The sequence below is a fragment of the Variovorax sp. FG153 genome (assembly GCF_057809595.1).
Genome location: NZ_JBMDKG010000037.1, coordinates 1 through 55,250, shown reverse-complemented (window position 1 = coordinate 55,250; position 55,250 = coordinate 1). Strand labels below are relative to the sequence as shown.

The window sequence follows — 55,250 nt, the reverse complement described above, 5'->3', positions numbered from 1 at the left end:
GGCGGCAGTTCTCGATCCTCAGCAGCCTGGACGGCGACGACGACGATCCGGTGCTCTCGACCATCAACCTGATCGACGTCTTCATGGTCGTGATCGGCATGCTGATGATCGCGGTCATCAACAACCCGATGAATCCCTTCGCGCAGGACAAGGTCACGGTGATCCGCAACGAGGGCCAGCCGAACATGGAGATCGTGACGCGCGAGGGCCGCAAGATCACGCGCTTCAAGGCCAGCGGCGCGACCGGCGAAGGCGACGGCGAGCGCGCGGGCACGGCCTGGCGCCTCAAGGACGGGACCATGGTCTACGTGCCGGCCGACGCGGTGCCGGTGCAGGGCGGCAAGTGAGCCTGACGCGGCGCTGGGTCGCGCTGTGGCTGCTGGCGTGGCTGGCGGCGCTGCCGGCCTGGGCGCAGCAGTCGTCCACCGGGCCGGTGGTCGTGCTCGCGACCTCGCTGGTATCGCCCGCGCGCGTGGCGCGGCTGCAGGCCGCGGCGCAGCAGGCCGGACTGCCGCTGCAGGTGCTGTCGGCCACGCGGGATTCGCCCGAGGCCCTGTCGACCGCGCTCGAGGGCGCGCGGCTGCTGGTGATCGATGCGCCGCATCTGAGCGTGGCGCAGGCCGCGGCGGCGCGCTTCGGCGACGCGATCGCGCGCAGCGCGGCGCCCTATGTGCTGGTCGGCGAGTTCGCGCTGGTCGCCCGGGGCCAGCTCACGGCCGCGCCGCCGCTCGCGGCCGAGCGTGGCGTCGACGCGGCCTGGGCGCAGCGGCTGCGTGCCTACTGGCGCTTCGCGGGTAGCGCGAACCTCTCGGCGTCGATGCAGGCGCTCGCCAGGGTCGGCGTGTCCGATGGTCTGCCCGAACCCGTGGCGACACCGCTCGCGGGCTTCTATCACCCGGGGTGGCCGCGCATCGAAACAAGCATCGAGGCGGTCGAACAGTTGCCCGGCACGAACGGCACCGTGGCGATCGCGGTCAATGCCGCCACCGTGACCGGCGAGGACACGGCCTGGCTCGACACGCTGATCGCCGCGCTCGCGCAGCGCGGCCTGCGCGCCTATGCCTTCTACGGCCCGCGCCAGCAGAAGGACCTCTACACGCGCATGACCCAGGCCGAGGGCGGCCGCCGCGTGGCCGACCTGATCGTGAATGCCGCGCTGGTCTTCACGCCCAACGAACGCAAGGCCGAGCTCGAGCGCATCGGCGTGCCGGTGCTGCAGACCCTGCCGTCGCTTGCGATGGATGCGGCGCAATGGGCGCAAAGCAAGGACGGCCTCGCGCAGTCCGACATCGCGGCCTACTACAGCCCGAGCGAACTGGCCGGCATGACCGACCCGATGCTCGTGAGCGCGCGCGATGCCGCGAGCGGCAGCCTGCAGTCGCTGCCCGCGCAGATCGATGCAGTCGCCGACAAGGCCGCGGCGCTGCTGCGGCTGCAGCGCACGAGCGCGGACCAGCGCCGGGTCGCGATGCTGGTCTACAACTACCCGCCGGGCGAGGCCAACTTCGGCGCCTCTTTCCTCAACGTGCCGCGCAGCGTGAGCCGCATGATCGCGGCCATGCAGTCGGCCGGCTACCGCACCGAGGCGCCCGCGCCCGAGACGCTGATCGCGCAGGTGCAGGCCACGCTCAAGGCGTCCTACCCGGCGCCGGGAACCGACGAACTGCGGCCGCTGTTCGCGCAGGACCTGGCCGACACGCTGCCGCTCGCGCGCTACCTCGCATGGTTCCGCGCGCTGCCCTTAGAGACGCAGCAGCGCATCGAGGCCTACTGGGGCGCGCCCGAAAGCTCGACCCAGCTGCGCACGGTGGACGGCGCGCCGGCCTTCGTGATTCCGCGCGTGCGCTTCGGCAACGTGGTGGTGCTGCGCCAGCCGCCGCGCTTCGAACCCGGCACGAGGGCGATGGACAAGGCGCAGCAGGTCTACCACCGCTCGGCGGTGCCGCTGGGCCATGCCTACCTCGCCACCTACCTCTGGCTGCGCACGCAGTTCGGCGCCTCGGCCGTGGTGCACGTGGGCACGCACGGCACGGTCGAATGGTCGGCCGGCAAGGAGCGCGGGCTGTCGGTGCAGGACGATCCGCTGCTGGTGCTCGGCGACCTGCCCAACGTCTATCCCTATGTGATGGACAACCTCGGCGAGGCCACCACCGCCAAGCGCCGCGGCCGAGCGACCATGGTCAGCCATTCGACGCCGATGTTCTCGCCCGCCGGCCTGCGCCCGGGCCTCGCGCGGATGCACGAGCGCATGCACGACTGGGAGACGCTCGCGCCCGGCCCGGTCAAGGCCGCGCTCGAACGGCAACTGCTGGCCGACTTCGTGGCCCGGCACTACGACCGCGACCTGGCCTGGACGCAAGCGCGCATCCGCGCCGACTTCGCGGGCTTCGTGGCGGTGCTGCATCCCTACCTCGACGAACTCGCGCAGACCGCGCAGCCGCTGGGCCTCGCGACCTTCGGCGAGGCGCCCAGTGCGCAGCGCCGGCGCGCCACGCTGCTGCAGATCGTCGGCAAGCCGCTGGCGACCGCGCTCGGCGAGGACCTCGACGAAACCTTCCTGCGCGAGCCGGCCGACATGGCCGATTCGCCGCTGGGGCGCTGGGTGGCGCGGGTGCTCGACGATGCGGCCTTCGACGGCGCGACCACCGTGCCCGCGCAAGCCGAGACCTTGCGCGCGCTGGCCATGCGCGTGCGCCAGCTCGACGCGACGCTCGCGCACAACGAGGAGATCGAGGGCCTGCTGACGGCCCTCGACGGCCGCTACCTGCGCGCGAGCTATGGCGGCGATCCGGTACGCAATCCCGACAGCCTGCCCACTGGCCGCAACCTCTACGGCTTCGATCCCAGCCGCGTGCCCACGCGCGTGGCCTGGGACACCGGCGTGGCCGCCATGGACGCCTGGATCGCGGCCTATGCGCAGTCCCACGGCGGCAAGGCGCCCGAGAAGATCGCGTTCACGCTCTGGGCCGGCGAGGCCTCGCGCCACCAGGGCGTGCTCGAGAGCCAGGCCTTCCACGCGATGGGCGTGCGGCCGCGCTGGGACGATGCGGGGCGCATGAACGGCATCGAGGTGCTGCCCGCCGCGGCCTTGAAGCGGCCGCGCATCGATGTGCTGGTCAGCGTGACGGGCTCGTACCGCGACCAGTTCCCGCACGTGATGCGCTGGCTCGACGAGGCGGTGCGGCAGGTGGCGGCGCTGCGCGAGCCCGCGGGCACCAATGCGGTCGCGCGCCACAGCGAGGCGCTGGCGCGGCGGCTGCGGGCCGGGGGTGCGTCGGAGGCGGAGGCCGCGCGCTGGTCGACCGCGCGCGTGTTCTCGAACGAGCAGGGCAGCTACGGCGCCGGTCTCGAGGAGGCCGCGCTCGCGAGCGAGCTCTGGCGCTCGCAGCGCCGCGGCGGCGGCGACGCGCAGATGGCGGGCCTGTTCATCGACCGCATGGGCCATGCCTATGGCCAGGGCCTCGAAGGCGCCGCGGGGCCCGGCGCCTTCGCGGGCAATCTCGCACAGGTCGACGCGGCGCTGATGGCGCGCAGCTCCAACCTCTATGGCGTGCTCACCAACGACGATCCGTTCCAGTACCTCGGCGGCATCGCGCAGGCGGTGCGCCATCTCACGGGCAAGGACCCGGCGCTCTACGTGCAGAACCTGCGCGACACCGGCGAGGTGCGCACCGACACCGCCGCCGGCGCGATCGCGCGCGAGATGCAGACGCGCTACCTGCATCCGCAGTGGATCGCGGCGCAGCAGGCCGAGGGCTACAGCGGCGCGCTGCAGGTGCTGAAGACCGCGCAGTTCCTCTGGGGCTGGCAGGTGACCGCGCCGGCCACGGTGCGGCCCGACCAGTGGCAGTCGCTGCACGACACCTATGTGCGCGACCGCGAGCGACTCGGCACCCGCGCCTGGCTCGAAGGCGCGAATCGCGCGGCCTTCGCGCAGACGCTGGAGCGCATGCTCGATGCGGTGCGCCTGAACTACTGGTCGCCCGATGCCGCGACGCGGCGCGAGCTCGCGCAGGCCTATGCGCAGGCGGCGCAGGCCAGCGGGTTGCGCGAGCGCAACGTGGCGGTGGAGCGCTTCGCGCGCGCGGCGATGGCCGCGCCGCCGAAGCCGGTGGTGGTGCCGGTGGAAGTGCGGGGCGCCACGGCCCCGGCCACGCAGGCCGAGTCGCCGGCACCCACTGAAAGCAAACAAGGCGACGAGGCCGCGACCCAACTCGTGCGCGGCCTGCGGCTCGAACCGCAGCCCGAGCCCGTGCCCGCGCCGCGCAGCGCCTCGGTGGTGCGCACGCTCTGGGCGCTTTTCGGCATGGCGGTGCTGCTGGCGCTCGGCGCGCTGACCCAATGGCACCGGCACCGCCGGCCGCGGCCGGCCCTCTGATTCGGGACAATCGCGCCATGCCGGCCATCGATTTCACCGCTCCCGTGCTGGCCATGCTGGCCGCGCTGTGGATCGCGCTCGCGGTCGACCTCTGGCTCGGCGAACCGCCCGCACGCTGGCATCCGGTGGTGTGGATCGGGCGCTACCTGGGCTGGGCCGGCGCGCGCATCGCGCCGCCGTTCGGCGCGGCCTCGGGCAAGGCAGGGCGCGCCTTCGCGCTCGGCGCCATCGCCTGGTGCGCGGGCGCGCTGGCCGTGCTCGCGATCGCCGTGGCGCTGCAGGCCGCGCTGCAGCAGGCGCTGCCGGCCTGGGCCTTCGCGCTGCTGCTGGGGCTGGTGCTCAAGCCGCTGTTCGCCTGGCGCATGCTGCGCGACGAGGTGCTCGCGGTCGAGGCCGCGCTCGGCGAATCGCTGGACGCGGGCCGGGCGCGGCTCGCGCGCCTCGTGAGCCGCGATGTCTCGCAGCTCGGCGAGCGCGAGGTGCGCGAGAGCGCGATCGAATCGCTGGCCGAGAACCTCAACGACTCGCTGGTGGCGCCGCTGTTCTGGTTCCTGCTGTTGGGCCTGCCGGGCGCGGCGCTCTACCGCTTCGCCAACACGGCCGATGCGATGTGGGGTTACCGCGGCGAGCGCGGCGGCCGCGACTGGACCTGGGCCGGCAAGTGGGCCGCGCGCGCCGACGACCTGCTGTCGTGGCTGCCCGCGCGGCTCACGGTGCTGCTGCTCGCGCTGGCGGCCGGGCGCTGGCCGCGCGGCCTCGCGCGCGAGGCGCGGCGCACGCCATCGCCCAACAGCGGCTGGCCGATGGCCGCGATGGCGCTGCTGCTCGGCGTGCGGCTGGCCAAGCCCGCGGTCTATGCGCTCAACGTCGAGGGCCGGGCCGCGATGCCCGCCGACACCGCGCGTGCGGCCCGCTTCGGCCAGCGCGCCGTGTTGCTGCTGGCGCTGGCCGCCTGGCTGCCGGTCGTCCTGCTGTTCACGGGGGTGCGATGAGCGAGCCCGACTTCACCCCGAACCATGGCGGCCCCGACGCGCTCGGCGCACCCGCCCACGATTTCTCGACCAATGCCAATGCCTGTGGCCCGTGCCCCGAGGCGCTCGCGCAAGTGCGCGCGGCCGACGCGACGCGCTATCCCGATCCGGCCTACACGGCCCTGCGCGCGCGGCTCGCGGCGCTGCATGGCGTGGAGCCCTGGCGCATCGTGATCGCGGCCGGCGCGAGCGAGTTCATCCGGCGCATCACCGCCTGGGTGGCGCAAGAGGACCGCGGCGCGCACGGCGAGGTCGTGCTGCCGGCCACTTCCTATGGCGACTACGCGGCCGCCGCGCGCGCCTGGGGCCTGCAGGTGGTGCGCGCGCCGCATGCGGCGCGCCGGCCGCGGCTCGCGTGGTGCTGCGATCCGTCGGCGCCGCAGGGGCAGGCGCAGCCCGGCCTGGCCGCGTCGATCGACGCGCTGCCCGAGGGCGTGCCCTGCGTGCTCGACCGTGCCTACGAACCGTTGCGGCTCGATGGCGAACTCGCGCTGGCGCCCGCGCGGCTCGACCGGCTCTGGCAGATGTGGTCGCCCAACAAGGCGCTGGGCATGACGGGTGTGCGCGCGGCCTATGCGATCGCGCCGGCCGACGCGCAGGAGGCGGTGGGCGCGCTGCTGCGCCTGGGTTCATCGTGGCCCGTGGGCGCGCATGGCGTGGCGATGCTGTCGGCCTGGGCCGAACCCGCGGTGCAGGCCTGGGTGCGCGACAGCCTGGCCACGCTGCGCGAATGGAAGGCCGCGCAGCTCGCGTTGTGCGCGCGCATGGGCTGGCAGACCACGCCCAGCGTGGCGAACTACCATCTCGCGCAACCGATGACGGCGGATTTCGCGGGCCTGCTGGCCGGCTTGCGCGCCGAGGGCATCAAGCTGCGCGACTGCGCTTCATTCGGCCTGCCGGGCCAGGTGCGCATGGGCGTGCTGCCGCCCGCGAGCCAGGCCGCGCTGCACGCCGCATGGCAGCGCCTGGCGGGTGCAAACTAGCCGACAGGAACGACCACGAGGACCTTGCCATGCTCTACGCCATCACCACGCTCTTTCTCTGCCAGCTCGCCGGCGAACTGCTGGTGCAGTGGCTCAGCCTGCCGGTGCCCGGTCCGCTGCTCGGCATGCTGTTCCTGTTCGCCGGCCTGCTGTGGCGCGGCGGCGTGCCCGAGAGCCTGGGCGAGACCTCGGGCCATCTGCTGCGCAACCTGATGCTGTTGTTCATCCCGGCCGTGACCGGCGTGATGCTGCACTTCGAGCGCGTGGGCCGCGAGTGGCTGCCGTTCCTGGCCGCGGGCATCCTGGGCGCGGCCTTCACCATGACCGTCACCGCGCTCACCCTGCGCTGGATGATCCGCATCACCGGCAAGGACGCCCAATGAGCGCGCCCGCGAAGCTGTCCGAGATCTGGGTCTTCCTGGCCCAGTCGCCGCTCTTGTGGCTCGCGCTCACGCTGCTGGCCTACCTGGGCGCGCTGTGGCTGCACCGGCGCAGCGGCGCCAACCCGGTGGTCAATCCGGTGCTGGTGTCGGTGATCGTGATCGTCGCCGTGCTGCTGGCGACGCGCACGCCCTACGACACCTACTTCGAGGGCGCGAAGTTCGTGCACTTCCTGATCGGGCCGGCCACGGTGGCGCTGGCGGTGCCGCTCTACAGCCAGGTGGCGCGGCTGCGCCGGCTGTGGCTGCCGATCGGCGTGGCGCTGCTCGCGGGCTCGGTGGCGGCCATCGTGTCGGCCGTGGGCATCGCCTGGGCGCTCGGCGGTTCGCACGAGCTGCTGATGTCGCTGGCGCCGAAGTCGGCCACCATGCCGATCGCGATGGGCGTGTCGGAAAAGATCGGCGGCCTGCCGTCGCTGTCGGCGGTCGCGGCCGCCATCACCGGCATCGCGGGCGCGATCATGGCCACGGGCCTGTTGAACCTGCTGCGCATCAAGGAGCCCGCGGTGCGCGGCTTCGCGGTCGGCATCACGGCGCATGGCATCGGGACCGCGCGCGCGATCCAGGTCAACGAGACCGCGGGCGCGTTCTCGGCGCTCGCGATGGGGCTCAACGGCATCGCGACGGCCCTGCTGGTGCCGCTGGTGGTGCGCTGGCTCGGGGCCTGAGGCGCGGCCTTCAGTCCGCCGGCCGCTCCTGCAGCACCAGCGAGATCTCGACCGCGCCGCCGCCCGGCAGCGAGGCCACGCCGACCGTGGTGCGCGCGGGCAGCGGCTGGTCGGGAAACACCTGGCGCAGCAGCTCGCTCGCGGCATTCATCACCCGCACATGCTGCGTGAAGCCGGGCCCGGCCTGCAGGTAGCCGGTGAGGGCGACGATCTTCTGCACCCGGTCGAGGCCGCCGAGCTCGGCGCGCGCGGCGCGCAGCAGCGCGATGGCGGCGGCGACCGCGGCCCGCTCGCCAAGCGCGATGCCCGCGTCGCTGTCGTCGATAGGGCCCGCGATCACCACGCCGTTCTCGCGCCCGACCACGCCGCTCGAGTGCAGCAGATCGCCGGCGCGCGCAAAGCTCGCATAGCGGCCCGCGGGGCGCGCGGCGGGCGAGGCATCGTGGCCCGCCTGGGCGGCGAGCGCCTCCAGGCGCCGGTCGGCATCAGTCATGCGGCACCTCGTCCATCGCCTGCGCGTCGCCGCGCAGCCAGCAGCCTTCGGCGGCATCGGCCTGCGCGGGCAGCCGCACCTGGATCGCCGACGGCGAGCCCATGGCCTCGCCCTGGCGCACCGTGACCAGCGTGCCATCCGCGCCGACCAGCGCCATCTCGCGCAGGCCCCAGGCCAGCGCGGCGGCGGCGATGCCGGTGGCCGCGTCCTCGGGATAGCCGGAGGAGCGCGGGAACTGGCGCGCGCTGACCTCGGTGCCCTGCACGTCGGCGTTCGATGCGAAGGGATAGAGCCCTGTCGAGCCGAGCCGGTCGCACAGTGCCTCGACGCGCGCGAAGTCGGGCCGCAGGCCGTGCAGCAGTTCGGGGCTTTCGAGCCGCACCAGCGTCTTCACGCGACTGGTGGCGGCGTTGAGCACCGGCGACACGATCTGCGCGAGCCCGATGCCCAGGCACTGCGCGATCTCGCGCACCAGGGCCGCGTCGACCGCGGCGATGCTGGCGCTGGGCTGGCTGATTTCGACCGCGCCGTCGACGTAGCGGCCGTGCACCGTGCCGCTGAGCGTCTGCACCCCGATCGGTTCGCCGCTCCAGCGGCCGCGCTCGTGCAGCAGCCACAGCGCGCCGAGCGTGGCATGGCCGCACATCTCCATCTCGTGGCGCGGCACGAAGTAGCGCATGCGCAGGCGGTGCCGGGCGGCATCGTCGGGCGCGAGCACGAACACCGACTCGTGCCCGCTCTCGCGGGTGCGGGCCTGCATGTCCTCGGTGGACATGGCATCGGCATCGAGCCAGACCGGGGCCGGGTTGCCGCCGGCGCGGGTGCCGGGGCGGGCGAAGACGCGTACGAGCTGCATCGCCATGATTCAGTCCGCCTTCGCGTTGACGGAGCGCGCGATGCCGCCCCACAGCGCGATGTCGGCGCGCACGCGCTGGCCGAACTGCTCGGGCGACCAGCTCGCGGGCGAGACGCCCTTGGCCATCATGTCGGCGCGCAGGTTGCGGTCCTGCAGCGCCTTGTCGAGCGCCGAGCGCAGCCGCTCCACCACCGGTTTGGGCGTGGCCGCGGGCGCCATCAGGCCGTACCAGAGCTCGGGCTTGAAGTCCTTGATGCCCGCGGCCTCGAAGCTCGGCAGCTCGGGGAACACCGCCGAGGGCTGGCTGATCGCGAGCGCGCGCATGCGGCCGGCGCGCACCTGGGGCGCGAGCGCGGTGGGGTTGTCGAACAGCGCCTGGATCTGGCCGGCCATCAGGTCGGTCTGCGCGGGCGCCGCGCCGCGGTAGGGAATGTGGGTCATCTCGATGCGGGTGCGCTGCTTGAACAGCTCGCCCGCGAGGTGGCTCGCGGTGCCGTTGCCGATGCTGCCGTAGTTGAGCGTGCCGGGCCTGGCCTTGGCATCGCGGATGAAGTCGGCGAGGTTCTTCGCGGGCAGGGTGGGTGCCACCACCAGCACGAAGGGCGTGGTGCCCAGCGTGCCCACGGGCGCGAGGTCGGCCAGCGGGTCGTAGGGCAGCTTGGGGTAGACGGCCTGGGCCGAGGCGATGGTCGTGGTGGTGGCGGCCACCAGCGTGTAGCCGTCGGGTGCGGCCTTGGAGGCATAGCCGGTGCCCACGGTGCCGCCGGCGCCCGCGCGGTTGTCGATGATCACCGGCACGCCGAGCTCGGCCTGCAGCCTGACCTGCACCGCGCGGAAGATCACGTCGGTGCCGCCGCCGGCCGGGAAGGGCACGACGATGGTGATCGGCTTGGCCGGATAGGTGTCGGCGGCGGCCGCGGCACCGCAAGCGGCGGCGAGCAGGGCGGCGGCGGCCATCAGGGCGAGGCGCCGTGGCGGGCGGAGGCTGGCGGTCATGGAAGTCCTTGGCGGAACGGGTGGAGGGGAGGTCCTAGTCTTCCTGCCGATCGATCCGCGCGTGCCTCCGCTCGCGACGCCCGCGCGCACGAATGCGACATCGGCCGCGCGATTGACCACACAATCGGCCCCATGCCGTCCCCAGCCGCCCCAGCCGGACCGCGGATCTCCGCGTTCTCCGACCGCCTCGCCCACAAGGCGACGCCGGTGGCGAGCACGCTCGACGGCTACGCCACGACGCCGCATGCGCACGATTGCGACATGCTGTTCGTGCCGCTGGCGGGGCGCTTCGACGTGATCGATCCGCGCGGCGACGCGCTGCAGTCCTCGCCCGGCCACTTCCTCTGGTTCGCGGCCGGCGCCGCCCATGCCACCAGCGCGATGACCCTGCGCCAGACGCACCTCGCGGTCTATGTCGATTCGGAGTTCTGGGACACGGCGCTGCGCGCGCACGGCATCGCGAAGCCGGCCCAGGGCCTGCGCGCGGGCAGCGGCGCGCTGAACCTGCTGTCGCACCGGCTGCTCGAGATGGCCGGCACGCCGGCATCGCCCGAGCCCTCGATGGCGCACGTGGCCCATTGCGGCGCGCTGGTGATGGAGGCGGCGCGGCTCATGGCCAATCCGCTGGTGCATCCCGATGGCCGCGGCACGCCCGGCGCGGTGATCGCCGCGCTGCTGGCCAGCGACATCGAGGCCGAGCTCGCGGCGACGCTGCCGCTCGAGGCCTTCGCGGCGCGGCACCGGCTCTCGCGCCGGCAGGTCGAGCGGCTGTTCCGCGCGGCCTACGGGCTGTCGCCGCTCGAATTCCAGCAGCAGCGGCGCCTCGAGCGCGCGCGCCACCTGCTGCAGAGCACCGACGAATCGGTGCTGTCGGTGGCGCAGCAGGTCGGCTGGGCCTCGGGGGCCTATCTCACGCGCATGCTGGGCAAGGCCTGGGCGACGACGGCCGGCGAGCTGCGCGCGCGGCGGCCGCCGGCCTAGAAGAAACAGTCGAGGGTCGGGAAGCGGTCCGTGCCCTCGATGCAATCCCACAGGTAGATCGCGAAGCCGGGGTCGCCGGTCCACAGCGAATAGCGCAGGTGGCCGTGTTCCGCCAGCTCGGCCTCGGTCTGCGCGATGCCGTGCATGGCGAAGGCGCGCGCCCGGTCCAGCCAGGCGGCGTCGCCGAAGCGGCGGTGCAGCTTGAGGAAGGCATAGCCGTTGCCGCCGGTGCCGTGGCAGAGGTTCGAGCCCTTGTGGAGCGGGCCGGCCTGCCAGGTGGTTTCGCCGGCGGCGAGCAGCAGCTCGTCGAGCGTGCCGTCCGGAAAATCCGCGAGGCAGATCACGAAGCCCGGTGCGCCATGGCACATCTGCACGAGTTTCGGCCGCGAGGCATCGGGCAGCGGGAACAGGCGCGGGCGCCAGTTCGCCTGCGCGCCTTCGCGGTCGGCGGTGCGCTGCACGGTGTTGGCGATGCAGTCGCGCCAGGCGTTCCATTCGGCGTCGCCGAGCAGGTGGCGGCCATGGACCAGCGGCACGGCGGTGGCGACGAAGCCGTGCACCGCATCGATGTAGGTCGAACGCTGGCCGTAGAGCTGCTGGGTCCAGAAATGGCAGCCGAAGTCCTCCGACCATTCGAGCTGCGACCACAACCGCCGCGCGGTGTCGCGGTAGATGCCGGCCCAGCGTTGCTCGCCCGTGCGCTCGTGCATGAACAGCGCCGCGAGCATGGTGCCGGGCGTGCCCCACATCAGTTCGAGCGTGGGGTCGTCGAGGTGGCCGCCGCACAGCCGCGCGAGTTCGTCGGCGACGGTGTCGGAGGGCCGCAGCCGGTGCTCGAGCAGCCGGATGCCGGTGTCGCCCATCAGGTAGGCCGCGAAGCCGGCATCGGCAGGGCGGCCCATGGCCGCGCGGTTGGCGGCGATCAGGCCCGGCACGACCGGCGCGTAGTCGCGCGCCAGCCGCGCGGCGCCGCGCTCCTGCAGATGGTGCAGCGCCCAGATCACGCCGCTCGCGCCCCAGTACAGCAGGTACTGCGGGTCGGGATTCGATGCATCGTCCGGATGCATGGGCCACAGGCCCTCGGGCGTGAAGCGCGCCTCGGTGTCGCGCACGATGCGCTCGATGGCCTCGCGCGCGCGGCCCTCGTCCCAGGCGTCGGTCCGCAGGGGCTCGTGGCGCTCGGGCGAGAACAGCATCGCGCTCAGCGCCGCTGCAGCCGCGGATTCTTCGCGAACAGCTCGGCGGCCCAGTCCACGAAGGCGCGCACCTTGGCGCTCAGGTGGCGGTTCGGCGGGTAGACCACGTGGATCGGCAGCGGGTCGCGCTGCCAGTCGGACAGCACCTCGATCAGCTCGCCGCTCTCCAGATGCGGTTCGGCCATGAAGGTGATGCACTGCGAGATGCCGAAGCCGCCGAGCACGGCCGCCATGTGGGCGTTGCTCTCGTTGACCGACACGCGGTAGGGTCCGTTGAGCTCGATGTGCTCGTCGCCCTTCTTGAACTCGTGCGGATAGACGCGCCGCGTGGTGCCCGAGAAGTAGCTCACCACGTGGTGGCGCTTCTCGATGTCGTTCGGATGCTGCGGCGCACCATAGCGCTTGATGTAGGCCGGCGAGGCCACGGTCACGAAATGCAGGGTGCCGATGCGCCGCGCCACCAGCGACTGGTCGGCGAGGTCGCCGGCGCGGATCACGCAGTCGACGTTGTCGCTGATCAGGTCCACCGTGCGGTCGCTGACGCCGAGGTCGACCTGGATCTCGGGGTAGCGGTCGCAGAAGGTGGCCAGGGCCGGCAGGATCACCAGCCGCGCGACCGAGGTCCCGACGTCGATGCGCAACCGGCCCGTGGGGCTGGACTGCGCATTCGTCATGCTGGCCTCCATGTCGTCGAAGTCGTTGAGCAGGCGCGCCGCGCGTTCGAAATACGCGGCGCCGTCCGGCGTGACCGTCACCCGGCGGGTGGTACGGTTCAGGAGCTTCACGCGCAGCCGCGATTCCAGGGCCTGGATCTGCTTGGTGACGGTGCCCTTGGGCAGGGCGAGCGAGTCCGCCGCGCGGGTGAAGGTGCCGGCTTCCACGACGCGGACGAAGATCCGCATGGCCTGGATCTGATCCATCGAATGCCTGTTCTCTAGACCCGGCCCTCGCCGGGGGGTGCGGATTCTCACACAAGGCCATAACCCTTTGGTGACCCGGTCCGATTGTTCGTAGTTTGGAAACAGAGTAGGGCTTGCATCCCTGTTTAACGCGACAGTCGGCGCCTTATATTTCAACCATCGCCCATTTCCCGAGGTCGTCCCATGTCACCCCGTCCATCGTCCCGCTCCGCCGAAGCAGCCGCGCTCGCCGCGGGGCAAGGCGCGGAAGCCGATCTGTCGATCGAGCTGCCCGGCCGCGATCCGGTGGGCGCCCGTGTCTACGGCCAGCGCCCCAAGGGCGAAACGGTGCCGCTGGTGCTGCACTTCCATGGCGGCACCTTCATCTGCGGCGGCCTCGACAACGGCCGCAACGTGGCGCGCCTCCTGGCCGGCTCCGGTGCGGTGGTGGTCTCGCTCGACTACCCGCTGGCTCCCGAGTCGCCGTTTCCAGAGCCGATCGAGGTCGGCTACGCGGCGCTCGAATGGCTCTACAAGCAGCGCGTCAAGCTCGGCGGCCGCGGCGCCCAGGTCTACCTGGCCGGCGAGGAAGCCGGCGGCAACCTGGCGGCGGCGGTGGCGCTGATCTCGCGCGACCGCGCCCATCCGCCGCTGGCGGGCCAGATCCTGCTGTCGCCGATGCTCGATCCCTGCGCCGGCACGGCCTCGCTGCGCAAGGCGACCAACGACTCGCCCGAATGCCGCTGGGCCACGGGCTGGGAGAAGTACCTGAGCTGCCCGTCGAACGCCACGCACCCCTATGCGGTGCCCAGCGGTTCGCTGCGCCTCTCGGCCCTGGCCCCGGCCCTGGTGCTGGTGGGCGAGGACGACGCGATGCGCGACGAAGCGCTGACCTTCGCGGGCCGGCTGCGTTCGGCCGGCATCGAGGTCACGAGCGCGGTGCTGAGCAACGCGGCCGAATGGCCCAAGGCGCTCTACGACGCCGAGTGCATGGGGTGCAAGGTCTGCGAGGCGACCGTGCAGCAGCACTTCCGCGAATTCTTCGCGGCCACCACACCGCCCCCCGGGGCGACCCCGAAGCCCAGTTAGCCAGCGCCGCCAGCCGCAGAGCCAGCCGCTAGCGACGAGCCACCGGGGGCACCCGGTGCGGCCGGCCTTTTTCCGAAATTTCCGTTTTTCTTGGTGCGAGGGCGCCAGGACGGACTGTTGCATCCCGAAAAGTCATCCGAGTCATTTGAGTCATCTGAGAGAAGGACGAATCACCATGTCGAACAACAAGCCAACGTTTTCCTCCGCGGCCCGCAAGGGCCTGTGGCCCGCCGTGACCGGCGTCACCGCCTTGCTGGCGGTGGCCGCCGCGGTGCTGGGCATGCACAGCTTCAAGGCCGAGGCCAACGCGCCGGCCGCGGGCGCGCCGCAAGCCATTCCGGTCTCGGTCGCGGCGGTGGCGCCGAGCGAGATCAATGCCTGGGACGAGTTCTCGGGCCGCCTCGAAGCGGTCGAACGCGTCGACGTGCGCTCCCGCGTCGCGGGTGCCGTGCAGTCGGTGCATTTCCGCGAAGGCGCGCTGGTCAGGCAGGGCGACCTGCTGGTGACCATCGACCCCGCGCCGTACGCGGCCGAGGTCGAGCGCGCCGAGGCGCAGGTGGCATCGGCGCAGGCCCGCCAGTCCTTCAGCCGCAGCGAGCAGGAGCGCGCCAAGCGCCTGTGGGACGAGCAGGCGATCGCCCAGCGCGAATACGACGAGCGCGTGAACGCCGGCCGCGAAGCCGAGGCCAACCTGCGCGCGGCCCAGGCCTCGCTGCAGTCGGCGCGCCTGAACCTGGGCTACACCCAGGTGCGGGCCCCGGTCTCGGGCCGCATCGGCAAGATCGAGGTCACGGTGGGCAACCTGGTGGCGGCCGGTCCTGGCGCCCCGGTGCTGACCACGCTGGTCTCGGTGAGCCCGATCTACGCGAGCTTCGATGCCGACGAGCAGGTGATCACGCGGGCCCTGAAGGACCTGCCGAGCGGCTCCAGCGCGCGCGGCCAGATCGAATCGATCCCGGTGCAGATGGGCACGGCCGGCCTGGAGGGCACGCCCTTCGTCGGCAAGCTGCAGCTGATCGACAACCAGGTCGACGCCCGCAGCGGCACGGTGCGCGTGCGCGCCTCCTTCGACAACAAGGACGGTGCCCTGATCCCCGGCCAGTTCGCCCGCATCCGCATGGGCCAGGCCCGCAACGACACCGCGCTGCTGGTCAGCGAACGCGCCATCGGCACCGACCAGAACAAGAAGTTCGTGATGGTCGTGGGCGAGGACAACAAGGCGGTCTACCGCGAAGTCGCGCTCGGCGCCTCGATCAACGGCCTGCGCGTCGTGAGCAAGGGCCTGAAGGCGGGCGACCGCGTGGTGGTCAACGGCCTGCAGCACATCCGCCCGGGTGCGCTGGTGGCGCCGCAGACCGTGACCATGGACGCCAAGGCCGACGGCAAGGCGCAACAACCGACGGAACAAGTGGCGCAGGCCGCGAAGTCCTGAACGACACCGGGCCCCGCGCGCCAGCCTGAGCACAGGCCGGCGCGCCGGGAAACCCGGGACACCGACAACGGCGACAGCGGCACCGGCCGGCTCGCCAGCGTTACTCGAAGTTCCTTGATGGGAGCCACCTGGATGCCGCTCGTCTTTTTCGAAGCGGCGTGGATCGCGCTGTCCGCGCGATGGAGCCAACGAAATGAATCTCTCTAAATTCTTCATCGACCGGCCGATCTTTGCCGGCGTGCTGTCGCTCTTGATGCTGATAGCCGGCCTGATCGCGTTGCGCGGTCTGCCGATCTCCGAGTACCCGGAAGTCGCGCCTCCCTCGGTGGTGGTGCGCGCCCAGTACCCGGGTGCCAACCCGAAGGTGATCGCCGAGACCGTGGCGACCCCGCTGGAGGAGCAGATCAACGGCGTCGAGGGCATGCTCTACATGGGCAGCCAGGCCACCACCGACGGCGTGATGACGCTGACGGTGACCTTCCGCCTCGGCACGGACCCCGACAAGGCCCAGCAGCTGGTGCAGAACCGCGTCTCGCAAGCCGAGCCGCGGCTGCCCGAGGAAGTGCGCCGGCTCGGCATCACCACGGTGAAGAGCGCGCCCGACCTCACGATGGTGGTCCACCTCGTGTCGCCCAACGGCCGCTACGACATCAACTACCTGCGCAACTACGCGGTGCTGAACGTGAAGGACCCGCTGGCGCGCATCGAAGGCGTGGGCCAGGTTCAGATCTTCGGCGGCGGCGACTACTCGATGCGCGTCTGGCTCGACCCGCAGAAGGTGGCGCAGCGCGGCCTCTCGGCCTCCGACGTGGTGGCCGCCATCCGCGGCCAGAACGTGCAGGCCGCGGCCGGCGTGGTCGGGGCTTCGCCGGGCCTGTCGGGCGTGGACATGCAGCTCTCGATCAATGCGCAGGGGCGCCTGCAGAGCGAGGAAGAGTTCGGCGACATCATCGTCAAGAGCGGCACCGACGGCGCCGTCACGCGCCTTCGCGACATCGGCCGCCTCGAGATGGGCGCCGCCGACTACTCGCTGCGCTCGCTGCTGAACAACGACCCGGCCGTCGGCATGGGCGTGTTCCAGGCCCCGGGCTCGAACGCGCTCGACATCTCGGCGAACGTGCGCAAGACCATGGCCGAGCTCAACAAGAACATGCCGGAAGGCCTGGAATACCGCATCGCCTACGACCCGACGCAGTTCGTGCGCGCGTCCATCGAATCGGTGATCCACACGCTGCTCGAAGCCATCATGCTGGTGGTGCTGGTCGTGATCCTGTTCCTGCAGACCTGGCGCGCGTCGATCATTCCGCTGCTGGCCGTGCCGGTGTCGGTGATCGGTACCTTCGCCGTGCTGCACGTGCTCGGCTTCTCGATCAACGCGCTGAGCCTGTTCGGGCTGGTGCTGGCGATCGGCATCGTGGTGGACGACGCCATCGTGGTGGTGGAGAACGTCGAGCGCAACATCGAGGCGGGATTGACGCCACGTGAAGCGACCTACCGTGCGATGCGCGAGGTGTCCGGGCCCATCATCGCGATCGCGCTGGTGCTGGTGGCCGTGTTCGTGCCGCTGGCCTTCATCAGTGGCCTCACGGGCCAGTTCTACCGCCAGTTCGCGGTGACCATCGCGATCTCGACCGTGATCTCGGCGATCAACTCGCTGACCCTGTCGCCCGCGCTCGCCGCCTTGCTGCTGCGCGGCCATGACCAGCCGAAGGACGCGCTGACGCGCGGCATGGACCGGGCCTTCGGCTGGCTGTTCCGCGGCTTCAACAAGTTCTTCCATCGCGGCTCCGAGGCCTACAGCGGCGGCGTCAAGCGCGTGATCTCGCGCAAGACGCTGATGCTGGTGATCTACCTCGCGCTGGTCGGCGTGACCTTCGGCCTGTTCAAGGCCGTGCCCAGCGGCTTCGTGCCGGCGCAGGACAAGCAGTACCTGATCGGCTTCGCGCAGCTGCCCGACGGCGCCACGCTCGACCGCACCGACGAAGTGATCCAGCGCATGGGCGAGATCATGAAGAAGAACCCGAACGTGGAGGACGCGATCGCCTTCCCGGGCCTGTCGATCAACGGCTTCACCAACAGCTCGAACTCGGGCATCGTGTTCGCCACGCTCAAGCCCTTCGACCAGCGCAAGCGCGCCGACCAGAGCGGCGGTGCGGTGGCGGGCCAGCTCAACCAGGCCTTCGGCAGCATCCAGGACGCGTTCATCGTGATGTTCCCGCCGCCGCCGGTGGCGGGCCTGGGCACCACGGGCGGCTTCAAGCTGCAGATCGAGGACCGGGCCTCGGTCGGCTACGACCAGATGGACGCGGCGGTCAAGGCCTTCATGGCCAAGGCCTATGCGGCGCCCGAGCTCACGGGCATGTTCACGAGCTGGCAGGTCAACGTGCCGCAGCTGTATGCCGACATCGACCGCACCAAGGCGCGACAGCTCGGCGTGCCGGTGACCGACATCTTCGACACGATGCAGATCTACCTGGGCAGCCTGTACGCCAACGACTTCAACAAGTTCGGCCGCACGTACAGCGTGCGCGTCCAGGCCGATGCGCCTTACCGCGCGCGGGCCGAGGACGTGGGCCTGCTGAAGGTGCGCTCGACCTCAGGCGAGATGGTGCCGCTGGCCGCGCTGATGAAGGTCAACTCGACCTTCGGTCCGGAACGCGCCATGCGCTACAACGGCTACCTGGCCGCCGACATCAACGGCGGCCCGGCACCCGGCTATTCGTCGGGCCAGGCGCAGGACGCGATCACCAAGATCGCGGCCGAGACGCTGCCCAAGGGCGTGAGCTTCGAGTGGACCGAGCTGACCTACCAGGAGATCCTGGCCGGCAACTCCGCCTTCCTCGTGTTCCCGCTGGCGATCCTGCTGGTGTTCCTGGTGCTGGCCGCGCAGTACGAAAGCCTGACGCTGCCGATCGCGATCATCCTGATCGTGCCGATGGGCATCATGGCCGCGATGGCGGGCGTGTGGATCTCGGGAGGCGACAACAACGTCTTCACGCAGATCGGGCTGATCGTGCTGGTGGGGCTCAGCGCGAAGAACGCGATCCTGATCGTGGAGTTCGCGCGCGAACTCGAGTTCGCCGGGCGCACGCCGATCCAGGCCGCGATCGAGGCCAGCCGGCTGCGCCTGCGCCCGATCCTGATGACCTCGCTGGCCTTCGTCATGGGCGTGCTGCCCCTGGTGCTGTCGACCGGCGCGGGCTCGGAGATGCGCAAGGCGATGGGCGTGGCGGTGTTCGCCGGGATGATCGGCGTGACGGCCTTCGGCCTGTTCCTGACGCCGGTGTTCTACGTGCTGATGCGCCGCATCGCGGGCAACCGGCCGCTGAAGCTGCACGGCGAGGTGCCGCATGGCGAGGACTTCGTGTCGGCCGACCATCCGGCGCCGGCCTCGGGCGGTTCGCACGGTGGATCGGGCGGCGGCCATGGCGGCGGCCTGCATCCGGTGCCGGCCTCGCCGCGGACCTCGCATGAATGACGAACGAACCACAGAACAAGAAGGAAGGTCGATCATGAACTTCAAGCTCTCATCCCTCTCGGCGCCGCTGCGCGCGGCCGTGCTGCCCCTGGTGGCGGCGCTGGCCCTGGCCGGCTGCGCGAGCGTGCCCTCGGGCCTGCCCGAGACCCCGGCCGCGGCCCAGTTCAAGGAGCAGGGCGCCACGCCGCCCGCCGGCTGGACCCGCGCCGTGCCTTCCGAGGGCGCCGCGCGCGGTGCCTGGTGGCAGGCCTTCAACGATCCGGTCCTGAACGAGCTCATCGCCAAGGCCGAGGTCAGCAACAACAACATCCAGGGCGCAGCGGCGCGGCTGGCCGAGGCCCGCGCCATCGCGCGCAGCGTCAACGCAGACCGGCTGCCGCAGGTGGGCCTGAACGCCGGCGCCAACCGCGGCGCCGGGCTCGACAAGGCCACGGCCAGCACCTCGCCGGCCACCATGACCAATGCCGGCGCCACCTTCTCGTACGAGCTCGACCTGTTCGGGCGCCTCTCGCGCGCCAGCGACGCGGCGCGGCTCGACGCGGCCGGCCGCGAGGCGCTGCTGCAGAGCACGCGGCTGGCGGTGCAGGCCGAGGTGGCGCAGACCTACCTCACGCTGCGTGCCCTCGATGCCGAGCGCGTGCTGGTGCGCGAGCAGGTCGAGGCCTACCGCGACACGCTGCGCCTGTCGCAGCGCCGCCAGCAGGCCGGCGACATCGCCGAGCTCGACGTGGCGCGCGTGCAGACCGAGGTCTCGTCGACCGAGTCGGATGCACTGGCGATCGACCGCCAGCGGGCCCAGGTCGAGCATGCGCTCGCGGTGCTGGTGGGCGACTCGGCCTCGAGCTTCGGCGTGCGGCCGGCCGACTGGACCACCGCGCTGCCGGCGATCCCGCCCGGCGTGCCGGCCACGGTGCTGACGCGCCGGCCCGACGTGTCGGCCGCGCAGAACGCGGTGTTCGCGGCCCAGTCGCGCGTGGGCGTGGCGCAGGCCGCGTGGTTCCCCGACATCTCGCTGACCGGCGCCGCCGGCTATGCCTCGCCCGAGGTCGGCGACCTGTTCAAGTGGTCGGCCCGCTCGTGGGGCGTGGGCGCGCTGCTGTCGCTGCCGATCTTCGACGGCGGCCGCCGCGAGGCCGGGCTGCAGAGCGCCAACGCGCAGCTCGACGGCGCGCTGGCGAGCTACCGCAACCAGGTGCTGGTGGCCTTCCAGGAGGTCGAGGACCAGCTGGCGTCGATCCGCATCCTGCAGGAGCAGTCGGGCGTGCAGGCCACGGCCGTGGCCTCGGCCGCGCGCGCGACCAGCCTGTCGGACACGCGCTACCGCAACGGCTACATCAGCCAGCTCGACCTGCTCGACGCGCGCCGCAGCGAGCTGCGCAACCGGCGCCAGGCGCTGCAGGTGAAGTCGGCGCAGTACCAGGCGGCCGTGGGGCTGATCCGCGCGATCGGCGGCGGCTGGGACGTGCCGGGCGCGGTGGCGTCTGGCGACAGCGCACCGCGCGGCCCGCAAAGCTGAGGCCCTACGCGCCCCGCTTCGGCCAGCGGTGGCGCGTGCCGCCCGAGCGGCGGTCGGCCTTCTCGGGCACCACGCCCTGCGCGCTCAGCGCGCTGCCGCGCTGCTCGAGCCGCCGCAGGCATTGCAGGAAGATCTCGACATGCCCCGCCGGCAGGCCGTCGAGCAGCCCGGTGTTGAGCTCGGCGATGCGCGGGAACAGCTCGTCGAACAGCTGCAGCCCCGCGGCGCTCAGCCGCACATGGACCTCGCGCCGGTCCTCGTCGTCGCGGCGCCGTTCCACCAGCTGCTTCTCGACCAGGCTGCGCAGCCCGCGCGAGGTGCGCACGCGGTCCAGGCTCAGGCAGTCCGACAGCGCCGAGGGCGTGATCTCGCCGGTCTGCGCGAGCATCGCGACCATGCCCCACTCGCGGCGCGTGATGCCGAAACCGCCCTCGACCAGGCGCGTGGCCATGCCGCCGCCGGTGCGCGCGGCGCGTGCGAGCCGATACAGCAGCAGGTCGTCGAGGCAGCGGGGCGCGAGCAGCGCGGCCGCGTCGGGAAAGGCAGGAGGGGAAGAACTCACGAAGGATGCGGGTGTGTGGCGGCGCCGCCGCGACGCCCGATGATGGATTAGATCAACTATTTGTTACCTGCATATAAACAGCGTAACAAAAGCCGGCCACCAGCCGCCGGCGAGAGGAGATCCCCCCGTGCCCTTTTTTCCCTCCCGGCGACGACTCGCCGCCTGCTGCCTCGCGCTCGCGATCGGCGGCATCCTGGCGCCCGCGCAGGCGCAGAACCTCGAGAGCCCGCTCACGCTGGTGGTGGGCTACGCGCCCGGCGGCAGCACCGACCGCATCGCGCGCCTGATCGCCGAGCGGCTCGGCTCCAAGCTCGGCGTGGCCGTCACGGTCGAGAACCGCGCGGGCGAGGGCGGCCGGCTCGCGGCCAAGCAACTGCGCCGCGCGGCCGCGACCGAGAACGTGCTGATGCTCGGCAACCCCGCCGTGATGGTGGTGGCGCCGCTGGTGATCAAGGACGCGGGCTACGACCCCGACAAGGACTTCGTGCCCGTCACCCAGGTCAGCAGCTACGACTTCGCGCTGGCCGTGGGGCAGAAGCTGCAGCTCGACCGCGCCATGTTCCTCGTGGGCCGGCTCTGGGCCCATCCCGAGGAGGCGGTCTTCGGCGTGCCGGCCACCGGCAGCCTGCCGCACTTCTTCGGCCTGATGGTCGGCGATGCGCTGAGCGTGCAGCCGCAGATCAAGGGCTATGGCGGCTCGGCGCCGCTGGCCGCCGACCTGACCGGCGGCTCGCTGCCGATCGCCATCGACACGCTGGATTCGCTCTATGCGCAGCACGTGGCCGGCAAGATCCGCATCCTGGCCGTGTCGGGCAAGAAGCGCGCGAGCTTCGCGCCCTCGCTGCCGACCTTCCGCGAGGCCGGCATGAAGATCGATGCCGACGGCTGGAACACCTTCTTCGCGCCGAGCAGCATGCCGCCGGCCAAGGTGCAGCTGCTGGCCGCGAAGATCCGCGAGGTGATGCAGGACCCGGGGTTGCAGAAGGCGGCCGATGCGCTCTACATCACGCCGGTGGTCAGCAGCAACGCCGAGACGGTGCAGATGCTCAAGGCCTACCGGCAGCAGTGGGAGCCGGTGGTGCGGCGCTCGGGCTTCGCGCCCTGAACGCGCGCATTCAGGCGTCGGGATCGGACGGCCGCGCGGCGCTGATCCTCTGCAGCTCCGCCACGCCCATCACCAGCGCATTCGAGTAGCTGGCCTCGGCGCGCGCCGCGCGGCGGTAGACGCGGTAGTCGAGCACCTCGGCCTTGCCGCTGTCCAGCGCCTCGAGCAGGACCCAGTGGAAACGGTCCGGTTCGGGTTCTTCGACGGTGAGGGCCAGGTCGTTGAGGGCGGGCATGAGGCGGGGTCGCGGGGCGCTGTGACGGGGAAGCCCTGTATACGGAGGATTCGCCGAACCGGATGCAGCCCGTGGGTTCACCGGGCCGGTTGCGTGACGGAAGCCGCATTCCGGCGTTGCGTTTCGGGCACCCGCGCGCGCTCAACGACAATCCCGCCATGAATTTCCAGGCAGCGGCGGCGCCGGCGAGCGCGCGAGAGCACACCGGCGGGGCGCGTTGCGTGATGGTGCTGGGCACGACCAGCGGGGCCGGCAAGAGCTGGATCGCGACCGCGCTGTGCCGCTGGTACGCGCGCCAGGGCCTCAAGGTGGCGCCCTACAAGGCGCAGAACATGAGCAACAACGCGCGTGTGGTCGAGGGCGGCGAGATCGGCAGCGCTCAGTACTTCCAGGCGCTCGCGGCCCGGGCGCGGCCCGAGGTGCGCATGAACCCGCTGCTGCTCAAGCCCGAGCGCGACACCCACAGCCAGGTGGTGCTGATGGGGCAGGTCGACGAGACCCTGTCGGCGCTGCCGTGGCGCGGACGCAGCGAGCGCGTGTGGCCGCAGCTCGCGCGCGCGCTCGACGAGCTGCGCGCCGAGAACGACGTGGTCGTGATCGAGGGTGCCGGCTCGCCGGCCGAGATCAACCTGATGGCCAGCGACATCGTCAACCTGCGCATCGCGCGCCATGCCCGGGCGCGCTGCCTGCTGGCCACCGACATCGACCGCGGCGGCGCCTTCGCCCATCTCTACGGCACCTGGGCGCTGCTGCCCGAGGCCGACCGCGCGCTGCTCGCGGGTTTCGTGCTCAACAAGTTCCGGGGCGATGCCTCGCTGCTCGCGCCCGCGCCCGAGCAACTGCGCGAGATGACCGGCGTGCCCGTGGTCGCGACCCTGCCGATGTGGTGGCAGCACGGCCTGCCCGAGGAGGACGGCGTGTTCGACGACCGCAGCCGGTCCTCGGGCGCGGTGACGCGCACCGTCGCCGTGATCGCCTATCCGCGCATCAGCAACCTCGACGAATTCCAGCCGCTGAAGAACGTGCCCGGCGTGCGCCTGGTCTGGGCCCGCGCGCCGGCCGACGTGGCGGGCGCCGACTGGATCGTGCTGCCCGGCTCCAAGCACACCAGCGGCGACCTGGCCTGGCTGCGCGCGCAGGGGCTCGACCGCGCGGTGGCCGAGCACGCGGCGCGCGGCGGCGCGGTGCTCGGCGTCTGCGGCGGTCTGCAGATGCTCGGCGAGGCGCTGGTCGATCCGCATGGCATCGACGGCAACGCGCCCGGCCTGGGCCTGCTGCCGCTGGTGACGGTGTTCGAGCGCGACAAGACCGTGCGCCGCCGCGAGGCCGCCTTCGGCACGCTGGCCGGTGCATGGGCCGCGCTGTCGAACGTGGCGGTGGCCGGCTACGAGATTCACCACGGCCAGACCGCGGCCCATCCGCAGATGGCCGGCGACGGCGGCGCGGTGATGCCCGAGGGGCTGGCCTGGCAGAACGCGCGCGGCAATGTGCTCGGCCTCTATCTGCACGGGCTGTTCGAGGACCCCGCGGCGCTGCAGGCGATGTTCGGTGTCGCGGCGCCCACGCTCGACGCCACCTTCGACGGCCTGGCCGACTTCATCGACAACCACTTCGACGCCGGCGTGCTCGCCGGCCTGATCGCATGACCCACGACGACCTTCTTCCCGCGGTGCCCGACATCGCCGACGCCGCGCTCGCGGCCCGGCTGCAGGCCGCGCTCGACAACAAGACCAAGCCGCTGGGCGCGCTCGGCCGGCTCGAGGCGCTGGCGCTGCGCCTGGGCACCATCCTCGGCACCGAATCGCCGGTGCTCGAGGCGCCGCAGATGCTGGTCTGCGCGGCCGACCACGGGCTGGCGGCGCGCGGCGTCTCGGCCTATCCGAGCGACGTGACCTGGCAGATGGTCGAGAACTTCCTGGCCGGCGGCGCCGCCGTCAGCGTGCTCGCACGCCAGCACGGCCTGGCGCTGACCGTAGCCGACTGCGGCGTGCGGCGCGACTTCCAGCCGCGGCCCGGCCTGGTGCAGCGGCGCATCGCGGCCGGCACCGCCGATGCCTCGGCCGGCCCGGCGATGAGCGCCGCCCAATGCGCGCAGGCCATCGCCAACGGCCGCGAGATCGTGCGCGCGCTGCCGGGCAATGCGCTGCTGCTCGGCGAGATGGGCATCGGCAACAGCTCGGCCGCCGCGCTGCTGCTGGCGCGCCTGACCGATATCGACATCGACCGCTGCACCGGTGCCGGCACCGGGCTCGACGCCGACGGGCTGGCGCGCAAGCGCGCCGTGCTGCGCGAGGTGCTGGCGCTGCATGCGGATGCCACCGCGCCGCTCGACGCGCTGGCCGCGCTCGGCGGCTTCGAGATCGCGACCCTGGTCGGCGCGGTGCTGCAGGCGGCCGAGGAACGGCGCGTGATCGTGCTCGACGGCTTCATCGCGAGCGCCGCCGTGCTGGTGGCGCAGGCGCTGCGACCGCAGGTGGCGCAGCGCTGCGTGGCGGCCCATGTCTCGGCCGAGCCGGGCCATGCGCTGCTGCTCGAGCGGCTGCGGCTCGAGCCGCTGCTGAACCTGGGCCTGCGCCTGGGCGAGGGCTCGGGTGGCGCGCTGGCCTGGCCGCTGCTCGAATCGGCCTGCCGCATCGTGCGCGAGATGGCGAGCTTCGAGTCGGCCGGCGTCTCGCGCAAGGACGCCTGAGCCCGATGCGCGGCCTGCGGCATTTCCTGCTCGCGCTGCAGTTCTTCACCCGCGTGCCGGTCACGGGTCGGCTCGCGGCCTGGGTCGGCTACAGCCCGCAGATGCTGCGCGCGAGCGCGGCGCACCTGCCGGGCATCGGCTGGCTGGCCGGCGGCGTGGCGGCGCTGGTGTTCGTGGGCGTGGCGATGGGGCTGCCGAGCCTGGCGGGCGCATTCGCGGCTGCGGTGCTGAGCACGGTCGCGACCGTGCTGCTGACCGGCGCCTTCCACGAGGACGGCCTGGCCGACGTGGCCGATGGCCTGGGCGGTTCGGCCGACAGGGCGCGGGCGCTCGAGATCATGAAGGACTCGCGCATCGGTGCCTTCGGCGCGATCGCGCTGGTGCTGGCGCTGGGCCTCAAGTGCGCGCTGATCGCAGTGCTGGCCGGCGGCGGGCTGCACGCGGTGGCTGCTGCCATCGTCGGCGCGCATGTGCTGTCGCGGCTCGCGCCGCTCGGTTTGATCCGCTGGCTGCCCTATGTGGGCGACAGCGGCGCGAGCAAGGCCAAGCCTCTGGCCGATGCGATCAGCGGCGGCGCGCTCGCGATCGGCGTGCTGTGGACGCTGCCCGCGCTGGCGTTGCTCGCGCTGTCGCACGGTGCGGCCCATGCGCTGGCGGCGCTGCTCGCGACGGCGCTGGCGGCGCTGTGGATGGCGCGGATCTTCCGGCGCCGGCTGCAGGGCTTCACGGGCGACGGGCTGGGTGCCACGCAGCAGGTCTGCGAGATCGCGATCTACCTCGCGCTGGCGTGGCGGGCATGAGCATGCGCAGGCTCTGGCTGCTGCGGCATGCGCCGGTGATCGCCGAGGCGGGGCTGTGCTACGGCGCGAGCGATCTCGAGGCCGAGGCCGAGGCCACGCACGCGGCCGCCGAGCGCATCGCTCGAGAGTTGCCGCCGGGGCTCGCCGTGCTGTCGTCCCCGCTGCGGCGCTGTGCCACGCTGGCCGGCGCGATTGCCGCGCTGCGGCCCGATCTCGCCGTGCAGCACGATGCGCGCATCGCCGAGATGGATTTCGGCGCCTGGGAAGGGCAGTCCTGGTCGGCCATCGCGCGCGCCGAGCTCGATGCCTGGACCGCGGACTTCGCCGACACCCGCGCCGGCGCGCATGGCGAGAGCGTGCGTGTCTTCATGGCACGCGTGGCCGGCGCCTACGACGAGTGGCAGGCCGGGCAGGGCGATGCGCTGTGGGTCGTGCATGCGGGCGTGCTGCGCGCCGTGTCGCTGCTGCACGCGGGCACGCGCTGTCCGCGCGACGCCACCGAGTGGCCGTCGACGCCGCTGCCCTTCGGCGGCTGGCAGGTGGTCGAGCTTCGGCCGGCCTGATGCAGGCTCAGCGCTTGGGTGCCGGCGTCTTCGGCTTGTAGTCGCAGTAGGTCGACACCGCGCAGTCCCAGCAGCGCGGCGTGCGCGCCACGCAGACATAGCGCCCGTGCAGGATCAGCCAGTGGTGCGCATGCAGCCGGTATTCGACCGGCACGCGCTTCTCGAGCTTGAGCTCGACCTCGAGCGGCGTCTTGCCCGGCGCCAGCCCGGTGCGGTTGCCGACGCGGAAGATGTGGGTGTCGACCGCGATCGTGGCTTCGCCGAAAGCCACGTTGAGCACCACGTTGGCGGTCTTGCGGCCCACGCCGGGCAGGGCCTCGAGCTCGGCGCGCGTGCGCGGCACCTCGCCGCCGTGCTGCTCGACCAGCATGCGGCAGGCCTCGATCAGGTGCTTGGCCTTGCTGCGGTACAGGCCGATGGTCTTGATGTAGCCCTCCAGGCCCTCGACGCCGAGGTCGAGGATCGCCTGCGGCGTGTTGGCCACGGGGAACAGCTTGCGCGTCGCCTTGTTCACGCCCACGTCGGTGGCCTGCGCCGACAGCAGCACGGCGGCCAGCAGCTCGAAGGGCGTGTCGTATTCGAGTTCGGTCTCGGGCGTGGGGTTGGCGGCCTGCAGGACGGCGAAGAAGGGCGCGATGTTTTCTTTTTTCATGGGGCGGGACAAAGGCAGGCGCAATATATCGCTGAAACGGGAATGACCTACGCAACTTAATTTCCCGCGGCTTTCGCCACAATGGCGGCCAGAAAGTGAGACTGACCATGCAATTCGCCTCCCGCCTCGACAACGTCGAAACCTCCGCCATCCGCGAACTCTTCAAGCTGCTGGGCAAGCCCGGCATCATCAGCTTCGCGGGCGGCTTCCCCGACAGCGCGATGTTCGACGTCGAGGGTCTCAAGGAGGCGAGCCAGAAGGCACTCACCGAGGAGGCGGGCGGCGCGCTGCAGTACGGCGCCACCGAAGGCTACGAGCCGCTGCGCGCGCAGCTCAGCGCCTTCATGAAGACCAAGGGCGTCGAGGTCGACCCCAGCGGCCTGATCGTCACCACCGGCAGCCAGCAGGCGCTCGATCTGCTGGGCAAGACCATGATCTCGCCCGGCGACAAGGTGATCGTCGAGGGCCCGACTTTCCTGGCCACCATCCAGTGCTTCCGCCTCTACGGCGCCCAGCTCATCAGCGCGCCGATCGACGCCAACGGCGTGAAGACCGACGAGCTCGAGAAGCTGATCGCCGAGCACAAGCCCAAGTTCGTCTACCTGATCCCCACCTTCGGCAACCCCAGCGGCGCAATGCTGAGCCTGGAGCGCCGCAAGAAGGTGCTCGAGCTGGCCGTGAAGTACCAGACGCTGATCGTCGAGGACGACCCCTATGGCGACCTCTATTTCGGCGAGGCGCCGCCCCCGTCGATCATGGCCCTGAGCAAGGACGTGCCCGGCAGCCGCGAATTGCTCGCGCACTGCGGCAGCCTCAGCAAGGTGCTGAGCCCGGGCCTGCGCATCGGCTGGATGATCGCCCCGGCCGAGCTCCTGGCCAAGGCCACCATGTGCAAGCAGTTCAGCGACGCCCACACCAGCACCTTCTCGCAGGCCACCGCGGCCCAGTACCTCAAGAGCGGCCGCATGCCGGCCACGCTGGCGCATGTGCGCGAGGTCTACGGCCAGCGCGCCAAGGCCATGGGCCAGGCGCTGCAGCGCGAGCTCGGCGACGCGGTGAGCTTCACCCAGCCCAATGGCGGCCTGTTCTTCTGGGCCCGCCTCACGGGCGCCAACGGCAAGCTGGCCAATGCCAACGAACTGGCCAAGCGCGCGATCGAGAAGCTGGTTGCCTTCGTGCCCGGCGCGCCGTTCTATGCCGAGAACCCCGACGTGGCGACTCTGCGCCTGAGCTTCGCGACCGCCGACGTGGCGAAGATCGAAGAGGGCGTCAAGCGCCTCGGCCAGGCGCTGTAAGGCCGGCCGTCAGGGCGCGCGGTGCAGCCGGGGCGCCGCGAGCAGCGCCAGGTTGTCCGCGATGGCCGCATCCACGTTCGGATAGCGGCCTTTCATCTTCGAGAGCGTCATGATGGTCTGCAGCGCCTTCAGGTCCTTGACCGAGGGCGCGACCTTGATCTGCGCGATGGCCGCGGTGGGATTGCCGCCGTTGATCAATGCCATCACCTTGCTTGCCCAGTCGTTCGCGCGCGCCATGTCTTTCACCTGCTTTCCGTTGAGCCGCCGACTGTACACAGTGGCGCGGCGGGGCATTGGTTACCATCACCCATGAGAAAAACCTTCCAGCTTCAGGTCGAGGGCAAGCACCCCGACCGCCTCCTCGAAGCCACCAAGCACGAAATCCGCAAGTACATCAAGCGCGAGCGAGGCCATGCACTGCCGGCCGGCGCCGATTTCTGGGACTTCGATTGCCGCTTCGGCAGCAGCGCCGACAACGCCCAGACGATCCACCTGTCGGCCATCACCGCCAGCATCGACCACGTGGTGGCCGAGGGCGGCAAGCAGTTCTACCTCGAGATCCTCGCGCGGCCCGCGACGCGCAAGCCGCGGCCCGCGGGCGAGGCCGCCCCGTCCGACGAGGACGGCGACGACCAGGACAACTGATCAGGCCAGCGCCTGCGCCAGCCGCAGGCCGTGCCGCTGCTCCACTTCCTGGAGCGAACGCGCGATCGACGGGTGCAGCCGCACCCCGTCCCTCGATTGCGCCTCCCGACGCTTCAATCCGCCTTCGCCCGGCAGCCGCACCGGCTTCGCCGGGTCGATGGGCGCATTGCCGCGGCAGCGTTCGGCGACCTCGTCCATCTGCCGCAGGAAGGCCGCCTTGCCGCCGAAGGCATGCAGGTCGTGCAGCGTGACGTGCACGGTCGCGCCCCAGCCCTCGGGCGGGTCGGCGCGGCCATGGCCCGCGAGGCCGCCGGTCAGCGCCTCCACCAGCAGCGCCATGCCGTAGCCCTTGTGGCCATGGCTCAGGCCGCCCACCGGCAGCAGGGTGCCGGGCGGGCTGTCGAACAGCACCTGCGGGTCGTTCGAGGGCCGGCCCTGCGCATCGATCAGCCACTGCTCGGCGAAGGTCTCGCCGGCCGCGCGCTTGCGGTTGCTCATGCCGTTGGTGGTGATCGAGGCCGAGATGTCGACCATCACGCCGCCCTGCGAGAGCCCGAAGCCCAGCGCCAGCGGGTTGGGCGTGAACACCGCCTGCGTGCCGCCGAAGGGCGCGACGCTCGCGGTGTTGGGGTCGGAGCAGGCCAGCAGCATCAGCATGTCCTCCCTCAGCGCGCGCAGCATGTAGACCGCGAGGCAGGCGATGTGGTGGCTGCGGCGGATCACCAGCGAGGCGGTGCCGAGTTCGCGGGCGCGCGGGACCAGCAGGTCGAGGCCCTGTTCCATGAGCCAGGGGCCGGGCAGGCGCCGGGCGTCCCACAGCACGGCGGCGGGGCGGTCCGACAGCACCTCGGGCGCGCCCTCGCGCGCCATGCCGCCCGCCTCGAGCTCCTTCGCATAGCCGGCGAGCAGCGCGAGGCCGTGGGTGTCGTGGCCCAGCAGGTCGCCCTCGACCAGCGTGCGCGCCACGCTCGCGGCCATCGGCGCGGCGAGGCCGCACTTCTGCAGCAGGGCATCGGCATAGGCGACCAGCGCCGGCGCGTTGTAGAGGGGGGCTTCGGACAAGGAGGCGGCTTGGTTCATGCCGCCATTCTGGGTCACTCGGGCTTGATGTTGGCGATGGCCGCGATCTTGCGGAAGCGCGCGATCTCCTCGAGGTGGAAGCGCTGCATCTTCTCGGGCGGATAGGGCATGAGCTCGGCGCCCGACTTGCGCACGAAGGCGCGCGCGTCCTCGGTGGCCAGCGTCTTCTGCAGGGCCTCGGCGAGTTTGGCGGTGACGTCGTCGGGCGTTTGCGAGCGCACGTAGAACGACACCCAGCTGTACTGCACGTACTCGTTGAAGCCCTTCTCGCGGATCGTCGGCACGTTGGGCAGGTCGGGGTTGCGCGCCTCGCCCGAGACCGCGAGCGGGCGCAGCTTGCCGCCCTTGATCAGCGGCATCGCGCCGCCGAGGTCGACCAGCGCGAAGTCGAGCTGGTTGCCGATCACGTCGGTCATGATCGGCGCCTGTCCCTTGTAGGGCACGTTGGTGAAGTCGCCGCCGGCCACGTTGGCGAGCCAGGCCGCCGCGAGCTGGTAGCCCGCGGAGTAGGTGCCGACGGTGAGCGACTTGCTCCTGCTGGCGGCCAGCAGCGCCTCGATGCTCGCGAACGGCGAATCGTTCGAGACCACCACCACGTTCATGCCGCGCGTCAGGCCCGACACCGGCTTGTAGTCCTTCACCGAGTCGTAACCCAGGTCCTTGATGGTCAGCGGGTTCACGGCCATCGGCGAGTTGCTCGCCAGCAGCAGCATGTAGCCGTCGGCCGGCGCGTTCTTCACCTGCTGCAGCGCGATGATGCCGTTGGCGCCGGGCTTGTTCTCGACCACCACCGCCTGGCCGAGCTGCGCGGCGAGTTGGTCGCCGAAGTAGCGCGCCGAGTTGTCCGAGCCGCTGCCGGGCGTGAACGGCACCACGATCTTGATCGGTCGCGTCGGGAAGGCCGTGCCCTGCGCGAAGGCCGGTCCCGCCACCGCCGCGCCCGCGGTACCCGCCAATGCCAGCAACAGCCGGCGCCTGCTTGTCTCCATCTTTTTTGCTCCTGAGTTCGTGACTGAACCGGTCGTTCGCCGACCTGCCCGGGCTTCGGGCTGGCCAAATAATAATACATATGTGCTTTTAAAAAACATGTATCTGTTATATCGTTGAAAAAGAACAGCCAGACAGGAGTCCCATGAGCACAGCAGCGAATCCGTCCGACCTCTCGATCCACCGCGCCGGCCACACGGCCACGGTGGAGATGTGCCGGCCGCCCCACAACTTCTTCGACCTCGCGCTGATCTCGGCGCTGGCCGAGGCCTTCGAATCGCTGCAGGCCGACCCGGCATGCCGCGCCATCGTGCTGGCGGCGCAGGGGCGCTCCTTCTGCGCGGGGGCCGATTTCTCGTCGCCCACACCCGCCGCCGGCGAGCGGCGCGACCCGGGCGAGCTCTACCGGCAGGCGATCCGGCTGTTCGCCGTGACCAAGCCGGTGATCGCGGCGGTGCAGGGCCCGGCGGTGGGTGGCGGGCTGGGGCTCGCGCTGGTGGCCGATTTCCGCGTCGCCTGCGCCGAGGCGCGCTTCAGCGCCAACTTCGCGCGCCTGGGCTTCCACCCGGGCTTCGCGCTGAGCCACACGCTGCCGCGCCTGGTCGGCGCGCAGCAGGCCGCGCTGCTGCTCTACACCGGCCGCCGCATCGACGGTGCCGAGGCGCTGCGCATCGGCCTGGTCGACGAGCTGGCGCCGCAGGACCAGGTGCGCGAGCGCGCCCAGGCATTGGCCGAGGAGATCGCGATCTCGGCGCCGATCGCGGTCGAGTCGACGCGCGCGAGCCTGCGCGCCGGGCTGGTCGAGGCGGTGCGCGCCGCGGTCGAGCGCGAGGCCGGCGAGCAGCGCCAGCACTTCCAGACCCAGGACTTCCGCGAGGGCGTGGCCGCGATGGCGCAGCGCCGCGATCCCGTCTTCGGACGCCACTGAGCGCGGAGCACGCCATGATCGATTTCGCACTCGATGAGGAACTCGCGCTGGTGGCCGAGACGGCCCAGCGTTTCTCCGACGAACAGTTGCTGCCCTCGCAGCGCGCCTTCGAAGCGCAGCGCGCGCTGCCCGAGGCCCTGCGGCGCGAGGCGGCCCAGATCGGCTTCGATCGCATCGACTGGCCCGAGTCCGCGGGCGGTGCCGGCCTCGGCGCTCTTGCGCGGGTGCTGGTGACCGAGCGGCTCGCGGCCGGCTGCCCCGGCGCGGCGCTGGCGCTGCAGCCGATCGGCGCGGTCGCGCAGGCGCTGCGGGCCTTCGGCGGCGAGGCGGCGCTGCAGCGCCATCTGCAGCCGCTGCTGGCGCGGCCCGATGCGCGCGCGGCGCTGGTGTTCGATGCGCGCGGCCAATGGACGAGCGACGGCGATGCGCTGAGCGGCCATGCGGCCTGGCTGCCGACCGACCGCGTCGACCTGCTCGCGGTGCTGAGCCGCGACGGGCTGCGCCTGGTCACGCAGGGCATCGCGCTCGCCGAACTGCCCGGTGCCGGCCTGCATGCCGCGGGCGCGAGCGAGCTGCGCCTGGACCGCGCGCCGGTCGAGGCCGCGTGGACCGACCCCGCGGCCGCCGCGCTCGCGCTGGCCCATGCGCGCGTGCAGCTCGCGGCGCTGCTGGTCGGCCAGATGCATGCGGCGGCCGACTATTCGCGCCGCTACGCGCTGGAGCGTGTCGCCTTCGGCAAGCCGATCGCGCACCACCAGGCATTGGCCTTCCTGATCGTCGACATGCACAGCGCGGTCGATGCCGCGCGCCAGTTGCTGCACGAGGCCGCCTGGCGGCTCGATGCCGGCCGGCCCGCGCGCGAGGCAGCGGCCACGGCGCTGATCGAGGCGATCGAGAACGCGGTCTTCATCGGCGCCAACGCGGTGCAGATCCTCGGCGGCGCGGGCTTCATGCGCGACTACCCGGTCGAGAAGCAGCTGCGCGAGCTGCGCGCGCTGGGCCTGCTGCTCGGCGGCGCGGATGCCGCGCGCGACGACGCGCTGCCGGCCGCGATCGCCGCGCCGATCGACTTTCTTGCCACCACCGACCCAACGACCCAGGGAGCCTGAGATGGATTTTTCGATCAGCGCGGACGACCAGGCCCGCCTGCAGACCCTGCGCCGCCTCGGGCGCGACGAGATGCGGCCCGCGGGCTGGCGCGCCGACCGCGCGGGCGCGCCGCTGCCGGTGGACGACCCCTTCTTCGTGCGCATGCTGGCCGAGGGCTTCGGCCGCACGCGCTGGCGCGCGGCCGACGCGGCACCCGACGGCGCGGACGCGCCCGCGCCCAACAAGGCCGGCTCGGCCGTGGCCCAGGTGCTGCTGGCCGAGGAGGGCGCCTACTGGGACCGCGGCATCGGCGTCGCGCTGCCGGGCCCGGGCCTGGGCGAGCCGCCGATCCTCTCGATGGGCACGCCCGAGCAGAAGCAGCGCTTTCTCTCGCCCTTCGTGAATCCGCAGCGCCCGATCTGGGGCGCCTTCGCGATGACCGAGCCCTCGGGCGGTTCCGACGTGGCCAACATCAAGACCCGCGCGCGGCGCGACGGCGACCACTGGGTGCTCGACGGCGCCAAGTCCTTCTCGGGCAACTCGGGCCGCGCCGAATGGACCGTGGTGTTCGCCACCATCGATCCGGCGCTGGGCCGCGCGGGCCACCGCGCCTTCGTGGTCGAGCGCGGCACGCCGGGCTTCGGCGACTTCCGCATCGAGAAGAAGATGGGCCTGAAGGCCTACGAGTCGACCTCCTTCTTCCTCTCGGGCTGCCGCGTGCCCGCGGCCAACCTGCTCGGCGGCGAGGCCTACTACGAGCAGCGCTCGGGCGGCTTCAAGGGCGCGATGAACACCTTCAACGCGGGCCGCCCGGCCATCGCCGGCATGGCGGTGGGCATCGGCCGCGCCGCGCTCGACGAGGCCGCGGCCTTCATGCAGGCCCAGGGCCTGGGCTCCGACCCGCGGCTGCGCGACCGGCTCGAGCGCTCGCGCCGCAAGCTCAAGGCCGCGCTGCTGATGGCGCTGCGCGCGGCCTGGCTGGCCGACCGGCGCCAGTCCAACATGCTCGAGGCCTCGGCCTCGAAGGCGCTCGCGCCGCCGGCCGCCTTCGAGGCCACGAGCTTCGCGATGGAGGTGCTGGGCCTCGCGGGCGGCCGCGGCGACCACCTGATCGAGAAGCTGTTCCGCGACGTGAAGGCGCTCGACATCGTCGAGGGCACCGGCCAGATCCAGCGCGTGGTGATGGCGCGGCATCTCGTGGGCCTGCCCAACTGAATCCCTCTTCTTTTTTCCCTATGACCGATACGACTTCCAATGCGCCCTCGGGCCCCCTCAAGGGCATCCGGGTGCTCGACCTCACGGCCGTGGTGCTCGGCCCGCTGGCCACCCAGATGCTGGCCGACTACGGCGCCGACGTGATCAAGGTCGAGCCGCCCGAGGGCGACATGATGCGCGCCAACGGCATCTCGCAGCACCCGGGCATGAGCTCGATCTTCCTGGCCGTGAACCGCAACAAGCGTTCGCTCGCGGTCGACCTCAAGTCGCCCGAGGGCGTGGCCGCGCTGCGCGCGCTGATCCCGCAGGTGGACGTGGTGGTGCACAACATGCGCGTGGCCGCGGTCGAGCGCCTCGGGCTCGGCTACGAGGCGGTGGCGAAGCTCAATCCCAAGGTGGTGTATTGCGCCGCCACCGGCTTCGGCCAGGACGGCCCGCACCGCGACAAGCCGGCCTTCGACGACATCATCCAGGCCGCCTGCGGGCTGGTGGGCGTGGGCTCGGTGGGGCGCGAGCAGCCCGACTACACGCCCAGCCTGATCGCCGACAAGACCACCGGCCTCGCGGTCTGCAACGCGGTGCTGGCGGCGCTGCTGCACCGCGAGCGCAGCGGGCAGGGCCAGTACGTCGAAGTGCCGATGCTGGAGACCATGGCGGCCTTCGTGCTGGCCGAGCACATGGGCGGCATGACCTTCCAGGGCTCGGCGGTGAAGGCCGGCTATCCGCGGCTGCTCGAGGGCGGGCGCAAGCCGGCGCGCACGCGCGACGGCTGGATCAGCATGCTGCCCTACACGGAACGCCACTGGCAGGCCTTCTTCGTCGAGGTCGGCCAGCCCGAGCTGGCCGAGCGCTACAGCATCGCCAACCGGCAGGAGCGCAACGCGCAGGTGCGCGCGCTCTACGGCCACCTGCGCGAGCTGTCGCCGCTGAAGACCACCGCCGAGTGGATGGCGCTGTGCGAGAAGCTCGACATCCCGGCCACGCCGATCTATGCGCTCGACGACCTGCCCGCGCATCCGCACCTGAAGGCCGTGGGCCTGTTCGAGGACGCGCAGCATCCGACCGAAGGACCGATCCGCCAGCTGCGGCCCACGGCGCGCTTCTCGGCCACGCCGACGCGCGTGTACCGCCAGGCGCCCACGGTGGGGCAGCACACCAGCGAGATCCTGCGCGAGGCCGGCCTCGGCGAGGAAGCCATCGCGCGGCTCAAGGCCGGCCGTGCGGTGGCCGGCGAGTGAGGGGGCGGGGCATGAACTTCGAACTCGACGACGAGCACCGCATGCTCAAGGACCTGGTCGCGCGCTTCGTGCGCGACGAACTGCTGCCGCTGGAGCCGGCGGTGCTGAAACGCGAAGCCGAGGGCGGGCAGCTGATGCTCATGCCCGAGGAGCACGAGCGGCTCGATGCGCTCTCGCGCGAACTCGGCCTCTGGGGGCTCGATGCACCGGCCGAACTCGGCGGCTCCGACCTGCCGGTGACGGCGATGGTTGGCGTCAACGAGGAGCTCGGCAAGACCGTCGTGCCCTACGACCTGCCGCCCGATTCGCCGAACCTGCGCATGCTGCTGAAGACGGCCGACGCTGCGCAGACCGAGCGCTACCTCGCGCCCTATGCACGCGGCGAGACGGTCTCGGCGATCGCCATCTCCGAGCCCGGCGCGGGCGCCGATCCGTCGGCGATGGGCACGCGCGCCGAGCGCGACGCGCAGGGCAACTGGGTGCTCAACGGCCGCAAGATCTGGATCAGCCGCGCCGCGCGCGCCGACTGGACCATCGTGATGGCCGTGACCGACAAGGCGCTCGGTTCGCGCGGCGGCATCTCGGCCTTCATCGTCGACAAGGACACGCCGGGCTTCATCGTCGAGCGCCGCATCCCGATGCTCGGCGGCGTGTCGACCTACGAGGTGGTGCTGCAGGACTGCCGCGTCGGCGCCGGCCAGCTGCTGGGCAAGGAAGGGCAGGGCTTCGCGCCGATGCAGGCGCGGCTGTCGAGCCGGCGCGTGCAGATGGCGGCCTGGTGCATCGGCCGCGCCCAGCGCGCGCTCGACATGGTCTGCGAGTACGCGCCGATGCGAAAGACCTTCGGCGCGCTGCTGTCCGACCGCCAGAGCGTGCAGTGGGGCGTGGCCGATGCCGCCACGCGCATCCATGCCTGCCGCCTCATGACCTACGAGGCCGCCGCGCGCATCGACCGCGGCGAGGAGGCGCGTTCGCAGGTCTCGATGATCAAGGTCTACGCCACCGAGATGGCCTGGGACGTGATCGACATGGCGATGCAGGTCTTCGGCGCCATGGGCATGACCAAGGAAATGCCGCTGCAGCAGATGGCCAACGAGACCCGGCTGATGCGCATCTACGAAGGACCCAGCGAGGTGCACCGCTGGGTGGTGGCGCGCGAGCTCTTGGGCTCGCGGCGCTGAAGACAGGAAACCAGGAGACGACCCCATGAGTGATTTCTCTCGCGACCGCCGCCGGCTGCTGCTCGGCACTGGCGCGGCGCTGGCCGGTGCCGCGAGCTTGCCCACCCTCGCGCAGGCGCAGGCCTTTCCCTCGCACGCCATGCGCTTCATCGTGCCGTTCCCGCCCGGCAGCGGCACCGACATCACGGCGCGCCTGTTCGCCAAGAGCATCGGCGACCTCTCGGGCCAGGCGGTGACGGTGGAGAACAAGCCCGGCGGCAACGGCTTCATCGGCGTGCAGACGGCGCTGAATCCGCCGCACGACGGCCACACGGTGTTCATCGGCAGCAACTCGACGCTGACCACCAATGCCGCCACCTTCCGCAAGCTGCCCTACGACCCGATCGCCGACTTCGCGCCGATCACGCTGCTGTCGCGCGGCGCCTGCCTGGTCATCGTGCCGGCGGCCTCGGCCCACCGTTCGCTGGCCGACCTCGTGGCCGATGCGCGCAAGCGGCCGGGCAAGCTCAACTACGCGAGCGGCTCCATGTCGTACACGCTCTACTCCGAGTGGTTCAACGAGATGGCGAAGATCAAGACGGCCGGCATCAACTACAAGGGAGCGGGCGAGGCCGTCAACGCGGTGCTCACGGGCGAGGTCGATTTCGCGGTGGTCGACGCCACCGGCGCCAACGAGCTCGCGCGCTCGGGCCGCGTGCGGCCGCTGGCCTTCACCGCCCCCAGGCGCTCGATCGTGCTGCCCGAGGTGCCCACCGTCGGGGAGGCCGGCTATCCCGACTACCTCGCGTTCAACTGGGTCGCGGCCGCCGTGAGTTCGAAGGCGCCGCCGGCCGCGCTCGAGCAGCTCGGCGCGCTGTTCGCGAAGGCCGCGCAGACGCCCGAGATCCAGGCCTACTACCGCAAGCAGGGCACCGAACTGATCATGTCCTCGGCGCCCGAACTGCGCCGCTACCAGGCCGAGGAGATCGAGCGCTGGAAGCGGCTGGTGGGCATCACCGGCATCGAGTTGCAGTAGCATCGCGCGCGGTCCGGCCCGGGCGGTCGAGCGCGCAACATGCCGGCTGGGACCGCGGAGAACATGAAGTGGAGCAATCGGTCATCAAGACGGCGGGGCGGGTGTTTCAGGTGCTCGAGTACCTGCGGGAGGTGCGGCGGCCGGTGACGGTGCGCGAGATCTCCGAGCGGCTCGGCTACCCGCTGTCGAGCGCGCAGGTGCTGCTCAAGAGCGTCGCCACGCTGGGCTACCTGCGCTACGACTCCTCGCTGCGCGCCTACCTCGCCACGCCGCGCCTGGCCTCGATCGGCGACTGGGTGATGGACTCGATGTTCCAGGGCGGGCAACTGCTCACCGTGCTCGGCGACATCGCGCGCGAGACCGGCTTCACCGCCATCCTCGCGGTCGAGAACGACATCTACGCGCAGTACGTGCACGTGATCTTCGGCAGCCGCGCGATCCAGTTCAACGTGCAGCCCGGCACGCGCCGGCTGCTGTGCATGTCGGGCACGGGCTGGGCGCTGCTCGCGGCCAGCAGCGACGACCACGTGGCGCGCACCATCCATCGCAGCAACGCGCGCCTCAAGCCCGGCGGGCAGGACGTCGATGCCGACTACGTGAAGGCGCGCGTGCAGGAGACGCGCGAGCGCGGCTATGCGTTCTCGCGCGGCGTGGTCACCGAGGGCATCGGCATCATCGCGCTGGGCTCGGCCTCGAGCGCCTCGGGCGCGCGCTTCGCGGTCGGCGTGGGCGGCCTGGTGGAGCAGCTCGAGCGCGCGGCCGACACCGTGGTGCCGTCGATGCGCGAGCGGCTTCTGGGCACCGCGGCCAGGTCGCCGGCGGCCGGCAGCCCGGCCTGACCGGTCAGGGCCGGACGACCTCGAGCAGGCGGTCGAGCCCGCCTTCGTCGATCGCCACCATCGCCTGCTCGCGCACCTTGGGCTTGGCGTGATAGGCCACCGACAGCCCGGCCTCGCCCATCATCGGCAGGTCGTTGGCGCCGTCGCCCACCGCGATGCATTCCTGCGCCGAGATGCCCATCAGCGAGGCCACCTCGAGCAGGGTGCGGCGCTTCTCGGCGCCGTCGCAGATGTCGCCCCAGCTCTGCATCGCGACCTGGCCCGTGAGCAGGCCGTCGGCCTCGTCGAGCAGGTTGGAGCGCGCGAAGTCGATGCCCAGGCGCTCCTTCACGCGGTTGGCAAAGAAGGTGAAGCCGCCCGAGACCAGCAGCACCTTGAGGCCCGCCGCCTTGCAGGCGGCCACCAGTTCGGCCGCGCCGGGGTTGAGCTTCAGCCGCTCGTCGTAGACCTGCTGCAGCGCGCCGACCGGCACGCCCTTCAGCAGCGCGACGCGGCGACGCAGGCTTTCCTTGAAGTCCTTGATCTCGCCACGCATCGTGGCCTCGGTGATCGCTGCCACCTCGGCCTTCTTGCCGACCGCGTCGGCGATCTCGTCGATGCACTCGATGCTGATCAGCGTCGAGTCCATGTCGAAGGCGATGAGCTTGAAGTCCTGGAGGGCGAGCGGCGGCGAAAAACGCTGCAGGACGAGGCCAGGGGAGATTTCTGCGACGGCGCTCATGCGGGAATGCTTTCCTTGGTGGTGGGTTGGCCCAGGCTGCGCAACACATCGCGCACCATCTGCGCACGCTCCTTCGGCTCCTTGAGCTCGCGCTCGATGCGCAGCTTCTCGTTGCCGGCCAGCTTGATGTGCTTGTTCTTCTGGATCAGGTGGATGATCGCCATCGAATCGACCGGCGGATCCTTCTTGAAGGTGATGTTGATGACGCCGGGCGCCGCATCGACCTTGACCACGCCGTAGGGCCGCGCGAGCACGCGCAGGCGGTGGGTGTCGATCAGGGTCTGGGCCTGCGGCGGCAGCTTGCCGAAGCGGTCGACGATCTCCTCCAGCAGGGTGTCGATCTGGTCGGGGTTCTTCGCGGTGGCGAGCTTCTTGTAGAACGACAGCCGCAGGTGCACGTCGCCGCAGTAGTCGTCGGGCAGCAGGGCGGGGGCGTGCAGGTTGATCTCGGTCGTGACCGACAGCGGCGACAGCAGGTCGGGCTCCTGCCCGGCCTTGAGCGAGCGCACGGCCTCGCTGAGCATCTCGTTGTAGAGCTGAAAGCCGATCTCCATCATGTTGCCGCTCTGGTTCTCGCCGAGCACCTCGCCGGTGCCGCGGATCTCGAGGTCGTGCATCGCGAGGTAGAAGCCCGAGCCCAGCTCCTCCATCTGCTGGATCGCGTCGAGCCGCTGCGCCGCCTGCTTGGTCAGGCCCTCGGTGTCGGGCACCATCAGGTAGGCATAGGCTTGGTGATGCGAGCGGCCGACGCGGCCGCGCAGCTGGTGCAGTTGCGCCAGACCGAACTTGTCGGCGCGGCTCATCACGATGGTGTTGGCGGTCGGCACGTCGATGCCGGTCTCGATGATGGTCGAGCACAGCAGGAGGTTGTAGCGCTGGGCCACGAAGTCGCGCATCACGCGCTCGAGCTCGCGCTCGGGCATCTGGCCGTGGGCGACGGCGATGCGCGCCTCGGGCAGGATCTCCTCGAGCTTCTGGCGCCGGTTCTCGATGGTCTCGACCTCGTTGTGCAGGAAGTAGACCTGGCCGCCGCGCTTGAGCTCGCGCAGCACCGCCTCGCGGATCACGCCGGTGCCCTCGTTGCGAACGAAGGTCTTGATCGCGAGCCGGCGCTGCGGCGCGGTGGCGATCACGCTGAGGTCGCGCAGGCCCTCGAGCGCCATGCCCAGCGTGCGGGGGATCGGCGTGGCGGTGAGCGTGAGCACGTCGACCTCGGCGCGCAGCGCCTTCATGGCCTCTTTGTGGCGCACGCCGAAGCGGTGCTCCTCGTCGATGATCAAGAGCCCGAGGTTCTTGAACTTGACCGATTCCGAGAGCAGCTTGTGGGTGCCGACCACGATGTCGACGGTGCCCTCGGCCAGGCCCTTGGCGGCGGTCGAGACTTCCTTGGCCGAGCGGAAGCGGCTCATCTCGGCCACCTTCACCGGCCACTTGGCGAAGCGGTCGACCAGGGTCTGGTAGTGCTGCTCGGCCAGCAGCGTGGTGGGCGCGAGGAAGGCCACCTGCTTGCCGCCGGTGACCGCGATGAAGGCGGCGCGCAGCGCGACCTCGGTCTTGCCGAAGCCGACGTCGCCGCAGACCAGTCGATCCATCGGCTGCGGCGAGATCATGTCCTGCACCACGGCATGGATCGCGGCCTTCTGGTCGGCGGTTTCCTGGAAGCCGAAGTCGTTGGCGAAGACCTCGTAGTCGGCCGGCGAGTAGCGGAAGGCATGGCCCTCGCGCGCGGCGCGGCGCGCGTAGATGTTGAGCAGCTCGGCGGCCGAGTCGCGCACCTGCTCGGCGGCCTTGCGCTTGGCCTTGTCCCACTGGCCCGAGCCCAGCTTGTGCAGCGGCGCCTCGTCGGCGCTGACGCCGGTGTAGCGGCTCACCAGGTGCAGCTGGCTCACGGGCACGTAGAGCGTGGCCTTGTCGGCGTACTCCAGGTGCAGCATTTCCTGCAGCAGCGGCTTGCCCTCGGCATCGCTGCCCTGGCCCAGGTCCATGTGGATCAGGCCGCGGTAGCGGCCGATGCCGTGCGCGGAGTGCACCACCGGGTCGCCCACGTTGAGCTCCGACAGGTCCTTGATCAGCGCCTCGACGTCGCTGACCTGCTCCTGCTTCTTGTTGCGGCGCCGGCCGGTGCTGCCGGTGGCGAACAGCTCGGTCTCGGTGACGAAGTCGATGCCCTGTTCGCGCCAGGCGAAGCCGGCCGCCAGCGCGGCGGTGGCGATGCCGATCTTCTCGTCGGCCGCGGCCTCGAACTCGGCCAGCGAATCGAAGGCCGGCGGGCTCACGCCGCTGGCGCGCAGGAAATCGAGCAGGCTCTCGCGCCGGCCGTCGCTCTCCGCGATCATCAGCACGCGGTGCGGCGTGGCGGCGATGTGGGCCTTGAGCCGCACCAGCGGATCGTCGGCGCCGCGCACCACCGAGAAGGCGGGCAGGGTGTCGAACTCCGCGAAGGGCGCGGCGTCGGCGGTCGATCGGATCGACAGCTGCGCATGCGGCTTCACGCGCTGGTAGAACTGCTCGGCGTTGAGGAACAGCGCCTCGGGCGGCAGCGCCGGGCGCTCGGGATCGCCGCGCACCAGGCGGTAGCGCTCGCCGGTGTCCTGCCAGAAGTGCTGGAACGCGGGCTCGAGCTCGCCGTGCAGCACGACGGTGGTGTCCTCGCCCAGGTAATCGAACACGGTCGCCGTCTCGTCGAAGAACAGCGGCAGGTAGTACTCGATGCCGGCGGTGGCCACGCCGTTGCCCATGTCCTTGTAGATGCGGCTCTTGGTCGGGTCGCCCTCGAGCAGCTCGCGCCAGCGGCCGCGAAAGCGCGCGCGCGCGTCGTCGTCCATCGGGAACTCGCGGCCCGGCAGCAGCCGTACCTCGGGCACCGGATAGAGGCTGCGCTGGGTGTCGGGGTCGAAGGTGCGGATCGAATCGATCTCGTCGTCGAACAGGTCGACGCGGTAGGGCACCGGCGAGCCCATCGGGAACAGGTCGATCAGGCCGCCGCGCACCGCGTACTCGCCCGGGCTCACCACCTGCGTGACGTGGGTGTAGCCGGCCAGCGTGAGCTGCGCCTTGAGCTTGGCGTCCTGCAGCTTCTGCCTGGTCTTGAAATGGAAGGTGTAGCCCGCGAGGAAGGACGGCGGCGCGAGCCGGTAGAGCGCGGTGGTGGCGGGCACCAGCACCACGTCGGCTTCCTTCTGGCTGATGCGCCACAGCGTGGCCAGGCGCTCGCTGATCAGGTCCTGGTGCGGCGAGAAGCTGTCGTAGGGCAGCGTCTCCCAGTCGGGGAACAGGGCGCAGCGCAGCTCGGGCGCGAAGAAGGCGATCTCGTCGATCAGGCGCTGGGCATCGTTGGCGTCGGCCGTGAACATGGCCGTGGCGCGGCCGGCGGCCTTTTCGCGCCGCGCGAGCTGGGCCAGCAGCAGCGCGTCGGCCGACAGCGGGGGGCGCGGCAGCGTGAAGCGCTTGCCCGCCGTGAGGTGGGGGAGGTCCATGAAAGGCTTGCTGGAAATGCACAACACCCCGCGCCGGCTGGCGAGGGGTGTGCAATGGGGTCGATTCTAGAATGGCGGCCCTTCTTCTGCTTGTCGGCGCACCGGCCGACCGTCCGCTTCGCCATGTCTTCCTCCCGCCTCTTCGTGCTGATCCCGTGCGCCGGTTCCGGCCACCGTGCCGGCCATGCGCAGTCCCCGCAGCCGAAGCAGTACCGGCGGCTGGCCGGGGCGCCGATGGTGGCGCACACGCTGGAGGCCTTCCGCGCGCTGAACGGGCGCTTCGCCGGTATCGCGCTGGTGGTGGCGCCCGAGGACCGCGACGTGGACGCCGCGCTGCCGCTCTTCCCGCAGCAGGACGAGCACCTGCTGCGCGTGGGCGGCGTGACGCGCGCGGCCTCGGTGCGCAACGGCCTGCTGGCGCTGCGGCAGAAGGGCGCGGGCGCGCACGACTGGGTGCTGGTGCACGACGCGGCGCGCTGCCTCGTGACGCCGAGCCAGATCGAGGCGCTGGTCGCGGCCTGCGAGCACGATGCCGTCGGCGGCCTGCTGGCGCACCGGCTGGCCGACACGCTCAAGGTGTCGACCGCCGACAGCCGCGTGGCGCAGACCCTGCCGCGCGCCGACAAATGGCTCGCGCAGACGCCGCAGATGTTCCGCATCGGCATGCTGCTCGACGCGCTCGAGCGTGCCGGCGACGCGGTGACCGACGAGGCCGGCGCGATCGAGGCGGTCGGGCTGACGCCGCTGCTGGTGCCCGGCAGCGCGCAGAACTTCAAGGTCACCTATCCCGAGGACTTCGCGCTGGCCGAGGCGCTGCTGCTGGCGCGCAAGAAGGCGGTCGCATGAGCGCCGCGCCGGGCCGCCCCAAGCAAGCTCGCACCGCAATGCGAAGCACGAAGGTACTTCAATGAGCGGTGCCTTCAACATCCGCGTCGGCGAGGGCTGGGACGTTCATCAGCTGGTGGCGGGGCGCAAGCTGATCCTCGGCGGCGTCGAGGTGCCGCACGTCACGGGCCTGCTCGGTCATTCCGATGCCGACGTGCTGCTGCATGCGATCACCGACGCGCTGCTCGGCGGCGCGGGCCTGGGCGACATCGGCCGGCATTTTCCGGACACCGACGCGCAGTTCCGTGGCGCCGACTCGGCCGTGCTGCTGGCCGAAGCGGCGCGCCGCGTGCGCGCCGAGGGCTGGCAGATCGGCAACGTCGACAGCACCGTGATCGCGCAAGCGCCGAAGCTGGCGCCGCACATCCCCGCCATGCGCGAGCGCATCGCGCAGACGCTGGGCATCGCGGGCGAGCAGGTCAACGTGAAGGCCAAGACGGCCGAGAAGCTGGGCCCGGTGGGCGAGGGCCGCGCGATGGAAGCGCGCGCCGTGGTGCTGCTGCACCGCTGAGCGCGCGGTTCTTTTCTTTCAGAGCTTGCGGACCGGCGGCTGTGCGGGCCGCGGCGGCGCCGGCATCGCGCGCGGCATGCGGATGTGCGCCGCGAGGCCGCGTCCCGGCGTGCTGGTGAGCGCGAAGGTGCCGCCCATGCGTTCGATGTTCTTCGCCACGATCGACAGGCCCAGGCCCGCGCCGGCGGCCGATGTGCGCGCCGCGTCGCCGCGGAAGAAGGGCTTGGTGAGCTGCGCGAGCTGGGCTGGCTCCACGCCGGCGCCGCGGTCGCGCACCTTGATCAGCACCGCGTCGTTGCTCGCCTGTGCCTGGATCACCACGTCGGCGATGCCGGTGGCGGGCGTCTTGCCGTAGCGGCGCGCGTTCTCGACCAGGTTGGAGATCACGCGCGTGAGCTCGACCTCGTCGCCCATCACGCGCAGGTCGGGCGGCACGTCGACCGTGATGCTCATCTCCTCGTAGTCCTGCACGGCGTAGGTGCAGGAGTCGACCACGTCGCGCAGCAGGATCGGCTTGGGGTCGACATGGTCGGGCCGCGCATAGTCGAGGAACTTGTCGATGATCGCGTCGAGCTGCGCGATGTCGGCCGCCATGTGGTCGCGTGCGTCTTCATCGGCCACGCTCATCTCGGTTTCGAGGCGCAGCCGCGCGAGCGGCGTGCGCAGGTCGTGCGAGATGCCGGCCAGCATGATCGCGCGGTCCTGCTCGATCTTGGCGAGCTGGTCGGCCATGCGGTTGAAGCCGATGTTGACCGCGCGGATCTCGTTGGTGCGCGCGCGCTCGTCGAGCCGGTGCGCCTCGTACTCGCCCTCGCGCACCTGCATGGTGGCGCGCGAGAGCTGCTTGAGCGGCAGGTTGATGAGCCGCGTGATCAGCGCCGCGCCCGCGAGCGACAGCGCCATGGCGGTGCTGAGCCAGACCAGCCAGGTGCGCCCGCCCACGCGGCTGAAGCGCGTGGGGTCGAGCAGCAGCCAGTAGGTGTCGCTCTCGATCGTGAAGCCGATCCACAGGCCGGCCTCGTCGTTGACGCGGCTGGCCACCGTGGTGCCGGCGCCGAGCTGGTCGATCAGCTCCTCGGTCACGCGCTGGTCGAGCGCGCCGCTGGTGTAGGGCTGCACGCGGTCGTTGGGTTCGCGCGGCAGGATGCGCACGCCTTCCTGGTCGGCCAGCGTCTTGATCAGCGACACGCGTGTGATCGCGTCCGAGTACACCAGCGCCGCGCGCGTGAGGTTCACGAGCGAGGCGATCTGGTGCGCGGTCTGGATCGCGCGCGGTTCGTATTCGAGCGAGCGGAAGGTCTGCAGCCAGGCGACGGTGCAGCCGATCAGCAGGAGGGCGAGCAGGAAGAAGGTGCGCCAGAACAGGCTGAAGCCGAGCTTGAGCCCGGGGCGCCGGTCGCGCTGCGCCGCGCCCTCGAGCGGGCTGGGCATCGTGACCTGGGCGCCGTCCTCCTGGGGGACTTCTCTTCCGGTGGGGAGGCCGATGGCCACCGCTGGTGCCGCGTCAGGCCGTGCCGTCCGGCACGAAGACGTAGCCCACGCCCCACACCGTCTGGATGTAGCGCGGCGCCGCGGCGTCGGACTCGACCAGCTTGCGCAGGCGCGAGATCTGCACGTCGAGGCTGCGGTCGAAGGGCTCGAACTCGCGGCCGCGCGCGAGCTGGGCCAGCTTCTCGCGCGACAGCGGCTGGCGCGGATGGCGCACCAGCGCCTTGAGCATCGCGAACTCGCCGGTGGTCAGCGAGAGCTCCTCGCCGTCCTTCTTGAGCGTGCGCGAGCCGAGGTCGAAGGCGAAGGGACCGAAGGTGACGGTCTCGTTCTCGGTCGAGGGCGCGCCGGGCGCCTCGAGCGGCGGACGGCGGCGCAACACGGCGTGCACACGGGCCAGCAGTTCGCGCGGGTTGAAGGGCTTGCCGAGGTAGTCGTCGGCGCCGACCTCGAGGCCGACGATGCGGTCGACGTCCTCCCCCTTGGCGGTGAGCATGATGATCGGCGTGCGGTCGTTGGCGGCACGCAGGCGGCGGCAGATGGACAGGCCGTCCTCGCCGGGCATCATGAGGTCGAGCACGATCAGGTCGACCGTGTCGCGCAACAGGATGCGGTTGAGCGCCTTGCCGTCCTCGGCCACGATCACCTCGAAGCCTTCCTGGGTCAGGTAGCGGCGAAGCAGGTCGCGGATGCGGGCGTCGTCGTCGACGATCACGATCTTGTCGGTGCGAGCGGGAACTTGAGTCATTTCAACAACATCGAATTTGTAACAGCGCCGATTCTGAAGGCGTTGGAAGCCGGTTGAGCCGGATTTGCTTTGACCTTGACACTAAGTTACAAAACTTGCGACCGCTCGCGGTCCAGTCATCCGATGTAAGCGTGGCGGTGGCACAGTGCCTCTGCCCTATGACTTTTGCGCAGAGACTTCATTCATCCGCCGCACCCCTGCTTCTGCTCGCGTGTGCCTGTGTGCCGTCGATCTCGGCGGCCGAATTCCTTCGCGTGGCCGATGGGCGCCGCTACGACCTGCGGTCCGCGGTGGCCGCGCACCGCGCCGCGCAGCGCGACGAGATGCGCCGCGGCGAAGCCATCGCGGGGCGGCGCCTCACGCCGGCCGAGCTCTACGAATTGCGGCAGCAGGTGCGCGGGCAGTGGACCGCGCCGGGCATCTCCGCGCATTCGGCAGAATCGCAGCCGGCCGAGCGCATCGTGCCGGCACCGATGCCGGCCGCGCGGCTCCTGCCCGCGCCGCGCAGCCAGCGACCTTGAGCGCAGTGCGCGAGCCACGGCTCGCGCCGCGAGGGCGGGTGCACCGAGCACCCGTCTTCTTCTCGTACGTCGTCGACGTACCTACAACCTGGGAGAGCCATCTTGAAAAGAACCATCACCTTGATCGCGGCGTGCGCCGCCTGGGCCGGCCTGGCCGGCACGGCCATGGCGCAGAACGCCGTCATGGCGCCGCCGCAGAACGTGCTGCAACTCAGCGCCAACGGAACCGTCGAGGTGCAGCAGGACCTGCTGAGCATGACGCTCGTGACCACGCGCGACGGCACCGATGCCGGCAGCGTGCAGACGCAGCTGAAGGCCGCGCTCGACGCGGCGTTGACCGAGGCGCGCAAGAACGCGCAGGCCGGCCAACTCGACGTGCGCACCGGCAACTTCAGCCTGTCGCCGCGCTACACGCGCGAAGGCAAGATCAACGGCTGGCAGGGCACGGCCGAGCTCGTGCTGGAGGGTCGCGACTTCCCGCGCATCGCCCAGACGGCCGGCCGCATCACGACGCTGACCGTCGGCAACGTGGGCTTCGGCCTGAGCCGCGAGCAGCGCGCCAAGACCGAGGCGGAGGCGCAGACCCTCGCGATCGACGCCTTCAAGCAGAAGGCGACCGAGCTCTCGAAGAACTTCGGCTTCGCGGGCTACACGCTGCGCGAGGTGTCGGTGAACGCGAACGACGGCGGACCGATCCGCCCGCGCATGATGGCGGCCGCGGCCAAGTCCTTCTCGGCCGACGCGCAGGTGCCGATCGAGGCGGGCAAGACCAGCGTGGTGGTCAACGTCTCGGGATCGGTGCAGCTCAAGTAAAAGGGCCGCGGGGCGGGGCGCCTGGCGCGCCTCGCCCATGCATTCTTCTTATTGAGCGGTCCAGCCGCCGTCCATCTGCCAGGCCACGCCGCGCACCTGGTCGGCCGCGGGCGAGCACAGGAACACGGCGAGCCCGCCGAGCTGTTCCACCGTGGTGAACTGCAACGAGGGCTGCTTCTCGCCCAGCAGGTCGTTCTGCGCCTGCGTGGGGCTGATGCCTTCGCGGGCCGCGCGGTCGTCGATCTGCTTTTGCACCAGCTGCGTCAGCACCCAGCCCGGGCAGATCGCGTTGCTCGTGATGCCGGTGGTTGCGGTCTCGAGCGCCACCGACTTCGTGAAGCCGACGATGCCGTGCTTGGCCGCCACGTAGGCCGATTTCTGGGCCGATGCCACCAGCCCGTGGGCCGAGGCGATGTTGATGACGCGGCCCCAGTTGGCTTCGCGCATCGCGGGAATCGCCAGCCGCGTGGTGTGGAAGGCGCTCGTGAGGTTGATTGCGATGATCGCGTCCCAACGTTCGGGCGGGAAGTCCTCGACCTTGGCCACGTGCTGGATGCCGGCGTTGTTGACCAGGATGTCGACGCGCCCGAACTTGTCGGCCGCGAACTTCATCATGTCCTCGATCTGGTCGGGCTTGCTCATGTCGGCGCCGTGGTACTCGGCGCGCACCCCGAGCGCCGCGATCTGCGCCTTGGGCGCCTCGGCGTCGCCGAAGCCGTTGAGCACGATGTCGGCGCCCTGCTGGGCGAGGGACGTGGCGATGGCGAGCCCGATGCCGCTGGTGGACCCCGTGACAAGAGCGGTTTTGCCTTTGAGCATGAAGATGAATCTCCGGATGAATTAGGATGCGACGAGAAGATTATCCGCACCAGAACGGCCCTGTTTCCATGACCGAACCGACGCTTCACCACGTGGCGTGCAACGACACCCACGGCGGCCACCGCATGGCCTATTGGCAGTGGGGCGACGCGGGCAGCCCGCACCTGGTGCTCTGCGTGCACGGTCTGACCCGGCAAGGCCGCGATTTCGACGCGCTGGCCCGTGGGCTCGTGGCGCGCGCCGAAGGCCGGGTGCGGGTGGTCTGCCCCGACGTGGCCGGCCGCGGCGCCAGCGACTGGCTGCGAGATCCGGTGGCCTACCAGGTGCCGCAGTACGCGGGCGACATGGTGGCGCTGCTCGCGCAGCTCCAGCAGCAGCATCCGATCCAGACGCTCGACTACGTGGGCACCAGCATGGGCGGCCTGATCGGCTTCGTGCTGGCCGGGCACAAGGAATTGCCGCTGCCTGCACCGGTGCGGCGCTTCGTCGTCAACGACGTCGGTCCGACCATCGAGGCGGCGGCGATCCAGCGCATCGCGGCTTACGTGGGGCAGGGCGGCCGCTACGACAGCCTGCAGCAGGCGGCCGACGCGTTGTGGACGATCTCCACCAGCTTCGGTCCGCACACGCCCGAACAGTGGCTCGAACTGACGCGGCCCATGGTGGTACCGGCCTCGCAGCGCAGCGCCGATGGCATGGACAAGGTCGATGCGCCGGCCAGCACGGACGGTCCGTGGATGCTGCATTACGACCCGGCGCTCGCGGTCGGCCTGCGCGCCATCACGCCCGACGCCGCGGCACAGGGCGGCGCCATCATGTGGGGCCTCTACGACGCGATCACGGCGCGCGTGCTCGTCACGCGCGGCGCCCAGTCCGACCTGCTGTCGCGCGAGACCGCCACCGCGATGACTCAGCGCGGCCCGCGCGCCACGCTGGTCGAGTTCGAAGGCGTTGGTCATGCGCCGACCTTCGTCGATCCCGCGCAGGCCGCGGTGGTCGCGGACTTTCTGTTCGATTGAGGGCGCCGTGAAGCGCGAGTCTTCCAGCCTCCAGGGGATGCCGGCTTCGGACGGCATCGTCGTCGACTATCCGCTGTCGGCCGCCACCGCCGAGCGCTCGCCGGTGATGGAGAACATGCTCGCGCGGGCGCGCGCCTTCGCCGAGCCGCTGATCGCCGACGAACTGCTCGACACCGGCGAGAACGCGCTGGCGCATGCCGATGCGGTGGCCGCCATCGTCAAGAAGATGGGCGGCTCCGAGGCCATGCAGGGCGCGAGCTACCTGGTCTACGCCTGTTCGCACCTCAACCGTCCGCAGGAAGTCATCGCCAAGGTCTTCGGCGACAACTTCGCGGCGCTGGCGGTGGAGACCACCAAGCTCGTGCGCGTGCAGGAACAGGCTCGCGCGGCGGCGCGCGCGCACCAGAACGAAGGTGCCGGCGCGCAGACCGAGAACGTGCGCAAGATGCTGCTGGCGTTCTCGCGCGACCTGCGCGTGGTGATGCTGCGCCTGGCCTCGCGCCTGCAGACGCTGCGCTACGCGGCCGCGAGCAAGAAGCCGGTGCCCGAGGGCGTGGCGCGCGAATCGCTGCAGGTGTTCGCGCCGCTCGCGAACCGGCTCGGCATCTGGCAGGTCAAGTGGGAGATCGAGGACCTCTCGTTCCGTTTCCTCGAGCCCGAGACCTACAAGCTGATCGCGCGCCTGCTCGACGAGAAACGCATCGAGCGCGAGAGCTACGTCGAGCAGTTGCGCTCGCGGCTGGAGCGCGAGCTGCATGCCGAGGGCATCGGCGCGACCGTGCAGGGGCGGCCGAAGAACATCTACAGCATCGTCAAGAAGATGCGCGGCAAGTCGCTCGATTTCGCGCAGGTGTTCGACATCCTCGCGCTGCGCGTGGTGGTGCCCGACGTGAAGGACTGCTACGCCGCGCTGGCCTGGGTGCATTCGCACTTCCAGCCGATCGACGAGGAGTTCGACGACTACATCGCGCGGCCCAAGCCCAACGGCTACCAGTCGCTGCACACGGTGGTGCGCGCACTGGTCGACGGCCAGGTCGGCAAGCCGATCGAGATCCAGATCCGTACCGAGGAAATGCACGACCACGCCGAGCACGGCGTGGCGGCGCACTGGGCCTACAAGGAAGCCGGCCACAAGGGCTACGCGGGCGTGTGGGCCAGCGGCGAGTACGACGCCAAGATCGCGGTGCTGCGCCAGCTGCTGGCCTGGGAGCGCGACCTGTCGGGCGGCCTGCAGGGCCAGGGCCTGTTCGATGACCGCATCTACGTGCTGACGCCCGACGCGGCGATCGTCGAGCTGCCGCAGGGCGCAACGCCGGTCGACTTCGCCTACACGGTGCACACCACGCTGGGCCACCGCTGCCGTGGCGCGCGCGTCGACGGCGCGATGGTGCCGCTCAACACGCCGCTGTCGAACGGACAGACGGTGGAAGTCATCGCGGCCAAGGAGGGCGGCCCCTCGCGCGACTGGCTCAATGCGGAGCTCGGCTACCTCGCGAGCCATCGGGCGCGCGCCAAGGTGCGCGCCTGGTTCAATGCGCAGATCACGCACGAGACGGTGGCGCGTGGCCGCGAGGCGGTCGAGAAGCTGCTGCAGCGCGAAGGCCGCACGGCCATGCGGCTCGAGGACCTCGCATCGCAACTGGGTTTCAAGTCGGCGGACCAGCTGTTCGAAGTGGTCGGCAAGGACGAGTTCTCGCTGCGCAACATCGAGACGCTGCTGCGTCCGCCCGAGCCGCCGGCGAATCCCGACGACGGCGTGCAGATCAAGAGGCCGCGCGCCAGCGAGAAGTCGGGCAAGGGCGGCGTGCTGGTGGTCGGCGTGTCCTCGCTCATGACGCAACTCGCGAAGTGCTGCAAACCGGCGCCGCCCGATGCCATCGCGGGCTTCGTCACGCGCGGCCATGGCGTGAGCGTGCACCGCGTGGACTGCAGCAACTTCCGCACGATGGCCGCGCGCGACGGCGAGCGCGTGATCGACGTGGAGTGGGGCGCGACCAAGGGCGAGGCGCCGGTCTACGCGGTCGACGTCGCCGTGGAGGCTGCCGACCGGCAGGGCCTGCTGCGCGACATCTCCGATGTCTTCGCGCGCGAGAAGATGAATGTGATCGGCGTGCAGACGCAGTCGGTCAAGGGCACGGCCTGGATGACCTTCACCGTGGAGATCGCCGATGCGGCGCGTCTCGCGCAGGTACTGGGCGTGGTCACGGCGGTGGCCGGCGTGCGATCCGCGCGACGCCGATGAAAAAGGGGCGGCCGCCCCGAAAACCGCCATTTCTCCTGCTATACTTTCAGCTTCTCGAAACAATCGCAGGCGCGTAGCTCAGCTGGTTAGAGCACCACCTTGACATGGTGGGGGTCGTTGGTTCGAGTCCAATCGCGCCTACCAAATCTCCCTCTGAAGAAGACCAGTCTTCAGGCCCAACGGGAGATTTCGGGGAGATTCCTCTCCCTTGCAATGAAGCTCGAAGCTTCGTCTCCTGTCTCTTCATCCAACCGGTGATTCTGGTGTGGCGTGACGCCGATGCGTCGCCTCCAGGCGACCGGCTTTGCGAGAGGGAAGGATGATCCTACCCGTGGGTAGAATTATTTCCATCGATCTGTCCGGGCCTCGTCCGGGCGCCATTCCCCGATCGGCCGTCCGCTGGATTGGCGGCCTGACCTTCGGCCGGATTCCCGTGGTGGCAATCGTCCATTTGGATGTCCGCCGCGGGCCACCGCCGGGCCATTTTCTTGTGCTAACTTGGCTGTCGTGCAGAGCCTTTTTTCTTTTCATTTCTCCCTGGGGATCGCCCGATGAACGCGCGATCGATCGCGATGGATCGCGAGCGCGCGCAGGCACGCCTGGCCGCGTTGATGAAGCAGGCGCCGATCGAGTTCGCGCGGGCCGTCTACGGCATCAACGATCGTGCGAGCGGCCGCCTCGACACCATGGCGGCACGCGAGGTCGAGCGCGCGGCGCGGCAGGGCATGCCGGTCACGCAGGAGCGCGCCGAGCAGCGCGCCCGTGCCTACCTGCCGACGGCGGGCCATGAGCACTGCCCGCGTTGCTGGGTCGTCTATGGTCACAAGAGCCCCTTGCGCTTCCGCGAGGAGGCGGCGGAGCGGCCCGAATCGGCCGCCTGCGCGGCTTGCGGCGCGGAATACGCCACCGCCGCCGAGTGAGCGCGCGGCCGGCGGGCGCACGCGGTCAGGGTAAACCTTGTCGCGATGCAGCAAAACCGCTCCCTAGAATCATCCGATGACATGGGCGTCCATGTGAAGGAGTCCGCAGTGCAGAGCAAGAAGTCCGGGGTCAAGCCGGTACAGCGTGTGATCAAGAAGTACCCGAACCGAAGGCTCTACGACACCGAGACGTCCACCTACATCACGCTCACCGAGGTCAAGCAGCTGGTGATCGAGCGCGCCCAGTTCGTGGTGCGCGACGCCAAGACCGGCGACGACCTCACGCGCAGCATCCTGCTGCAGATCATTCTCGAAGAAGAGGCGGGCGGTGCGCCGATGTTCACCGAGCAGGTGCTGGCCAACATCATCCGCTTCTACGGCCAGGCCATGCAGAGCTACATGGCGCCCTACCTCGAGAAGAACATCCAGGCCATGACCGAGGTGCAGGCACAGCTCGCCGAGAAGGCCGAGGGCCTGACGCCCGAGATGTGGTCGCGCTTCATGAGCATGCAGTCGCCGATGCTGCAGGGCCTGATGGGCAACTACGTGGAGCAATCGAAGAACGTCTTCCTGCAGATGCAGGAGCAGATGCAGAAAAGCACCGAGCAGGTATTGGGCGCCTTTGGCATCAAGCGTCCCTGAAATACCGGTGGCCCCGGATAGCTGGGACAATAGGAGGCTATGAGCGAAGTTGCCTCCCACGAAAAAACAGCCACGATGGCCGCCCCCAAGGTCGGCTTCGTGAGCCTGGGCTGTCCCAAGGCCCTGACAGATTCCGAATTGATCCTCACGCAGCTGAGCGCCGAGGGCTACCAGACCGCCAAGTCCTTCGAGGGCGCCGACCTGGTGATCGTCAATACCTGCGGCTTCATCGACGATGCCGTCCGGGAAAGCCTCGACACCATCGGCGAGGCGCTGGCCGAGAACGGCCGGGTGATCGTCACCGGTTGCCTGGGTGCCAAGACCGGCGACCAGGGCGGCAATCTGGTCAAGCAGATGCACCCCAGCGTGCTGGCCGTCACGGGCCCGCATGCCACGCAGGAGGTGATGGATGCGGTGCATGCCAACCTGCCCAAGCCGCACGATCCCTTCGTCGACCTGGTGCCCAACAGCTTCGGCGTGGCGGGCCTCAAGCTCACGCCGCGCCACTATGCCTATCTGAAGATCAGCGAGGGCTGCAACCATCGCTGCACCTTCTGCATCATTCCCTCGATGCGCGGCGACCTCGTGTCGCGGCCCGTGGGCGACGTGCTGAGCGAGGCGAAGGCGCTGTTCGAGGGTGGCGTGAAGGAGCTGCTGGTGATCAGCCAGGACACCTCGGCCTATGGCGTGGACGTCAAGTACCGCACCGGGTTCTGGGACGGCAAGCCGGTCAAGACCCGCATGCTCGAGCTGGTGCGCACGCTCGGCGAGATCGCCGAGCCCTATGGCGCCTGGGTGCGGCTGCACTACGTCTACCCCTATCCGAGCGTGGACGAGGTCATTCCGCTGATGGCCAGCGGCAAGGTGCTGCCTTACCTCGACGTGCCGCTGCAGCACAGCCACCCCGATGTGCTGCGCCGCATGAAGCGTCCTGCCAGCGGTGAGAAGAACCTCGAGCGCATCGCGCGCTGGCGCGAAGTGTGCCCGGAGCTCGTGATCCGCAGTACCTTCATCGCCGGTTTCCCGGGCGAGACGGAAGAGGAGTTCGAGCATCTGCTCGACTTCATCCGCGAAGCGCGCATCGATCGCGCGGGCTGCTTTGCCTACAGCCCGGTCGAGGGCGCCACCGCCAACGACATCCCCGGCATGCTGCCCGAGGCCGAGCGCGAGGCACGCCGCGCGCGCTTCATGGAAGTGGCCGAGGCGGTGTCGATCGCCAAGCTGCAGGAGCGTGTCGGCGCGACGATGCAGGTGCTGGTCGATTCCGCGCCGGCGCTGGGCCGCAAGGGTGGCGTGGGACGCACCTACGCCGACGCGCCCGAGATCGACGGCACCGTGCGGCTGCTGCCGCCCGAGAAGATCAGCAAGACGCTCAAGGTGGGGGAGTTCACGCGCGCGCGCATCGTGGGCGCCGAGGGGCACGACCTGATCGCGCTGCCCGTTTGATGATTCGAACGGACGAGAAAAAAGCCACCGTGAAACGGTGGCTTCATTCGAAGAATCTCAAGAACCTTTTGAAGCTGCTCTTGGATCTGGTGCCCAGAAGAGGACTCGAACCTCCACGATGTTACTCGCTAGTACCTGAAACTAGTGCGTCTACCAATTCCGCCATCTGGGCATTTCAGGAAAGCCTACGAGTATATCAAATCAAAAACGATTTTTTCGCGGGCTCGCAATTTTGTGCGCACGATGATGCGTTCACGACACAGGCATCGATGCGCGGACTGACCGCGCGCGCGCCGACGTCGATGACGACCATGATCGGAGCGGGCAAGAAAAAAGCCACCGGAGACCGGTGGCTTGAATCGAAGGACTCGGTGAGAGTCTATTTAAACTTGGTGCCCAGAAGAGGACTCGAACCTCCACGATGTTACTCGCTAGTACCTGAAAC

Annotated in this window: 50 protein-coding genes and 2 tRNA genes (1 of these 52 running past the window's edge); 35 read left to right on the top strand and 17 right to left on the bottom strand. The window is 70.7% G+C overall.

The features are described from left to right. The 6 genes in view from ACODT0_RS30595 to ACODT0_RS30570 are tightly spaced (at most 29 nt apart) and all read left to right on the top strand, a layout consistent with a single transcriptional unit that may run on beyond the window. Window positions 1-347, top strand: the 3' portion of a protein-coding gene (locus ACODT0_RS30595; protein ID WP_413763382.1) for a DUF2149 domain-containing protein. It extends 7 nt beyond the left edge of the window; only the last 347 of its 354 coding nucleotides appear in the window; its start codon lies off the left edge, out of view; it ends in the stop codon at window positions 345-347. Continuing rightward, window positions 344-4,378 (top strand): cobaltochelatase subunit CobN, encoded by a 4,035-nt coding sequence (cobN, locus tag ACODT0_RS30590; protein WP_489043000.1) that lies wholly within the window; start codon window positions 344-346, stop codon window positions 4,376-4,378. Before ACODT0_RS30595 ends, cobN begins: the two co-directional genes overlap by 4 nt. Before the next feature lie 17 nt (window positions 4,379-4,395). Further along, window positions 4,396-5,370, top strand: coding sequence for an adenosylcobinamide-phosphate synthase CbiB (gene cbiB / locus ACODT0_RS30585; protein ID WP_489042999.1), 975 nt, complete (start codon window positions 4,396-4,398; stop codon window positions 5,368-5,370). Continuing rightward, window positions 5,367-6,392, top strand: coding sequence for an aminotransferase class I/II-fold pyridoxal phosphate-dependent enzyme (locus ACODT0_RS30580; protein ID WP_489042998.1), 1,026 nt, complete (start codon window positions 5,367-5,369; stop codon window positions 6,390-6,392). Before cbiB ends, ACODT0_RS30580 begins: the two co-directional genes overlap by 4 nt. 29 nt (window positions 6,393-6,421) lie before the next feature. After that, window positions 6,422-6,775: a CidA/LrgA family protein gene (locus ACODT0_RS30575; protein ID WP_057591611.1), complete on the top strand. Its 354-nt coding sequence runs from the start codon at window positions 6,422-6,424 to the stop codon at window positions 6,773-6,775. After that, window positions 6,772-7,500 (top strand): LrgB family protein, encoded by a 729-nt coding sequence (locus ACODT0_RS30570; RefSeq protein ID WP_057591612.1) that lies wholly within the window; start codon window positions 6,772-6,774, stop codon window positions 7,498-7,500. Before ACODT0_RS30575 ends, ACODT0_RS30570 begins: the two co-directional genes overlap by 4 nt. 10 nt (window positions 7,501-7,510) lie before the next feature. On the opposite strand, the gene ACODT0_RS30565 is transcribed toward ACODT0_RS30570, so the two are convergent. Genes ACODT0_RS30565 through ACODT0_RS30555 form a run of 3 tightly spaced genes read right to left on the bottom strand, consistent with a single transcriptional unit; the run spans window position 7,511 to window position 9,845 of the window. Then, complete coding sequence (locus tag ACODT0_RS30565) at window positions 7,511-7,993, bottom strand: RidA family protein (protein WP_489042997.1); 483 nt, start codon at window positions 7,991-7,993, stop codon at window positions 7,511-7,513. Then, window positions 7,986-8,855, bottom strand: coding sequence for a PhzF family phenazine biosynthesis protein (locus tag ACODT0_RS30560; RefSeq protein ID WP_489042996.1), 870 nt, complete (start codon window positions 8,853-8,855; stop codon window positions 7,986-7,988). The genes ACODT0_RS30565 and ACODT0_RS30560 overlap by 8 nt, the downstream gene beginning before the upstream one ends. A 3-nt stretch (window positions 8,856-8,858) precedes the next feature. Then, a complete protein-coding gene (locus ACODT0_RS30555) occupies window positions 8,859-9,845 on the bottom strand; it encodes a Bug family tripartite tricarboxylate transporter substrate binding protein (protein WP_489042995.1) in 987 nt (328 codons plus the stop codon). Window positions 9,846-9,977: 132 nt separating this feature from the next. On the opposite strand from ACODT0_RS30555, the gene ACODT0_RS30550 reads away from it, so the two are divergent. After that, window positions 9,978-10,826, top strand: a complete 849-nt coding sequence (locus ACODT0_RS30550) for a helix-turn-helix domain-containing protein (RefSeq protein ID WP_261210651.1) — start codon at window positions 9,978-9,980, stop codon at window positions 10,824-10,826. On the opposite strand, the gene ACODT0_RS30545 is transcribed toward ACODT0_RS30550, so the two are convergent. Then, complete coding sequence (locus tag ACODT0_RS30545) at window positions 10,823-12,022, bottom strand: lanthionine synthetase C family protein (protein WP_489042994.1); 1,200 nt, start codon at window positions 12,020-12,022, stop codon at window positions 10,823-10,825. The genes ACODT0_RS30550 and ACODT0_RS30545 overlap by 4 nt on opposite strands. Window positions 12,023-12,027: 5 nt before the next feature. Continuing rightward, on the bottom strand, window positions 12,028-12,942 hold the full coding sequence (locus ACODT0_RS30540; protein ID WP_261210653.1) for a LysR family transcriptional regulator: 915 nt from the start codon (window positions 12,940-12,942) through the stop codon (window positions 12,028-12,030). A gap of 183 nt (window positions 12,943-13,125) precedes the next feature. On the opposite strand from ACODT0_RS30540, the gene ACODT0_RS30535 reads away from it, so the two are divergent. The 4 genes from ACODT0_RS30535 (at window position 13,126) to ACODT0_RS30520 (ending at window position 20,436) form a co-directional block, all read left to right on the top strand. Next, window positions 13,126-14,010: an alpha/beta hydrolase gene (locus ACODT0_RS30535; protein WP_057591619.1), complete on the top strand. Its 885-nt coding sequence runs from the start codon at window positions 13,126-13,128 to the stop codon at window positions 14,008-14,010. A gap of 175 nt (window positions 14,011-14,185) precedes the next feature. After that, window positions 14,186-15,442: an efflux RND transporter periplasmic adaptor subunit gene (locus ACODT0_RS30530; protein ID WP_261210654.1), complete on the top strand. Its 1,257-nt coding sequence runs from the start codon at window positions 14,186-14,188 to the stop codon at window positions 15,440-15,442. 193 nt (window positions 15,443-15,635) lie between these two features. Next, on the top strand, window positions 15,636-18,920 hold the full coding sequence (locus tag ACODT0_RS30525) for an efflux RND transporter permease subunit (RefSeq protein WP_057591621.1): 3,285 nt from the start codon (window positions 15,636-15,638) through the stop codon (window positions 18,918-18,920). Between the two features lie 34 nt (window positions 18,921-18,954). After that, window positions 18,955-20,436 (top strand): efflux transporter outer membrane subunit, encoded by a 1,482-nt coding sequence (locus ACODT0_RS30520; RefSeq protein ID WP_489042993.1) that lies wholly within the window; start codon window positions 18,955-18,957, stop codon window positions 20,434-20,436. A 4-nt stretch (window positions 20,437-20,440) separates the two neighbouring features. Here the strand turns inward: ACODT0_RS30520 and ACODT0_RS30515 are convergent, their stop codons facing one another. Further along, window positions 20,441-20,998 carry a MarR family winged helix-turn-helix transcriptional regulator gene (locus ACODT0_RS30515; protein ID WP_057591623.1) on the bottom strand — a complete coding sequence of 186 codons (558 nt, stop codon included), beginning with the start codon at window positions 20,996-20,998 and terminating at the stop codon, window positions 20,441-20,443. Between the two features lie 127 nt (window positions 20,999-21,125). Between ACODT0_RS30515 and ACODT0_RS30510 the strand changes: the two genes are divergently transcribed. Continuing rightward, a complete protein-coding gene (locus tag ACODT0_RS30510) occupies window positions 21,126-22,103 on the top strand; it encodes a tripartite tricarboxylate transporter substrate-binding protein (RefSeq protein ID WP_489042992.1) in 978 nt (325 codons plus the stop codon). Window positions 22,104-22,113: 10 nt separating this feature from the next. Here ACODT0_RS30510 and ACODT0_RS30505 read toward each other — a convergent pair whose 3' ends face one another. Further along, a complete protein-coding gene (locus ACODT0_RS30505) occupies window positions 22,114-22,338 on the bottom strand; it encodes a hypothetical protein (RefSeq protein ID WP_057591625.1) in 225 nt (74 codons plus the stop codon). Window positions 22,339-22,496: 158 nt separating this feature from the next. Here ACODT0_RS30505 and ACODT0_RS30500 point away from each other — a divergent pair, with 158 nt between their 5' ends. Genes ACODT0_RS30500 through ACODT0_RS30485 form a run of 4 tightly spaced genes read left to right on the top strand, consistent with a single transcriptional unit; the run spans window position 22,497 to window position 26,390 of the window. Further along, window positions 22,497-23,984 carry a cobyric acid synthase gene (locus ACODT0_RS30500; RefSeq protein WP_489042991.1) on the top strand — a complete coding sequence of 496 codons (1,488 nt, stop codon included), beginning with the start codon at window positions 22,497-22,499 and terminating at the stop codon, window positions 23,982-23,984. Then, the gene (gene cobT / locus ACODT0_RS30495) at window positions 23,981-25,027 is read left to right on the top strand and encodes a nicotinate-nucleotide--dimethylbenzimidazole phosphoribosyltransferase (protein ID WP_296729797.1); all 1,047 of its coding nucleotides are present in this window, start codon (window positions 23,981-23,983) and stop codon (window positions 25,025-25,027) included. Before ACODT0_RS30500 ends, cobT begins: the two co-directional genes overlap by 4 nt. 5 nt (window positions 25,028-25,032) lie before the next feature. Beyond that, window positions 25,033-25,827 (top strand): adenosylcobinamide-GDP ribazoletransferase, encoded by a 795-nt coding sequence (locus tag ACODT0_RS30490; protein ID WP_489042990.1) that lies wholly within the window; start codon window positions 25,033-25,035, stop codon window positions 25,825-25,827. Next, the gene (locus tag ACODT0_RS30485) at window positions 25,824-26,390 is read left to right on the top strand and encodes a histidine phosphatase family protein (RefSeq protein WP_489042989.1); all 567 of its coding nucleotides are present in this window, start codon (window positions 25,824-25,826) and stop codon (window positions 26,388-26,390) included. Before ACODT0_RS30490 ends, ACODT0_RS30485 begins: the two co-directional genes overlap by 4 nt. Window positions 26,391-26,397: 7 nt before the next feature. Here ACODT0_RS30485 and nth read toward each other — a convergent pair whose 3' ends face one another. Beyond that, window positions 26,398-27,042 (bottom strand): endonuclease III, encoded by a 645-nt coding sequence (gene nth, locus ACODT0_RS30480; RefSeq protein ID WP_296729801.1) that lies wholly within the window; start codon window positions 27,040-27,042, stop codon window positions 26,398-26,400. 107 nt (window positions 27,043-27,149) lie between these two features. Between nth and ACODT0_RS30475 the strand changes: the two genes are divergently transcribed. Then, a complete protein-coding gene (locus ACODT0_RS30475) occupies window positions 27,150-28,337 on the top strand; it encodes an aminotransferase-like domain-containing protein (RefSeq protein ID WP_208510862.1) in 1,188 nt (395 codons plus the stop codon). A gap of 9 nt (window positions 28,338-28,346) precedes the next feature. Here the strand turns inward: ACODT0_RS30475 and ACODT0_RS30470 are convergent, their stop codons facing one another. After that, a complete protein-coding gene (locus tag ACODT0_RS30470) occupies window positions 28,347-28,574 on the bottom strand; it encodes a hypothetical protein (RefSeq protein ID WP_057591683.1) in 228 nt (75 codons plus the stop codon). A gap of 72 nt (window positions 28,575-28,646) precedes the next feature. Here ACODT0_RS30470 and ACODT0_RS30465 point away from each other — a divergent pair, with 72 nt between their 5' ends. Then, window positions 28,647-28,982 carry a DUF6172 family protein gene (locus tag ACODT0_RS30465; protein ID WP_057591630.1) on the top strand — a complete coding sequence of 112 codons (336 nt, stop codon included), beginning with the start codon at window positions 28,647-28,649 and terminating at the stop codon, window positions 28,980-28,982. On the opposite strand, the gene ACODT0_RS30460 is transcribed toward ACODT0_RS30465, so the two are convergent. Next, entirely contained in the window at window positions 28,983-30,062 is a 1,080-nt protein-coding gene (locus ACODT0_RS30460; protein WP_489042988.1) for an Ldh family oxidoreductase, read from the bottom strand. It lies immediately after the preceding gene. A 14-nt stretch (window positions 30,063-30,076) separates the two neighbouring features. Beyond that, on the bottom strand, window positions 30,077-31,051 hold the full coding sequence (locus tag ACODT0_RS30455; RefSeq protein WP_398498235.1) for a tripartite tricarboxylate transporter substrate binding protein: 975 nt from the start codon (window positions 31,049-31,051) through the stop codon (window positions 30,077-30,079). Window positions 31,052-31,194: 143 nt separating this feature from the next. Here ACODT0_RS30455 and ACODT0_RS30450 point away from each other — a divergent pair, with 143 nt between their 5' ends. The 7 genes from ACODT0_RS30450 to ACODT0_RS30420 all read left to right on the top strand — a co-directional run bounded on the left by ACODT0_RS30450 (window position 31,195) and on the right by ACODT0_RS30420 (window position 38,554). After that, window positions 31,195-31,977, top strand: coding sequence for an enoyl-CoA hydratase/isomerase family protein (locus ACODT0_RS30450; protein WP_208510867.1), 783 nt, complete (start codon window positions 31,195-31,197; stop codon window positions 31,975-31,977). A 14-nt stretch (window positions 31,978-31,991) separates the two neighbouring features. After that, window positions 31,992-33,086 carry an acyl-CoA dehydrogenase family protein gene (locus ACODT0_RS30445; protein WP_489042987.1) on the top strand — a complete coding sequence of 365 codons (1,095 nt, stop codon included), beginning with the start codon at window positions 31,992-31,994 and terminating at the stop codon, window positions 33,084-33,086. A gap of 1 nt (window position 33,087) precedes the next feature. Continuing rightward, window positions 33,088-34,281: an acyl-CoA dehydrogenase family protein gene (locus tag ACODT0_RS30440; RefSeq protein WP_489042986.1), complete on the top strand. Its 1,194-nt coding sequence runs from the start codon at window positions 33,088-33,090 to the stop codon at window positions 34,279-34,281. A gap of 20 nt (window positions 34,282-34,301) precedes the next feature. Further along, window positions 34,302-35,519: a CaiB/BaiF CoA transferase family protein gene (locus ACODT0_RS30435; RefSeq protein WP_057591636.1), complete on the top strand. Its 1,218-nt coding sequence runs from the start codon at window positions 34,302-34,304 to the stop codon at window positions 35,517-35,519. A gap of 11 nt (window positions 35,520-35,530) precedes the next feature. Further along, entirely contained in the window at window positions 35,531-36,700 is a 1,170-nt protein-coding gene (locus tag ACODT0_RS30430) for an acyl-CoA dehydrogenase family protein (protein ID WP_261210668.1), read from the top strand. Between the two features lie 25 nt (window positions 36,701-36,725). Further along, on the top strand, window positions 36,726-37,715 hold the full coding sequence (locus ACODT0_RS30425; RefSeq protein ID WP_489042985.1) for a Bug family tripartite tricarboxylate transporter substrate binding protein: 990 nt from the start codon (window positions 36,726-36,728) through the stop codon (window positions 37,713-37,715). Between the two features lie 68 nt (window positions 37,716-37,783). Beyond that, window positions 37,784-38,554 carry an IclR family transcriptional regulator gene (locus ACODT0_RS30420; protein ID WP_057591639.1) on the top strand — a complete coding sequence of 257 codons (771 nt, stop codon included), beginning with the start codon at window positions 37,784-37,786 and terminating at the stop codon, window positions 38,552-38,554. Window positions 38,555-38,558: 4 nt separating this feature from the next. On the opposite strand, the gene serB is transcribed toward ACODT0_RS30420, so the two are convergent. Together serB and mfd are read right to left on the bottom strand one after the other, a co-directional pair. Then, on the bottom strand, window positions 38,559-39,275 hold the full coding sequence (gene serB / locus ACODT0_RS30415; RefSeq protein WP_479669976.1) for a phosphoserine phosphatase SerB: 717 nt from the start codon (window positions 39,273-39,275) through the stop codon (window positions 38,559-38,561). Beyond that, window positions 39,272-42,751, bottom strand: coding sequence for a transcription-repair coupling factor (mfd, locus tag ACODT0_RS30410; protein WP_489042984.1), 3,480 nt, complete (start codon window positions 42,749-42,751; stop codon window positions 39,272-39,274). The genes serB and mfd overlap by 4 nt, the downstream gene beginning before the upstream one ends. 123 nt (window positions 42,752-42,874) lie before the next feature. On the opposite strand from mfd, the gene ispD reads away from it, so the two are divergent. Then, a complete protein-coding gene (gene ispD, locus ACODT0_RS30405) occupies window positions 42,875-43,597 on the top strand; it encodes a 2-C-methyl-D-erythritol 4-phosphate cytidylyltransferase (RefSeq protein ID WP_489042983.1) in 723 nt (240 codons plus the stop codon). A gap of 61 nt (window positions 43,598-43,658) precedes the next feature. Further along, on the top strand, window positions 43,659-44,147 hold the full coding sequence (gene ispF, locus ACODT0_RS30400) for a 2-C-methyl-D-erythritol 2,4-cyclodiphosphate synthase (RefSeq protein WP_208510877.1): 489 nt from the start codon (window positions 43,659-43,661) through the stop codon (window positions 44,145-44,147). Window positions 44,148-44,165: 18 nt separating this feature from the next. Here ispF and ACODT0_RS30395 read toward each other — a convergent pair whose 3' ends face one another. Beyond that, complete coding sequence (locus ACODT0_RS30395) at window positions 44,166-45,578, bottom strand: sensor histidine kinase (RefSeq protein WP_479672430.1); 1,413 nt, start codon at window positions 45,576-45,578, stop codon at window positions 44,166-44,168. A 73-nt stretch (window positions 45,579-45,651) separates the two neighbouring features. Continuing rightward, a complete protein-coding gene (ompR, locus tag ACODT0_RS30390; protein ID WP_057591647.1) occupies window positions 45,652-46,383 on the bottom strand; it encodes an osmolarity response regulator transcription factor OmpR in 732 nt (243 codons plus the stop codon). A 254-nt stretch (window positions 46,384-46,637) separates the two neighbouring features. Here ompR and ACODT0_RS30385 point away from each other — a divergent pair, with 254 nt between their 5' ends. Continuing rightward, window positions 46,638-46,904 carry a hypothetical protein gene (locus tag ACODT0_RS30385; protein ID WP_413763406.1) on the top strand — a complete coding sequence of 89 codons (267 nt, stop codon included), beginning with the start codon at window positions 46,638-46,640 and terminating at the stop codon, window positions 46,902-46,904. 102 nt (window positions 46,905-47,006) lie between these two features. Next, window positions 47,007-47,717, top strand: a complete 711-nt coding sequence (locus tag ACODT0_RS30380; protein ID WP_172705481.1) for an SIMPL domain-containing protein — start codon at window positions 47,007-47,009, stop codon at window positions 47,715-47,717. Window positions 47,718-47,765: 48 nt separating this feature from the next. Here ACODT0_RS30380 and ACODT0_RS30375 read toward each other — a convergent pair whose 3' ends face one another. Then, window positions 47,766-48,536 carry a 3-hydroxybutyrate dehydrogenase gene (locus ACODT0_RS30375; protein WP_057591649.1) on the bottom strand — a complete coding sequence of 257 codons (771 nt, stop codon included), beginning with the start codon at window positions 48,534-48,536 and terminating at the stop codon, window positions 47,766-47,768. A gap of 68 nt (window positions 48,537-48,604) precedes the next feature. On the opposite strand from ACODT0_RS30375, the gene ACODT0_RS30370 reads away from it, so the two are divergent. The 6 genes from ACODT0_RS30370 (at window position 48,605) to rimO (ending at window position 54,805) form a co-directional block, all read left to right on the top strand. Further along, the gene (locus ACODT0_RS30370) at window positions 48,605-49,555 is read left to right on the top strand and encodes an alpha/beta fold hydrolase (RefSeq protein WP_489042982.1); all 951 of its coding nucleotides are present in this window, start codon (window positions 48,605-48,607) and stop codon (window positions 49,553-49,555) included. Window positions 49,556-49,592: 37 nt separating this feature from the next. Then, window positions 49,593-51,797: a RelA/SpoT family protein gene (locus ACODT0_RS30365; protein WP_489043014.1), complete on the top strand. Its 2,205-nt coding sequence runs from the start codon at window positions 49,593-49,595 to the stop codon at window positions 51,795-51,797. Window positions 51,798-51,864: 67 nt separating this feature from the next. Next, window positions 51,865-51,941: transfer RNA gene (locus ACODT0_RS30360), tRNA-Val, on the top strand. A 407-nt stretch (window positions 51,942-52,348) separates the two neighbouring features. Continuing rightward, a complete protein-coding gene (locus tag ACODT0_RS30355; RefSeq protein WP_172705593.1) occupies window positions 52,349-52,717 on the top strand; it encodes a hypothetical protein in 369 nt (122 codons plus the stop codon). A gap of 81 nt (window positions 52,718-52,798) precedes the next feature. Continuing rightward, window positions 52,799-53,359 (top strand): polyhydroxyalkanoate synthesis repressor PhaR, encoded by a 561-nt coding sequence (phaR, locus tag ACODT0_RS30350; protein ID WP_057591651.1) that lies wholly within the window; start codon window positions 52,799-52,801, stop codon window positions 53,357-53,359. Window positions 53,360-53,398: 39 nt separating this feature from the next. Beyond that, window positions 53,399-54,805, top strand: coding sequence for a 30S ribosomal protein S12 methylthiotransferase RimO (gene rimO, locus ACODT0_RS30345; RefSeq protein WP_261210677.1), 1,407 nt, complete (start codon window positions 53,399-53,401; stop codon window positions 54,803-54,805). Window positions 54,806-54,892: 87 nt separating this feature from the next. Here the strand turns inward: rimO and ACODT0_RS30340 are convergent. Then, window positions 54,893-54,977 (bottom strand) — tRNA-Leu (locus tag ACODT0_RS30340). Window positions 54,978-55,250: the final 273 nt, after the last annotated feature.

What these genes read in the sequence shown, in the direction of transcription:
- ACODT0_RS30370 (WP_489042982.1), top strand. Translation starts at nt 48,605, where the DNA reads ATGACCGAACCGACGCTTCACCACGTGGCGTGCAACGACACCCACGGC.
- ACODT0_RS30490 (WP_489042990.1), top strand. Translation starts at nt 25,033, where the DNA reads ATGCGCGGCCTGCGGCATTTCCTGCTCGCGCTGCAGTTCTTCACCCGC.
- ACODT0_RS30525 (WP_057591621.1), top strand. Translation starts at nt 15,636, where the DNA reads ATGAATCTCTCTAAATTCTTCATCGACCGGCCGATCTTTGCCGGCGTG.
- ACODT0_RS30395 (WP_479672430.1), bottom strand. Translation starts at nt 45,578, where the DNA reads ATGCCCAGCCCGCTCGAGGGCGCGGCGCAGCGCGACCGGCGCCCCGGG.
- ACODT0_RS30545 (WP_489042994.1), bottom strand. Translation starts at nt 12,022, where the DNA reads ATGCTGTTCTCGCCCGAGCGCCACGAGCCCCTGCGGACCGACGCCTGG.
- ispF (WP_208510877.1), top strand. Translation starts at nt 43,659, where the DNA reads ATGAGCGGTGCCTTCAACATCCGCGTCGGCGAGGGCTGGGACGTTCAT.
- mfd (WP_489042984.1), bottom strand. Translation starts at nt 42,751, where the DNA reads ATGGACCTCCCCCACCTCACGGCGGGCAAGCGCTTCACGCTGCCGCGC.
- cobT (WP_296729797.1), top strand. Translation starts at nt 23,981, where the DNA reads ATGACCCACGACGACCTTCTTCCCGCGGTGCCCGACATCGCCGACGCC.
- ACODT0_RS30355 (WP_172705593.1), top strand. Translation starts at nt 52,349, where the DNA reads ATGAACGCGCGATCGATCGCGATGGATCGCGAGCGCGCGCAGGCACGC.
- ACODT0_RS30455 (WP_398498235.1), bottom strand. Translation starts at nt 31,051, where the DNA reads ATGGAGACAAGCAGGCGCCGGCTGTTGCTGGCATTGGCGGGTACCGCG.
- ispD (WP_489042983.1), top strand. Translation starts at nt 42,875, where the DNA reads ATGTCTTCCTCCCGCCTCTTCGTGCTGATCCCGTGCGCCGGTTCCGGC.
- ACODT0_RS30465 (WP_057591630.1), top strand. Translation starts at nt 28,647, where the DNA reads ATGAGAAAAACCTTCCAGCTTCAGGTCGAGGGCAAGCACCCCGACCGC.
- ACODT0_RS30485 (WP_489042989.1), top strand. Translation starts at nt 25,824, where the DNA reads ATGAGCATGCGCAGGCTCTGGCTGCTGCGGCATGCGCCGGTGATCGCC.
- serB (WP_479669976.1), bottom strand. Translation starts at nt 39,275, where the DNA reads ATGAGCGCCGTCGCAGAAATCTCCCCTGGCCTCGTCCTGCAGCGTTTT.
- ACODT0_RS30535 (WP_057591619.1), top strand. Translation starts at nt 13,126, where the DNA reads ATGTCACCCCGTCCATCGTCCCGCTCCGCCGAAGCAGCCGCGCTCGCC.
- nth (WP_296729801.1), bottom strand. Translation starts at nt 27,042, where the DNA reads ATGAAAAAAGAAAACATCGCGCCCTTCTTCGCCGTCCTGCAGGCCGCC.
- ACODT0_RS30375 (WP_057591649.1), bottom strand. Translation starts at nt 48,536, where the DNA reads ATGCTCAAAGGCAAAACCGCTCTTGTCACGGGGTCCACCAGCGGCATC.
- rimO (WP_261210677.1), top strand. Translation starts at nt 53,399, where the DNA reads ATGAGCGAAGTTGCCTCCCACGAAAAAACAGCCACGATGGCCGCCCCC.
- ACODT0_RS30435 (WP_057591636.1), top strand. Translation starts at nt 34,302, where the DNA reads ATGACCGATACGACTTCCAATGCGCCCTCGGGCCCCCTCAAGGGCATC.
- ACODT0_RS30445 (WP_489042987.1), top strand. Translation starts at nt 31,992, where the DNA reads ATGATCGATTTCGCACTCGATGAGGAACTCGCGCTGGTGGCCGAGACG.
- phaR (WP_057591651.1), top strand. Translation starts at nt 52,799, where the DNA reads ATGGGCGTCCATGTGAAGGAGTCCGCAGTGCAGAGCAAGAAGTCCGGG.
- ACODT0_RS30450 (WP_208510867.1), top strand. Translation starts at nt 31,195, where the DNA reads ATGAGCACAGCAGCGAATCCGTCCGACCTCTCGATCCACCGCGCCGGC.
- ACODT0_RS30575 (WP_057591611.1), top strand. Translation starts at nt 6,422, where the DNA reads ATGCTCTACGCCATCACCACGCTCTTTCTCTGCCAGCTCGCCGGCGAA.
- ACODT0_RS30470 (WP_057591683.1), bottom strand. Translation starts at nt 28,574, where the DNA reads ATGGCGCGCGCGAACGACTGGGCAAGCAAGGTGATGGCATTGATCAAC.
- ACODT0_RS30460 (WP_489042988.1), bottom strand. Translation starts at nt 30,062, where the DNA reads ATGAACCAAGCCGCCTCCTTGTCCGAAGCCCCCCTCTACAACGCGCCG.
- ompR (WP_057591647.1), bottom strand. Translation starts at nt 46,383, where the DNA reads ATGACTCAAGTTCCCGCTCGCACCGACAAGATCGTGATCGTCGACGAC.
- ACODT0_RS30505 (WP_057591625.1), bottom strand. Translation starts at nt 22,338, where the DNA reads ATGCCCGCCCTCAACGACCTGGCCCTCACCGTCGAAGAACCCGAACCG.
- ACODT0_RS30530 (WP_261210654.1), top strand. Translation starts at nt 14,186, where the DNA reads ATGTCGAACAACAAGCCAACGTTTTCCTCCGCGGCCCGCAAGGGCCTG.
- ACODT0_RS30500 (WP_489042991.1), top strand. Translation starts at nt 22,497, where the DNA reads ATGAATTTCCAGGCAGCGGCGGCGCCGGCGAGCGCGCGAGAGCACACC.
- ACODT0_RS30555 (WP_489042995.1), bottom strand. Translation starts at nt 9,845, where the DNA reads ATGACCGCCAGCCTCCGCCCGCCACGGCGCCTCGCCCTGATGGCCGCC.
- ACODT0_RS30365 (WP_489043014.1), top strand. Translation starts at nt 49,593, where the DNA reads ATGCCGGCTTCGGACGGCATCGTCGTCGACTATCCGCTGTCGGCCGCC.
- ACODT0_RS30430 (WP_261210668.1), top strand. Translation starts at nt 35,531, where the DNA reads ATGAACTTCGAACTCGACGACGAGCACCGCATGCTCAAGGACCTGGTC.
- cbiB (WP_489042999.1), top strand. Translation starts at nt 4,396, where the DNA reads ATGCCGGCCATCGATTTCACCGCTCCCGTGCTGGCCATGCTGGCCGCG.
- ACODT0_RS30540 (WP_261210653.1), bottom strand. Translation starts at nt 12,942, where the DNA reads ATGGATCAGATCCAGGCCATGCGGATCTTCGTCCGCGTCGTGGAAGCC.
- ACODT0_RS30570 (WP_057591612.1), top strand. Translation starts at nt 6,772, where the DNA reads ATGAGCGCGCCCGCGAAGCTGTCCGAGATCTGGGTCTTCCTGGCCCAG.
- ACODT0_RS30440 (WP_489042986.1), top strand. Translation starts at nt 33,088, where the DNA reads ATGGATTTTTCGATCAGCGCGGACGACCAGGCCCGCCTGCAGACCCTG.
- ACODT0_RS30425 (WP_489042985.1), top strand. Translation starts at nt 36,726, where the DNA reads ATGAGTGATTTCTCTCGCGACCGCCGCCGGCTGCTGCTCGGCACTGGC.
- ACODT0_RS30560 (WP_489042996.1), bottom strand. Translation starts at nt 8,855, where the DNA reads ATGGCGATGCAGCTCGTACGCGTCTTCGCCCGCCCCGGCACCCGCGCC.
- ACODT0_RS30565 (WP_489042997.1), bottom strand. Translation starts at nt 7,993, where the DNA reads ATGACTGATGCCGACCGGCGCCTGGAGGCGCTCGCCGCCCAGGCGGGC.
- ACODT0_RS30580 (WP_489042998.1), top strand. Translation starts at nt 5,367, where the DNA reads ATGAGCGAGCCCGACTTCACCCCGAACCATGGCGGCCCCGACGCGCTC.
- ACODT0_RS30475 (WP_208510862.1), top strand. Translation starts at nt 27,150, where the DNA reads ATGCAATTCGCCTCCCGCCTCGACAACGTCGAAACCTCCGCCATCCGC.
- ACODT0_RS30550 (WP_261210651.1), top strand. Translation starts at nt 9,978, where the DNA reads ATGCCGTCCCCAGCCGCCCCAGCCGGACCGCGGATCTCCGCGTTCTCC.
- ACODT0_RS30520 (WP_489042993.1), top strand. Translation starts at nt 18,955, where the DNA reads ATGAACTTCAAGCTCTCATCCCTCTCGGCGCCGCTGCGCGCGGCCGTG.